We start from the raw sequence: 56302 nt of genomic DNA, 5'->3' as shown, positions 1-56302 counted from the left end.
GAGCCGGTAGACGATCCTGGGGCGTCGGCCGAAACCGGTCTCCTCGGGGTGCTGTGAGATATGTCCCTGGCGCAGCATCTCCTTCAGGCAGGGGTACAGCGACCCGTAGGAGAAGGCCCGGAAGACACCCAGTTCAGAATTGAGGCGTTTGCGCAGCCCGTAGCCGTGCAGCGGGGTCTCGTACAGCAGCCCCAGCACCGCCAGTTCCAGCACCCTGGTCCGGCGTGCGCCCATCCCTCACCTCCGCCCCGGCTGTGTGTCAGACACGGTGGAATCCTCTACCCCGGGCGGGGGAGGAACACGCACCGACATGCTTTTTGGGCGTCCATGAGTGTATCTGGTTGATATATCGGGGCGACGAGTGAGCCCCCGCCTGTTGACGGGGCCGGGCTGACCGGGAAGGACACCGGTCGAACGGGCGGAAGGCGCGCTGCTGCCGGGTTTTTCGGTGATTCGCGACACTCGCGCCCGGTTCGTGTTCCGATTGGGGAAAACGATGCGCGTACTCGGCGCGGCCAGGTACTCTCACCCGTGGGTTGTGCTATACGGCGTTACCGTCCTAACGTAACGTTCGCCCCAGTAGGACCGTCGCATGCCGTTTGCCGCGGGACCGGTGTTCGCCACGCGTCAGCGGCACGACCGGTCCACCGTTCACACCTGGCAGCGTGAACAGCTGAAACAGGGAACGACCGCGTGGTCGTCACGGGATCCCCGCCCGTGGCGTTCCGCGTACCCGCCGCCGGCACGAGCGTTCGGGTTCAGGGCCGTTCCGAGGTCTTCCCCCGATCAGCCAGTGACAGGAGGTCAGGCAGCAGTCGGTTCGATCCCGCCTCAGCAGCGCCTTCGGTCACGCGCCGATCCCCCAGGCGACACCGGAAGCGGGAGAAACGGAACGCGGCGTTTCCGCGTGTTCCCGAGGCGGCACTGCCTCTCCCCAGAAGTCGACAGGCCGATCGGCCTTCAACAGACGAACGAGGACGCGTGAGTACCGAAAGACGACGGAATGCCGGCGGTCGCCGCCGGGCCGACGGCCCGGCCGGTGAACCGCGCGGCAACGGCGGTAGGCGTAGCCGCGACGGCTACGCCGCGGACGAGCGCGCCGCGGCGAGTCGCCGTAGGCCGCGGGAGGACGACGGTTTCTGGGCTGACGAACCCCCGCGCCGTTCGCGTGCGCCGCGGGACGACTTCGACGACCGTCCGCGCCGCTCCCGGAGCAGGGACGACGATTTCGACGACCGTCCGCGCCGTTCGCGTGCACCGCGGGACGACTACGACGACCGCCCGCGCCGCCGGGCCCGGGACGACGACTTCGAGGACCGTCCGCGCCGCCGGGCCGCGGCGGAGACGGCCGCGCTGGAGAGCGCCGGGCCGGGCGGCCGGCGCAGGAGCCGGGACGACGGACACCCCGACGACGGACGCCCGTCGCGCCGACGTCGCGCCGACGACGAGGGGTACAGCGGTCGCCGCCGCGCGAACGCCGCCCGCTCCGGGGCGGCCGGGGGCCGCCGCCGGGCCCGGGACGACGAGGACGAGTACGACGAGCGGGGGCCGGTCAAGCGCTTCCTCGCCAAGGCGTGGAAGCCCGCGCTCATCACCGCGGCGGTGCTGTTCGTCCTCGGGGTGGCCGGGATCGGCGTCGCCTACGCGATGGCGCCCTCCCACGAGGACCTGGAGGCGAAGGCCGACGCGCAGCTCGCGGCGAACGTCGTCTACTTCGAGGACGGCACGACCGAGGCCACCAAGTTCGGTGAGACCAGCCGGGTCCCGGTCGACATCGACCAGGTGCCCCAGACCGTGATCGACGGCGTGCTGGCCGCCGAGCACCGCACCTTCTACGAGGACAACGCGATCAACCCGGTGGGTCTGCTGCGCGGTCTCGTCTACGGCGGCTCCCAGGGCGGTGGCTCGACCATCACCCAGCAGATGGCCCGTAACTACTACGACTCGCTGACCACCAACGAGACGTCCGCCATCGACCGCTACACCCGCAAGTTCAACGAGATCCTCATCGCGTTCAAGGTCGAGCAGAGCCTGAGCAAGGACGAGATCCTCCAGCAGTACCTCAACACGATCTACTTCGGCCGCGGCATCGGAGTGCAGGCCGCCGCACAGGGCTACTTCGGCAAGGACGTGAGCGAGCTCGACGCCGCCGAGGGCGCCTTCATCGGCACGGTCATCCAGCAGCCCGGAAACTTCGGCACCGCGGTGCCGGGCTCCGAGATGTACGAGATCCTCCAGGAGCGCTGGTCGTACACGGTCGACGGCCTGGTGGAGATGAACGCGGAGAACCCGGACCGGGGGCTCACCCGGGCAGAGGCCGACAAGCTGGAGTTCCCCGAACCGAAGCCGATCGAGGGCGACGACAACTACTCGGGCTACCGCGGTTACATCCAGGAGGCGGTCCGCAGCGAGCTGGAGAGCCGCTACGGCCTGTCCGCCGACCAGATCGCCCGGGGCGGCTACCAGGTCACCACCTCGCTCAACGAGCAGTGGATGAAGTACGCCGAGGAGGTCGTCGAGAACCAGAAGGAACAGACCCTGAACAACAGCGGTCAGGAGATCCCGGAGGAGACCCAGTTCGGCATCGCCATGGTCGAGACCTCCACCGGGCAGATCAAGGCCTTCTACGGCGGTCCCGATCCCACCCAGTACGCCAACCAGTCGCTGGTCCAACGCCAGCAGGCGGGGTCGGCGTTCAAGCCGTACGTGCTGGCCACCGCGCTGGAGCAGGGCATCAGCCTGAGGAGCGTCTACGACGGCGACAGCCCCAAGGAGTTCCCCGGGCTGGCCCAGCCGGTCAACAACGACAGCAACCGCAGCTACGGTCCGGTCGACCTGATCCAGTCCACCAAGGACTCGATCAACACCAGCTACGTGCAGTTGGCGATCGAGGTCGGCCCGCAGGCGGTGATCGACACCGCTCTGGCCGCGGGCATCCCGGAGAAGCAGCTGGAGACGGCCGAGGTCGGTCCCAACATCGCGCTGGGCACCATGTCGGTGGCCGCGGTCGACCAGGCCGCCGGGTTCGCGACCTTCGCCAACGGCGGGTACCACATGCCCCAGCACCTGATCGTCAGCGTCGTCGACACCGAGAGCGGTGAGGAACTGGTGCCCAACGACGCCGACATCCTGGAGGCCGGGGGCACCCAGGCGTTCAGCGCGGACACCGCGGCCGACGCCACTTACGCGATGCAGCAGGTGATCACTCCCGACCACAACGCCCGGCTGAACGACGGGCGTCCGATGGCGGGCAAGACCGGTACCTCCAACAACGCCGTGTCCGCGTGGTTCGTGGGCTTCGTCCCGCAGTACTCCACCGCGGTCGGACTGCACCGCACCGACGGCCAGCCGCTCGTGCTGCCCGGCGAGTCCAGCATCTACGGTGGCCAGATGCCGTCCCGGCTGTGGAAGGCGTTCATGACCAAGGTGCTGGCGGACGTGCCCCATGAGGAGTTCCCCCAACCGGTCTACGCCGGTGAGGTGCGCAACAACGCGCCGACGCCGTCCCCGGACCCGTCGCCGTCGACGGAACCGGAGGAGACCGAGGAACCCGACCCGGAGCCGAGCATGCCGGTCCCGTCGTTCACCCCGCCGGGGCGCGACGACGACCCGTGCGACAACCCGTGGTGGACCCCGCCGGAGTGCGAGGACGACGAGGAGCCCCCGAGCGACGGGGAGACGACTCCCCCGCCGGACGGGGAGGAGCCGCCCGGAGGCCCCGTCGGCACCCGCGGACCCTTCTGGGGTAACAACCAGGTCTACTACCGGGACCCGGAGTGACCTCTTCGCCGCACCGGTCCGGGGAGACCGGACCTCGGGGCGTCGACGGCTCGGCCGTCGGCGCCCCCGCCGCGTCTTCCGCCCGTCGGGCCGACTGGGCGTGGCTCGTCGCCATCGGGGTCGCCGGGGCGCTGCTGGGCTACCTGGGCAAGGCCCGGTGCCGGTTCGGCGGGGCGTGGCTGGACGGCACCCAGTACCCTGCGCTGTGCTACAGCGACGTCTTCGCGCTCTACTACCGGGACGGACTGGACTCCGGGACCCTCCCCTACGTGGACAAGCCGGTCGAGTACCCGGTGCTCACCGGCGCGCTCATGCACCTGCTGGCCCGGGCGGTGTCCTGGTTGCCCGACCCGCTGTCCCGCGGTCACGGCTACTTCGACGCCACCGCCGCGGTGCTGGGGGTGTGCCTGGTCGGCACGGTGGTCTGCGTCGGCTGGCTGGTGGGCCGCGGCGGGATCGTCCCGGCGCGGCGCCCGTTCGACGCGCGTGCCGCGCTGATAGCCGGGGTCTTCGTCGCGCTGGTCCCGGCCGCGGTGCTGACCTTCGCCATCAACTGGGACCTGCTCGCGGTGGTGCTCGCCGTCGGCGGGCTCGTCTGCTACGCGAGGGGACGGCTGTGGGCGGCGGGCGCGCTGGTCGGCCTGGCGGTGGCCGCGAAGTTCTACCCGTTCCTGTTCTTCGGACCGCTCTTCGTGCTGATGGTCCGCGACCTGGTGCGCGACAGGGCGGGGCGGGACGCGGTCGTCCGGTTCGGCGTCCCGCTGCTGGGCGCGCTGCTGGCCTGGGGGGCGGTGAACCTGCCCGTCTACCTGGCCAGCCCCGAGGGGTGGGCCGAGTTCTTCACCTTCAGCCAGGAGCGGGGGGCCGACTGGGGATCGGCCTACTACGTGCTCGGCGCGCTCGGGCTGTTCCCCCACGCCGACCTGGAGACGGTCAACCTGGTCGGCACCGGGACGCTGCTGCTGGCCTGCGTCGGCATCGCCCTGCTGGCCCTGTTCGCGCCGCGCCGGCCCCCGGTGGAGCAGTTGCTCTTCCTGGTCGTGGCGGCCTTCCTCGTCACGAACAAGGTGTGGTCGCCGCAGTTCGTGCTGTGGCTGCTGCCGTTGGCGGCGCTGGCCTGGCCGCGCCGCAGGCGACTGCGGCCGGCCGCAGTCGCCCTCTTCGGGCTCTGGCAGCTCGCCGAGATCGGATACATCGTCGGGATCTGGCACTACCTGTGGTCCTACCAGCACCCCGCGGAGGGGGTGGGGATCGGGCTGACCGCCTACGCGGTCGTCGCGTTCGGCCGGCTGGTCTCCCTGCTCGCGGTGGGTGCACTGGTCGCTGTGGATTCCGCGACGGCCGGAGTTTCCGACCTTGACAACTGATAGCCTTGAATTCTGTTCGGCTATCGGAGCCCCCGCGAGCACGGCTCGCACACCGGGCTCTCGCCCTCCTGTCATGGAAAGACCATGACCGCGACAGTCCAGAGGAGAGGTACGCGCGCCCATGCGTCGTTACGAAGTCATGATCATTCTCGACCCGAGCCTTGACGAGCGCACGGTCGCCCCGTCGCTTGAGCAGTTCCTGTCGGTCGTCCGCAACGAGGGCGGCTCCGTGGAGAAGGTGGACGTCTGGGGCAAGCGCCGGCTCGCCTACGACATCGCCAAGAACTCCGAGGGCATCTACGCCGTCGTCGACCTCACTGCCAAGCCCACCACGGTCAAGGAGCTCGACCGCCAGCTCAACCTGACCGAGGCCATCCTGCGCACCAAGGTTCTGCGTCCCGAGGTTCACTGACTCTCTCCGGCCGCAGGGCCACCCGTCGCCCACGCCTTCTAGGAATCCGGAGCCAAGCAATGGCAGGCGAAACCCAGATCACGATCGTCGGCAACCTGGTCGACGACCCTGAGCTGCGATTCACCCCCAGCGGGGCCGCGGTCGCGAACTTCCGCGTGGCCTCCACCCCGCGTGTCTTCGATCGCCAGTCGGGAGAGTGGCGGGACGGCGAGTCGCTGTTCCTCACCTGCTCGGTCTGGCGGCAGTACGCGGAGAACGTGGCCGAGAGTCTGCAACGCGGCATGCGTGTCATCGTGCAGGGGCGGCTCAAGCAGCGCTCGTACGAGACCAAGGAGGGCGAGAAGCGCACCGTCTTCGAGGTCGACGTCGAAGAGGTGGGCCCCGCGCTGCGCCACGCCACCGCCAAGGTGACCAAGACGCAGCGGCAGGGCGGCCAGGGCGGCGGCTTCGGCGGTGGCGGTTACGGCGGCGCTCCGCAGGGCGGCTACGGCGGCCAGGGTGGCGGCTACGGCGGCAACCAGGGCGCCCGGTCCGGCCCGCCCGCGGACGACCCGTGGGCCACCGGCGGCGGAGGATTCGGCGGCGGAGGCTACTCCGACGAGCCGCCGTTCTAGGTATTTCTGTTCCAGCGACCATCCCCGCGACAGCGGGGCTCTTGAAAAAGGAGCACCACGATGGCGAAGCCGCCAGTCCGCAAACCCAAGAAGAAGGTTTGCATGTTCTGCCAGGAGAAGATGACCTACATCGACTACAAGGACACCACTCTCCTGCGCAAGTTCATCTCCGACCGCGGCAAGATCCGCGCCCGCCGGGTCACCGGCAACTGCACGCAGCACCAGCGTGACGTCGCCACGGCCGTGAAGAACGCCCGCGAGATGGCGCTGCTGCCCTACACCAGCACCGCTCGCTGACCGGGGCCGACGAGGAGGTAACAACGTGAAGCTGATTCTGACTCACGAGGTCAACGGTCTCGGCGCCCCCGGCGACGTCGTCGAGGTGAAGGACGGCTACGGCCGCAACTACCTGCTGCCGCGCGGGTTCGCCATCAAGTGGACGCGGGGCGGCCAGAAGCAGATCGACTCGATCCGCCGCGCCCGCGCCGCGCGGGAGATCCGCAGCCTGGACGAGGCGAAGCAGGTCGCGGGACAGCTCGGTGCCCTCAAGGTGCGTCTGACGCAGCGTTCCGGTGACAACGGGCGCCTGTTCGGTTCGGTGACCGCCGCGGACGTGGCCGACGCCATCAAGGCGGCCGGCGGTCCCGCGGTGGACAAGCGTCGGATCCAGATCCGCAACCCGATCAAGTCGGTGGGCGACTACACGGTGGAGGTCCGCCTCCACCCCGAGGTCAACGCCTCGCTCGCGCTTGAGGTCGTCGGTTCCTGAACCGTCCCCGTGCTTCTGTGGACCCCGGCTCGGTGGGCCGGGGTCCACTGCTGTGTGGAGGCCGGAACAGCGCAACGCTTGACCCTTCCTTGGGGACACGCCATTGCTTCGCAAAGTAGGATTTTGACTACAGTCAGTCACTTATCTTGACTCCTGGACAGATTGCCCAGGAGGAAGGTCGGATTCTCGGTGGCGACTCACGAGCGGTGTGCCGGGACGGGACTTGACAGACGGAGCGTGGTCCGCGGGTTCGGGCTGGTCGCGGGAGGCGTACTCCTCGGCGGACTGGCCGACCTGGGAACGGCGCGCGACGCCGGGGCGGACAGCGGTCCCACGGTGTACACCCGCGCGGACTGGGGCGCCCAGCCGCCTCGGAGGGCCGGCCGGATCCTGGACCACCGACCGGACCACATCGTGGTGCACCACACGGCCACCCCGAACGTGACCGACTACTCCATGGAACAGGCGTTCGCGCTGTCGAGGGCGATCCAGCGGTACCACATGCACCACAACGGCTGGAACGACACCGGACAGCAGTTCACCATCAGCCGAGGCGGGATCGTCATGGAGGGACGGGACAACACGCTGCCCGCGGTCCGCGCCGGCAGACACCTGCTCGGCGCGCACGTGGCCGGCCACAACTCGCACACCGTCGGCATCGAGAACGAGGGCGACTACATGTCGGCCACACCGCCCGACACGTTACTGGAAGCCCTCACCCACACCTGCGCCTGGCTGTGCCTCCGCTACGGCCTGGACCCGGGCCGGGCGATCGTGGGCCACCGCGACTTCAACGCCACCAACTGCCCGGGCGACCGGCTGTACGGGGCCCTGCCGCGCCTGCGGGAGGACACCGCGGCCCTGCTGGCCGCCCTGAGACAGCAACTGATCCACAACGATCGCTCCGTCCCCGGATTCCCGGACATCCCGGAGGAGAACATCCCGTCGTATCCGGACGCCCCTGTGGGGGAGGTCGCGGTGGAGTACCACCACGGCCCCGTCTAGGACGGAACCGACCCGCTGGCGCGGGCCCGCGTCGGGGGCTGACCGGTCCGCAGCCCGGCCGCACCCCGGTCAGCGCGGCGCGCCCGCCCCGGTCACCAGCCACGCGGTTCCCGCGGCACGCACGCCCAGTGTCACCCCGCGGGCCAGCATCCACACGCCGAAAGCCGACCACAGCAGCACCAACCCGGTCACCGAACCGGGGGACGCCAGGACCGGGACCAGCGCGGCGCACGGCAGGAAGACCAGCATCGTCCACAGGCTCGCCCAGGCGAGGTAGCGCTGGTCGCCGGCGCCCATCAGAATGCCGTCGAGCACCATCACGACCCCGCTCAACGGCTGCAGCAGCGCCACGACGAGCAGCGCGGCCGTGATGAGGGCGCGCACCTCGGGGTCGTCGGTGAACGGAATCCACGCCCAGGGGCGTACCGCCAGGACGAGCACGGTGAACACCGCTCCCGTCATCACCCCCCACTCCACCATCCGGCGGGTGGTCTCGCGGGCGCCGGGGACGTCGGAGGCGCCCAGGTAGCGTCCGATGATCGACTGCCCCGCGATCGCGATGGCGTCCAACGCGAACACCAGCAGCGACCACAGTTGGGACACCACCTGGTGGGCGGCGATCTCGGGGTCGCCGAGCCGGGCCGCGACCGCGGTCGTGACCACGAGGACCACCCGCAGCGACACCGTCCGCACGAACAGCGCGAAACCGGAGGCCGCGGCGTCGCGCAGCCCGGAGAGGGTGGGAGCGAACGAGACGCCGTGCCGCCGCGCGGCCCGGACCACGACCGCCAGGTACACGGCCGCGCCCCCGTTCTGCGCGGCCACCGTGGACCATGCGGAACCGGCGATGCCCCAGCCCAGACCCCATACGAACAGCACGCACAGCACGATGTTGGCGAGGTTCGCGCCCACCGACACCGCCAGCGGGACGCGCGCGTTCTGCAGGCCGCGCAACACCCCGGTGCCCGCCATGATGATCAGCAGTCCGGGCAGGCTGAACAGGCTGATCCGCAGGTAGGTGAGCGCGTACGGGGCGACCGCGGGGGAGGCGCCCAGCGCCTCCACCAGCAGCGGGGACAACGGCCAGCCTGCGGCGACGGCGACCGCCGCGATGAGGACGGCCAACCACAGTCCGTCGATGCCGTGCCGGAGCCCCAGGGCGATCTGGCCCGCACCGAACCTGCGTGAGACGGCGGCCGTGGTGCCGTAGGCGAGGAAGATGCACAGGTTCGCGAACGTCAACAGGATCTGTCCGGCCACGCCCAGCCCGCCGAGGGCCTCGGTGCCGAGTCCGCCCACCACCGCCGAGTCGGTGAGCAGGAACAGCGGCTCCGACACCAGGGCGAAGAAGGTGGGGACGGCGAGCCGGAAGATCTCGGAGTCCCGGGGGTGCCGGAACGGTGCGGCGCTGATCAGACGTGCCATGATCCGGTCACGTTACCTCCCGCCGACCACCGGCCGGCCGGCGGGGCGGGTCGGCTCACCGACCCGCCGCGGAGCGGCCCGGCCGCCGCGGGGCCGGAAGCAGGTGCCGGGCCAGCGGGAGCCGGCCCCGGTTGGGCACACTCCACACCGCGTGTCCGGGCAGGCCCCACCGCAGCAGCAGTGTGTTGGCCGCGAGCAGGCCGCTGGTCGCGGCGCGCTCCATGAGCGCCACGGGCAGGTCCACGCGGACGTGGTCGCCGGCGACCACCAGGAACGGGTCGGGAGTGGGGACCGTGAGCCGCTCGGTGAAGTCGCCGGGGGGAAACAGCGGGCAGTCGGCGCGCAGTTCACAGCGTTCGTCGACCACGCGTGCCGCCGCCGTCTCCGGATAGACCCGGTGCAGCTGCGCGAGGAGCCGGTCCCGTTCCGCACCGGCCTCGGCGTCGACGGGCAGCGCGTAGGCGTGCAGTTCGACCACGGAGCCGCCGGTGCGCGCCGCCCAGGAGGCCGCCTCGTCCTCGTAGCGTTCCAGGACGCTGATGTTGTCCAGGGTGGGGTGTCCGCTGGTGCCCAGGAACGCGGGCCGGTCGACGCGCACCGGACGGTCCAGCCACAGCCGGCACACCAGGAAGGGCGGGGCGCTGGGCCGCTGCGCCACCCGGCGGCGCCAGGCCGCGTCACCGAGGCCGGGAGAGGCCGCGACCAGCGCGCGCAGTCCGGGCAGGTCGGTGGCCAGGACCACCGCGTCGTACTCGGCCACCCCGTCGGGCGTGTGCACGGCGTGGCGGAGCCCGCGCCCCTCCCCGACCCGGTCGACCGGTGTGCCGGTGTGGATCCGGACGCCGAGCGAACGCAGGTGGCCGGCGAGCGGCTGCCACAACGCCCGGGGGAACGGCGCGCGCGGCACGTCGAAGAGCAGGCCCTCCCCCGAGCCGAGGAAGTAGAGGTGGAACATGGTGAGCAGTTCGGCGGCCGACAGCGCGCGCGGGTCGGCGAAGAAGCTCCGGGAGAACACCTCCAGCGCCAGGTGGCGCGCCGTCTCGGGGAAGTGCAGCCGGTCCAGGAAGTCGAGCGCGTCGACGTGGTCGAGCCTCCGGTAGACGTCCGGGACGCGCACGTCCAGCAGGGCCAGGGCCGCGGCGAGGTTGACGCCGGCGAGGTCGCGCCAGCGGAAACTGGGGCTGCGCGCGACGAAGGCGAACGCGTTCCACGGCGGGGTGGCGGGCAGCCCGGCGAACCCGTCGACGGCGCCCTCCGCGTGGGCGAGCGGGTAGTCGGCCAGGGGGACGAACCCGTCCAGGCCGGGGTCGGCGCGGCGGAGCAGGGCGCGCAGGTTGTAGTACTGGCGGAAGAAGGCGTGGAAGCCGCGGCTCATGGTGACCGTGGACCCGTCGGAGAGGACGGTCTCCCAGCCGGAGAGGCGGCCGCCGAGGTGGGCGTCGCGTTCCAGGACGGTGACGTCCACTCCGCGTTCGGCCAGCGCCGTGGCGGCGGACAGACCGGCGATGCCGCCGCCGACGACGGCGGCCCGGGGACGCCGTTCGGGCGGGGTGCCGGTGGACGGCGGCGGGACGAGGCGGCGGGCGCGCGGATCCCGGCCGGGCGGGCGGAGGCTCACGCGGACTCCCCCGCGTGGGCGCGGCGACCGAGGAAGGTGTGCGCGATCCCGGTCTGCCACCCGGGCATGGGCAGCACCCGCACCTCGCGCAGGCCGACCGCGCGCATGCGCTCGGTGAGGCGGCGTGCGCCGTCGAACTCCAGGACTCCGCGCCACAGGTAGCGGTACAGGTCGGCGCGGCCGGACAGGGCCCGTCCCAGCGGGATGATCACGGACCAGCAGACCGCGGTCCACACGGCCGCCGCGGCGGGCGAGTCGGCCACGGAGTACTCGTGGAGGGCCAGACGGCCGCCGGGACGCAGCAGGTCGCGCATGACGGCGAGGACGCCGTCCCGGTCGGGGCAGTTGCGCAGCAGGTAGGCGGCGAAGACCGCGTCGAAGGAGCCGGGAGCGGTGAGCGTCTCGGCCCGGGCGTGCACGAACCGCACGGTGGCCGGCCAGGGCTTGGCGCGGGCCGCGGCGAGCATTCCGGCGGAGGCGTCGACCGCGAGGATCTCGGCACGCGGGGCGACCCGCAGCAGCGCGGCGGTGGACGCGCCGGTGCCGCAGCCCAGGTCCAGCAGGCGCAGTCCGGCGCCGCCGTCGGGCAGGCGCAACCGGGCGGCGGAGCGGCGCAGGTGCGCGTGGTAGCCGGGGTTGACGGCGACGAGCCGGTCGTAGACGGCGGCCGAGTGGTCGAACTCGGCGGTGACCCGGTGCCGTTTCGCGGCCTCCACGGACGTTGGCATGCCCTCTCCCCAATCGGCGACTCTCTGTCATGAAGACGCTACCGAGAGGGCATGGAAAGTGTGTCGTCGTGGGAAGGGGTGTCGTGGAACGGGTGGACGTGGCGATCGTGGGGGCGGGAGCGGCGGGGCTGTCCCTGGCCCACCGGCTGGACCGGATGTTGCCGGGACGGTCCGTGGTCATGGTGGAGACCCCCGAGACGGGACTGCGTCCCCCCGAACGCACCTGGTGTTTCTGGGAGAAGGCGGCGGGCGAATGGGACGCGGCGGTGAACCACCGCTGGCACGCCCTCTCGGTGGTGGGACCGGACGGGACGGCGTGGCGGTCGCACCTCCACCCGCTGGTGTACAAGATGGTGCGGTCCCGGGACTTCGAGGCGCTGGTCCGAAGCGGGCTGCGGAAGACGCGCACGCTCCGGTGGACGGTCACCGACATCGTGGACGGCCCGGACGGGGCGGTGCTGCGACTGCGTGGGGCGGAGGGAGCGGAACGGGAGCTCGCCGCGGGCCTGGTGTTCGACTCGCGTCCCCTCCCGGAGCTCCCGGCGGACGGCGTCACGCTGCTGCAGCACTTCCGGGGCTGGTTCGTCCGCACCGACCGGCCGCGGTTCGATGCCTCTGCGGCGGTGCTGATGGACCTGCGGGTACCGCAGCCGGAGAGGGGGGTGGCCTTCGGCTACGTACTGCCCTTCGACGCGCGCACCGCCCTGGTGGAGTACACCGAGTTCACCAGGGCGGTGCTCGACGACGAGGGGTACGACGCGGCGCTGCGCGACTACACCGGGCGCCTGCTGGAACTGGGGGTGTTCACGGTCACCGGGACGGAGCAGGGGGTGATCCCGATGACCAGCGCCCGACTGCCCGCGCGGGTGGGGCGCCGGGTGTTCAGGATCGGCGCCGCGGGGGGAGCCACTCGTCCCGCCACGGGGTACACGTTCTCCGGGGTGCAGCGCCAGACCAGGCAGATCGCGGCGGCGCTGGCGGCGGGCCGGCTCCCGGTCCGGTGTCCGGCCCACCGCGGACGCCACCTGTTCATGGACGCGGTGCTGCTGCGCGGACTGGACGACGGAGTGGTCGACGGGGCCGAGTTCTTCGCCACGCTGTTCCGGAACAACTCGCTGCCGCGGCTGCTGCGCTTCCTCGACGGGAAGACCACCCCCCTGGAGGAAGTGGCGATCGGAACGCGCACCCCGGTCGCGAGCATGTCCGCGGCGCTGTGGGCGCAGATCCGCGCCGCTCGGCACCGCGGCGGCTCCATGCGACGTTGACGGAGCACCGGAGTCGCGGGCCGAGGCCCCTTCGGCGGCCGCATCCGGTACCGACCCCCTCGACGCGGGACACGCCGCCGGCTACCGGGGCGGTCGGCGGGCTCCGCCTCCGGGGCCGCGGTTTCACGTGAAACTCCTCCCGGTGGACCGGACGGGGACCACCCGGTCGATCCGGTGCGATCACCCTCCCCGACCGGGGCGCCGCGGAGGCCGTTCCGGACACCCGCGTCGTCACCATCGGCGGAGGTCGTCGGCCTTTTCGGGCTGCAGAGGGATAGTCGTCCCCGTTTCGGGCACACCCTGGCTGGCCCACAGTGGCCACCAAAAACCGACCATTCGGTACTAGGGTGATTCCATGGTGGTGATGATCCTGCCTCCGAAGGTGGATACGACCCCCAGCACTGTCGACGCCGTGAACGGGACGTGGCCGTACGCCACGGCCGGACCGGCGCCTTCATGGGACACGCAGACCGCTCGGACGCCGTACCCCGGCGCCGTCACGACCAGCCCGGACGACGAGGACGACGAGGACGACGGCGGTCCGGAGTGGCTCCGCCCCCCGTACCGGCCGTAGGAACCCCAGCGCACGACACGGCCGACCGGTGCCCGCGGCGCCGGTCGGCCGTCAGCGCGGGGGAGCACGGGAGGCCCGGTCAGCGCCGAGCCTCCAGAGTGGCGAAGACCGCCCCGTACTCGATGGTGACCACGATCTCGTACAGGCGCGCGTCCGGCGGGGCGGGGAAGACCACCTCGGTCTCCGTGACCGAGCCCGGAGCCAGGAGCGGGGCCGGGGAACCGGACGCCACTCGCCCGGCCCGGGGATCGTGGGCGAAGGTGCGGCCGTCGACGTCGGCGGCCGTGGAGCCGACCGGGGCGAAGCGGAGCGGCTCGGTACCGCGGTTGACGGCCTGGAGGGTGAAGACGTGGTACACCATCCCCTCGGGGGCGTGCACGCCGTTCCCCGTGCCGTCGGTGACGACGCCGTCCTCCTCGACGCGGACGTCGGTGACGTACAGCAGCCAGTCCCCGGCGGTGGCCGCTGCCCCCCGGAAGTCCCCCGGCTCGGGGGCCCGCCCGGCGCCGGGGGCGGGACCCGCGAGGCCCCGGGGGGTCTCGGCGGCCGACCGGAGGAACGCCGCGTCCTGCCCGGCGGTGACGTGCGGACCGAGGAGGAGGGGACCGGCGGTGAGGACGGTTCCCCCCGCGACGACGGCAGCCACGATGGTGCGCTTCATGGGAAGCCCTTCCATAGCGGCCTCTTCTGCTTCCCCGGTCCGCACACCCCAAAGACCAGTGCCGGCAAAGGAGCGGCAAAGCATCACCGCAGGCCGCCGGAGAGGGGCCGCGACGCGGTCACTCCCCCGTGAGGACCAGGGGGGTCCGGGCGCGCAGCGCCTCCACGACCTCGGGCGGGGCCGTCTCCGGTGATCCGGCGGTGAACGGGGGCTGCGGGTCGTACTCGATGCCGAGCTGCACCATCCGGGCGACGGTCTCGCCGGTGATCCGGGCGGTCAGGGCGAGGGCCATGTCGATGCCGGAGGAGACACCCGCCGCGGTCACGTACTTGCCGTCGAACACCACCCGCTGCGACACCGGTGTCACGTCGAAGGCGGGGAGCTGGTCCAGTGCCAGCCAGTGCGAGGTGGCCCGTCGTCCGGTGAGCAGGCCGGCGGCGGCCAGCAGCAGTGAACCGGTGCACACCGACGTGGTCCAGGCACTGGTGCGGTCCACGGCGCGCAGCCATTCGAGTACGGGACCGTGGTCCATGAGCGCGGCCTGGCCGGGTCCGCCCGGCACCACCACGACGTCGGGGGCGGTGACCTCGTCGAGGGTCGCGTCCACGCGCAGACCGAGTCGTCCGGTGTCGGTGCGGACCTCGCCGACGCGTTCCCCGACGAAGACGGTCTCCGCTTCGGGAAGCCGGGTGAGGACCTCGTAGGGGCCCACCGCGTCAAGCGCGGTGAGTCGGTCGAAGAGCAGGATGGCGATCTGCATGATCGCTCCCTTCCATGGTTGTTTCCGTCGCCGACGGGCGGAACCGCCGTCGGTACTCGGCGGGGGAGACGCCGAGCGTGCGCAGGAACGCGCGGCGCATCGCCTCCGGGGTGCCGTAGCCGCAGGAGCGCGCCACCTGCTCGATCCCACGGGAACTGTCCTCCAGCAGGCGGCGGGCCGCCTCCAGGCGGATCCGCTCCACGTACCTGCCGGGGGTGACCCCCACTTCGGCGGTGAAGGCCCGGGCGAACTGGCGTGGGGACAATCCGGCGCGCGCGGCCAGCGCCTCCACCGACAGGTCGGCGTCCGGGTTGTCGCTGATCCAGCCCTGGAGTTCCCGCAGCGGTTCACGGCGTGCGCTCTGAGCCCGGAGTTGGGCGCTGAACTGGGCCTGGTTGCCGGGGCGGCGCAGGAACACCACGAGGTACCGGGCGATGGTGAGCGCCGCGTCCCGGCCCAGGTCCTCCTCCACCAGTGCCAGGGCCAGGTCGATACCGGCGGTCACCCCGGCCGAGGTGGCCACGCGGCCGTCCCGGACGAAGATCGGGTCGGGGTCCACCCGGACCTCGGGGAAGCGTTCGGCCAGGCGGTCGCAGGACGCCCAGTGGGTGGTGGCGCGCCTGCCGTTCAGCAGTCCCGCCTCGGCGAGCAGGAACGCCCCGGTGCACACCGAGACGAGCCGCTCGGCCCGGTGCGCGTGCGCGCGGAGCCAGTCGACCAGGCCGCTTGGGGGCACGCGGGTGCCGTCGCCGCCCGGCACGACGAGGGTGTGCGGGGCGGGGGCGTCGGCGAGGTCGAGGTCGGGGGTGATGTGCAGTCCGCTGGAGGAGCGGACCGCGGCGCCGCCGAGTGAGGCGGTCACCACCTCGTACTCGGCCGCGCCGTCCAGGTACGCCTGCACGTAGCGGTTGGCGCCGCTGAAGACCTCCAGCGGGCCGGCGAGGTCCAGGCTCTGCACACCGTCGAAGAGGACGATGAGGACACGGCGGTTCGGCATGGCTTCAGTATTCGACCGCCGCGCCGTGGCAGCAATGACGAATTTCCCACCTTTTCTGCCATGCCCGCCCCTGGACTTCCGCCCTCCACTGGCCTGTCGACAAGTCGATATGTCGACTTTTCGGCGGCGGCCGCGGGACCGCGCACCGCGCGGTCCCGCGGGGAGCGGCACCGATCAGGCCGTCTGGTGCAGGGCCTGGAAGGCCGCGTAGCCGCCGAGCAGGTCGGAGACGTCCGACCGGCCCCTGGCCCGCAGCAGGCTGGCGGCGACGCTGGAGCGGTAGCCGCCCGCGCAGTGCACCACGACCGGACGGCCGGAGGGAACCTCGTCCATCCGGGAGGGCAGTTCCGCGAGCGGGATGTGCAGCGATCCGGGAATCGCGCCCTGGTCACGCTCGCCCTGGTTGCGCACGTCCAGCACGACGGGCGGTTCCGCGTCGCGCAGCCGCTCCGACAGGGCCGCCGCGGTCACCCGGACGGAGCTCTCCATCTCCTCGGGCACGGTGACGAAGACGTTCTCCGGTTCCGGCAGGTAGCCCACGGTGGTGTCGAAGCCGACCCGGGCCAGGCGGACCAGGGTCTCCGCCTCCTGGCCCTCGGGGGCGACGACCAGCAGCGGGGTGCCCGGCTGCAGCACGCTGCCCGCGGTCTCGGCGAACCGGCCGTCCACCGGGACGTTGAGTGAGCCGCGCAGGTGGCCCGCCGCGTACTCCTGCGGGTCGCGGGAGTCCACGACCACCGCCCCGGCGGCCCGCCGCGCCAGGAAGTCCTCGGCGGAGAGGGCGACCACGATCTTCTCGGGGTCCAGCACCTCGCGCTGCTTGCGGTTGAGCACCGCGTCGTAGGCGAAGTAGGAGGGAGCGGCCGGCTGGCCCGCGGTGACCAGGGTGAGGAAGGTCTCCTCGTCCATCGGGCGGCAGGCGTAGTTGGTGCGCCGCTGTTCGCCGATCGTGGACCAGCGCTCGGTGGACAGGTTCTTGCCGCACGCCGAACCGGCGCCGTGCGCCGGGAAGACCCGCACGTCGTCGTGGAGGCCCATGAGTTTGCGCTGCACCGAGTCGTAGAGCATCCGGCCGAGCTCCTCGGCGGTGGACCCGAGCGAGGCCAGGAGGTCGGGGCGGCCCACGTCGCCGATGAACAGCGCGTCACCGGTGAGGACGCCGTAGGGAACGGTGTCGTCGGCGTGCTCGTAGACCAGGATGCTGATCGACTCGGGGGTGTGCCCCGGCGTCTCCATGACCTCCAGGATGACGTCGCCGAGGACGATCCGTTCGCCGTCGGCCAGTTTCCGGCTGGGGTACTCGGTCTCGGCACGACGGCCGTAGCCGATCCACGCCCCGGTGCGGTCGGCCAGTTCCAGGTGGCCGGCGACGAAGTCGGCGTGGAAGTGGGTGTTGATGACCGCCTCGATGGTCAGCCCCTTCTCCTCGGCGTCCGCGAGGTAGTCGGTGACGTCGCGCTTGGGGTCGACCACCACGGCCCGGCCGGTGGTCTCGTCGGCGACCAGGTAGGACGCGTGGGACAGGCAGTCGAGGTAGTACTGCGTGAACAGCATCGTGTCTTCCTCTCCGTGATCCGGGTGCCCGGCGTGTCCGGTATGCCCCGGGGGGTATCTCTGTTCGATGGGTGTGGTCTGTGTCGCGGGCCGGGAGGCCCGTTGTTCGGTACCGGTTACGGAAGCAGTTCGGGAACGGTCAGGGTCACCGCCGCCACCCCCGCGGCGACGGCGAGGACGAGGACGGCAAAACCACGCCTCAGCAGGGCGGCGGGCAACCGCGTGGCCAGACTCCCGGCGGCCAGGGAGGCGGCCATCGCGCTCACCGCGAAGACCCCCACGGTCAGCAGGTCGAGGTCGGCCAGGGCGGAGGAGTGCGCGGCGAGCCCGGAGGCGGAGTTGAGGACGATGATCGCCAGCGAGGTGGCCACCGCCTCGGCCGCGGTGAGCCCCAGCCCCACGCTCAGCGCCGGGACGACGACAAAGCCGCCGCCGACTCCGAACAGGCCGGTCAGGAACCCCACCAGGGCACCCGCCAGCACCGACCGGGGCAGGCACACGCGCCAGTTCACCCCGCCGGCCCCGCTGCGGCAGGCCCCGCCCGAGGACACGGCGGACCGCAGCATGCGTACGGCCACCACGACCATGAGCGCCGCGAAGCCGAGCATCAGCCAGCGTTCGGGGAGCAGTCGCCCCACCGCGCCGCCGCCGAACGCGGCGGGCAGCCCGGCCAGCCCGAAGACCAGCGCCACCCGCCAGCGGACCAGGCCGGCGCGGACCCTGGTCAGCAGGCCGGTCGCCGCCGACGCCCCCACCACGACCAGGGAGGCCGGAACGGCTGCCGCCGGCGGCAGACCCACGCCGTAGACCAGCGCGGGCACCGCCAGGATCGACCCGCCGCCACCGAGCAGCCCGAGCAGCAGCCCGATCAGCACGCCGAAGAGCGCCGCCGCGAGAGCCACGGTCAGTCCCGCGCCGCGGGCGCGGCATCGGTGAGCGCGGTCAGCATCGCCGGAGCGTCACAGGAGTCGGCGCGGTTGTAGGGCAGCAGCGCCAGGAGTCGCGCCATCAGACAGGAGTCGGTGACCGCCGCGAAGGTCAGCCCCGCGCCGACGGCCGCGGCCACCCACTTCAGCGGCCCGAACACGGCACTGGCCGCGACGGAGGCGAGCACGATCGATCCGGCGACCAGACGCACCTGGCGTTCCATCGCCCAGCGTCCCCCCGCCCCCCGGTTCAGGGGCGCACCGGTGCGCTCCCACTCGCTGATGCCGCCCCGGAGCACGCTGATCCGCTCCAGCCCACTGCCCTCGACGAGCGCGCGGGCCTGGTCGGCGCGCATCCCCGAGCGGCACACCAGCACGACCGGGTCGTCGTGCTCGGCGCTCAGCTCGCGCCGGTGTTCGCGAAGCAGATCGAGCGGAACGTTGTAGGAGCCGGGGATGTGCATCCCGGCGAACTCGCCGGGAGTGCGCACGTCGATCACCCGCGTCCGGGGGTTGCGCTCCTGGAGTTCCCGCACCTGTTCGGGAGTCAGGGAAGCGGAGATCGGACTGTCCATGGAAACCTCTCTGCTGATGGATACGGGAGGGGGTATGTTGCGGGCAGGGGTGGGCCGTGCCGGCGACGGGTCAACCGGTGGTCACGGCGCGCCCCGAGGCGATCCAGTCCCGGGTGCCCCCGGCCACCGAGACCGCGTCCGCCCCGGCCCGGTTGAGCAGGGCGGCGGCACGCAGGCTCCGCTGGCCCGAGCGGCAGATCACGCAGACCGAGCGCCCGGCGAACCGGTGGGCCTCGGCCGCCACCCGGCCCAGCGGCAGGTTCACGGCTCCGGGCACGTGGCCGGACGCGAACTCCGCCGGTTCCCGCACGTCGAGCAGGAGCGCTCCGGCCGCGCGGGCGGCATCCAGTCGGTCCACCGCGATCTCCGGAGTCTGCGCCGACCTCCAACGAAACACTACACACCCCCAGGGGTATATGACGGACATGGCTGTGGTGGGAAACGGAGGGCGGTGCGGCCCTGGACCACCGGACCGCACCCCGGGGTGCTCAGGCCAGGGAGAGGAAGAGCTTCTCCCACTCCTGTTCGCTCATCGGCGGTTCCTCGCCGCGCTCACGCGCCGCCTGGCAGTGCCGCAGGCCGCTGGCCACGATCTTGAACCCGGCCCGGTCCAGCGCCCGCGAGACCGCCGCGAGCTGGGTCAGCACGTCGGCGCAGTCCTCGCCGGCCTCGATCATCGCGATGACCCCGCCGAGCTGTCCGTGCGCGCGACGCAGCCTGGTCAGAGCGTCGCCGACCAGTTCGGGCTTCATCTCCACCGTCATCACCTCTTCCGTCCCAACGATACCCCCACCCGTATCAATGCCGCCAACGCGCTTTCCCCACCCCCGATCACCCCTACTCAGAACCGGTGCGACGATAGGAGTGCTGTGCACGGAACGTCACTCGCCAGGGTCGCCCGCGCCGGGGTCTTCGCCGCGGTGTCCGTCGGCGTGTCCGCCAACGGACACGCGCTCCAGTCCGGACACGACGTCCCCCTCAGCGGGACACTGGCCGGCTTCGCGCTGATGCTGGCCGTCGGATGGGGACTCGCCGGCAGGGAACGCGGCGGCGCCATCCTCGGCTGGATGCTGTGGGGACAGCTCGCCCTGCACCTCGTCTTCGGCCTGACCGAGTCCGGAGGCGGCATCCACGCCGCCCACCGGACGGCGGCCCTCCCCGGCACGGCGGACGGACCGGACTCCTCCCTCGGAATGCTGGCGACCCACCTGGGTGCGGCCCTGCTCTGCGCGCTGTGGCTGCACCGCGGCGAGGCCGCGGCCCTCCGGCTCGCCCGCGCGCTGCGCACCCTGCTGTCCGGCGCGTTCCGGCTGTGCACCGCGCCGCCCGCCGTACCGGGCCCGTCCCGGGGGAGGCTGTACGGCGGGAGCGGAACACCGCTCGCCTCCGGCGCGGTGCTGCGGTACGCGGTCGTCCGGCGCGGACCGCCCGCTCCTCGGCTCCCCTGATCCGCAAGAACCGTGGTCAGGCCGCGCGCGAAGGCGCTGCGGCCGTCCCGCGCGTGCCCGGAACCCGGCACGGCGCGGACCGATCCGAGGAGAACCAGCATGACCGGTAAGACCGGGAGGAACCGGTGCGGAAGGCTAACCGCAGGACCGTTCCCCCACTCGCTCGTCCCCACCCGGACCGGCGGCCAGCGTGGTGACGCCGACCAGCCGGTGCAGCCCCCGCGCGGCCGAGAGCCAGACACCGCACTCCGCACACTCGCGCAGATGGGCGCGGACCTCTTCCGGGGAGTGGCTCGGCGTCTCTCCGTCGATTTCGGCGGAAAGAGCGGTTCGACAGTCGATGCACCTCACGACTCCATCATCGCCCACAACATCCCTATTTCCCAGAAACCGGGATATCGGCGCGTCCGAAACAGGGTACGGAGCGCGGGAGCAGTACTCGCGGCCGTCGGAGTCCTCGTCCTCGCCGGATGCGGACAGGACAGCGACGCCGACAGCCAGCAGCGCGGCGAGTTCGACTACTACCTCGACCTGACCGAAACCCCGATGTCCGCCCCGGAGCACGAGTTCCGCACCGTGGACGACGAACCGTGGTCGTTCACCGGCGTCGCGGAGGACCGGCTCACCCTGCTCTACTTCGGCTACACCAGCTGCCCCGACGTGTGCCCCACGACGATGGCCGACATCGCCGACGCGGTCACCCGCATCGGGGCGGACGCCGAACGGGTCGACGTGGTCATGGTCAGCACCGACCCGGCCCGCGACACCCCCGAACAGATGCGTTCCTGGCTGGCCGGCTTCGACCCCGGATTCCAGGGAGTGATCGGCCCCATCGACGAGGTGGTCCAGGCAGCCCGGGCGTACGGCATCCCCGTGGAGGCGCCCGAGCAGACCGACGGCAACTACCTCGTCACCCACGGCGAACGGGTCGCGGTCCTCCGCCCCGGCGGCGACGCCATCGGGTTCTTCGACCCCGGCACCTCGGGTGAGCAGATGAGCGCCGTCCTGCCCGACCTGCTCACCGAACAGCTCTGAGCCCCGGAGATCCCACAGCCATGCGCACAGACAACCCCATGAACGCCTCCACCTCCGCCCTCCTCGCCCTCGGCGCGGCCGCCCTGCTCGCCCTCGCCAGCTGCGCCGGCCAAGGCGCCGCCCCGCGCACGGACAACCCAGGCGGGTCCGCCGCGCCGACCGCCGAGCACGGCACCCCGGCCAAGGGCGGCGCCCAGGCCGGAGACCTCACCGTCGCGGACGCCTGGCTGGCCGAACCCGCCCAGCCCTCGATGACCGCCGGATACCTCACCATCACCAACAACGGCGACGGACCCGTCGCCCTGACCGAGGCGGCCACCTCGCTGTCGGACCGGACCGAACTGCACACGGTGGAGACCACCGAAAGCGGCGCGTCGCAGATGACCCCGGTCGACACCATCCCCGTCCCCGCGGGCGGAACCGTCGAACTCGCCTCCGGCGGACTCCACCTCATGGTGCTGGACATGCCCCGCCCCCCGCGGGTCGGCGACACCGCCACCATCACCCTGACCTTCGACAACGGAGCAACCGTCCACGTCGAGGCCCCGGTGCTGGAACGCGCCGGGAGCGGCGGCCACTGACAGGAGGCGGGGAAAGCCATGACCGAACCGCAGACGGCCCCGGCGGGAGCCTCCCGCCGGGGATTCCTCGCGGGACTGGGCGCGGCGGCACTGACCGGCGCGGGCGTCGGCATGGCCGCGGGAGAGGTCGTCCGCCCCCTCCTGCCGGACTCCGACCCCGCCCCCGCCCCGGCCGACGGACAGCGGCTGGGCATGGCCGAGCAGCCGGCCGACACCACCGCCGCACCCCAGCCCGGAATCGCCGGACGGGCACCCGCGTTCGTCCACGTCCTCTCGTTCGACCTGGCCGACACGGTCCGCGAAACCCCCGAAGCGGCCCGCGAGGGCGCGGCCGCCGCGCTGCGCTCCTGGACCGAACTCGCGGCCCGACTGCACGCCGAAGGCCCCGCGGAGGTGGCCGAGGGGGCGGCCTCCGCCGGACTGCTCCCCGCCTCCCTCATGGTCACCGTCGGCATCGGCGGCTCCCTGCTGCGGGCGATCGGCGCGGAGGACCGCAGCCCGGACGCCCTCGCCGACCTGCCCGAGTTCTCCACCGACGAGCTGCGCCCCCACTGGTGCGGCGGCGACCTGATGCTCCAGGTCGGAGCAGAAGACCCCATGGTGCTGGCCGCGGCGGTGGACGAACTGGTGGCGGCGGCCGCGCCGACCACGGCGGTGCGCTGGTCGCTGCCCGGCTTCCGCCGCACCGCCGCCGCCTCCCGGGACCCCGACGCCACCCCGCGCAACCTCATGGGGCAGATCGACGGCACCGCCAACCCGGCACAGGACCACCCGCTGTTCGACCGGACCGTGACCGCGCGGCACGACGATCCCGCGCACGCCTGGATGGACGGCGGCAGCTACCTGGTGGTGCGGCGCATCCGGATGCTCTTGGACGAGTGGCGGAAACTGGACGTGCCCACCCGCGAACGGGCGCTCGGCCGCCACCTCGACACGGGGGCGCCCCTGGGCGGGCAGCGGGAGACCGACCCCGTCGTACTGTCCGCCCGCGACGCGGACGGACAACCGCTCATCCCGGAGAACGCGCACGTGAGACTGGCCAGCCCGGAGAACAACCTGGGGGCCCGCATGTTCCGCCGCGGCTACAGCTACGACCAGGGGTGGCGCGACGGCGTCCGCGACGCCGGCCTGCTCTTCATGGCCTGGCAGGGCGACCCCGCCACCGGGTTCACCCCGGTGCAGCGCAGCCTCGCCGACCAGGGCGACGCCCTCAACCGCTACATCCGGCACGAGGGCAGCGCCCTCTTCGCGGTCCCCGCCGCCAGGGAGGGGCGCTACCTGGGACAGGACCTGATCGAGGGATGACCCCCGAGCCGACCGGGAAGAACACGGTCCGTCCCCGCCACGGGGAAGCGGGGACGGACCGCTCCGGGGTGGCCGGAGTCAGGACGGCCAGCGTCCCGAGGAGCGCAGCACGTAACGGCGTTCGGCGTAGGCGAGGTCGTCCCGCCACAGCCGCCGCGCGGCGAACCGCATCACCGGACGGACCAGAGGGGCGACCCGCCGCGCCGCGGTGAACCCGGGCCGGTCCGACGCGGCGATCGTCGCCTCGACGACCGCGGTGCGCGGCACTCCCTGCCGGTCCACGCCCAGCGGAGTGGCGTGCGTCTCCACCACGCTGCCCGTCCCCTCGCCCCGGAGGATGCGCATGACCACGGTGCGCGGCTCCGGACAGCGGAACTCCGCCCGCACCGGCACCCCGAACCGGCCCGCCACCCGGAACGACACGTCCACCACGAACCGGTCCGCGGAGTCGGCCACCCCCTCCTCGGGGGCCTCGACCACCCGCAGGTCCACGAACGAGTACGGGTGGAACCACGACCCGTGCCACGGGTCCAACCGGTTGGCGACCACGTCCTCCGGCTCGCACCGCCCGGCCAACGTCTCCACCGCGGCCAGCGCACGCACGGTCTCCGGGCGCTCCGGCACCACCGGAGCGGGCAGCGGCTCCTCGCCGCCGGCCGCGTCCAACCGCACCCACACCAGCACCCCGTCGTCGTGCGCGGGAAACGGGGACCAGCCCGGAAACCCCTCCGGCCCCAGCGACAGACCGTGCCACCGGCACACCAGCCGGTCCTGGTGGACCGCGCCCCGGCACAGCGGAGCCCCCAGGTGGGGGCAGGCGCCGGGAGCCACGTGCACCGCCCCGTCCCGGGTCCGCCACGCCACCAGCTCGGTCCCCGCCACCATCCGGCCGAACGGCCGTCCCGGACGGATCTGCGTGCTCGCCGCGAGCACGAACCAGTTCCCCGACGGCCGCGCCAGGGCCCGCTTCAACGCCCCCTCGATCAGTCCCGGCCGCGCCCCCCGCCACGACGGTTCCTGCCGTTCCCACTCGGTCTTCGGCAGCCTGCGCAGCGGAAGCCGCCGAGACAGCATGTCCCCGGGCATCTCAGTTCCTCCCCGAAATCCGTGCGCCGCCCCTCCGCGGCACACCGCCGTCCGCTCGCCGCACCGCCGCGGCCCGGTACAGCACGGCCCGACCGAACGCCGGAACGGCCACCCGTGCACGCCGCCACCGCGACACCGCACGCCGACAACTCCACACGTCGAAGTCGGCCTCCTCGATCACGTCGAGAATTTCCTGGTACAACGTGAACGCCGTGGCCACGCACGGCCGCGACACCGGGTCGAGCATCGCGATCCCCGGCGCGGCCGTCCGGTAGCCGTCGCGGTTCACCGCCACCAGGTGCGCCAGGGCGTCACGCACCCGGGGGTCCCCGCGCCGCCGGGACCGGCACCACGCCAGCAGGTCCCGGTCCACCCCGTGCTGCGCCAGCACGTCCGCGGGCAGGTAGACCCGCCCCCGGTCCAGGTCCTCGGCCACGTCGCGCAGGAAGTTGGTCAGTTGGAACGCCTCCCCCAGCGCCGCCGCGTGCGGGGCGGCACGGGGCAGGGGCACCACCGTGCCCAGCACCGGCAGCACCTGGAGGCCGATCACCGCGGCCGAGCCGTACATGTAGCCGCGCAGGTCCGCGAAGGTCGCGTAGTCGGTGACGGACAGGTCCATCCGCATGGACCGTAGGAACGACGCGAACAGCTCGGCGCCGATCCCGTACCGTCGCGCGGTGTCGGCGACCGCTCTGACCACCGGTTCCGTACTCGTCCCACCGGACAGGGCCGTGGTCAGTTCCGTGTCGAGACGGGCGAGCACGGCGGCCCGCGTCTCGACGGGGACGGCGCCTTCCGGGGCGTCGACCACGTCGTCCACCCAGCGCGCGAAACCGTAGAGGGCGTGGATCGCGGGCCTCCGCCGCGGGGGGAGCGCGAGCGTGGCCAGGTAGTAGGTACGCCCGTGGCGGGCGTGCAGTGCCCGGCAGTGGGCGTAGTCCGCGCACAGGCCGGGATCGGTGATGCCGGCCGCCCGGAGTTCCCGCCTCACCGTCGCCTCCCGGAACTCGTGACCGTCGTCCGGGGGACAGCGGGGACGCCTCCGGTGATGCGCGCCGCGGCGAGCTTCCCCGACACCAGGACCGTGGGCAGTCCCACCCCGGGGGTGGTTCCGCATCCGGCCAGCACCGCGTTGGCGGTTCCCGGCACCAGGTTGCGCGGTCGGAACGGCCCCGTCTGGGCGAGGGTGTGCGCCGTGGCGAACGGGGTGCCGAACGCATGCCCCTGCCGCGACCAGTCCTGCGGGGTCACCAGCCGCTCGACCACCACCGACTCGTCGAACCCGGTCAGACCGCGGTCCCGCAGCGTCGCCGCCAGCCGGTCCCGGTAGCGGGGGCCGAAGGACGCCCAGTCGATCCGGCCGGTCCGCAGGTTCGGGCAGGGCGCCAGCACGGAGAGCAGGTGCCGCCCCGGCGGGGCCAGTCCGGGGTCGGTCGCCGTCGGCCGCGTCACCAGCAGCGAGGGGTCGCTCATCGGTGTCCCCAGCCGGGTGATCTCGGTGAAGGTGCGCCGCCACGCTGCACCGAACAGGAGGGTGTGGTGGTCCAGGAGCGGCCACGTCCGGTCGGTTCCCGCGTGCAGGACCACCGCCGACGGTGAGAACCGCAGCGGAACCGGCCGCCACGGGGTCCGGCCCAGGAGCCGGTAGGCCAGGGGGAGGTCCACGGTCAGCACCACGGCGTCACAGGGCACCCGTTCCCCGTCGGCCAGCAGTGCGGCGCTCACCCGGTCGCCGCGCCGTTCCAGGCGGGTCACGGTGCTCCCGTAGCGCAGCTCCGCTCCGGCCTTGGCCGCGGCGCCGGCCAGGGCCTCTCCCAGCGCACGCATGCCGCCGCGCGGAAAGTGGACGCCGGCGACGGTGTCCATGTACGCGATCACCGCGTAGGCGGCCAGGGCGCGGTGGGGCGGCACTCCCGCGTACAGGGACTGGAACGAGAACACCCGGCGCAGCCGTTCGTCCCTGACGAACCGTCCGACGGCCGAGGACAGGCTCCGGAAGCCGCCGAGGGCCGCCAGGCTGGCCAGTTCGGGGGAGAGCAGGGCGAGCGGGGAGTCGAAGTTCACGTCGATGAACCGGGCCATCTCCAGGTCGTACAGTTCCCGCAGCCACTCGCGCAGCCGCAGGTACCCCTCGGCCTCGCGGGGGCCGCACACCCGCGCGACCTCCTCCGCCATGGCGGCCGCGTCGGCGTGCACGTCGAGCGTCGAACCGTCGGGGAACACCGCCCGGTAGGCCGGAGACAGCGGCACCAGGTCAAGGCGGTCGGCAACGGACTCGCCCACCGCGGCCAGCGCCTCGTCGAGCAGGTCCGGCATGGTCAGCACGGTCGGCCCAGTGTCGATCCGGAACCCGTCCAGGTCCAGTCGTCCGGCACGTCCGCCGGGCCACTCCTCCCGTTCGAGCACGGTCACCCGGCGTCCCGTGCCCAGCAGGTGCAGGGCGGCGGCGAGCCCGGACAGTCCGGCGCCCACCACCACGACGTGGTCCGTCGGTCCGCTCACGGTGCGCATGAAGCCTCCCAGGCAGGGTGGCGGTCTCACCTGGGAGTGGGCAGGGTGGGACCGCCTCGAACGACAGAGACTTTCTGTGTTCGCATCATCACTCTAAGTACTGGTGGTGGTGATGGCGGGTAACCTCGGGGTGAGAGTCGGGAGAAAGTGATGAGTGGTGTCATGGACATGGTCGAACGGGAGGACGTGGTCCTGCTCGACGACCTGCGTCAGCCGATCGGCGCAGCGGCCAAGGACGAGGTGCACCACGGGCGGACCCCGCTGCACCTGGCGTTCTCGTGCTACATCTTCGACGCGCGGGGCCGTTTTCTGGCGACCCGGCGTGCCCTGGGCAAGCAGACCTGGCCCGGGGTGTGGACCAACTCCTGCTGCGGCCACCCCGCCCCGGGGGAGGCGGTCGAGGACGCGGTGCGCCGTCGGGCGAGCCAGGAGCTGGGGCTGCGGGTCGAGCAGCTGCGCCTGGTCCTGCCGGACTTCCGGTACCGCGCCGTCGACGTGACCGGTGTGGTGGAGAACGAGGTCTGCCCCGTGTACACCGCGGTGACCGCGGAGGAACCGCGGCCCGACCCGAAAGAGGTCATGGACTGGCGGTGGGTGGACTGGTCCGCCTTCGTCGGCGTCGCCCGGACCGCCCCCTGGAGCATCAGCCCGTGGGCGGCCGAGCAGGTGGTCCTGCTGGGTCAAGAGGGTTTGTGACTCGCATCACCGAGATTTTGGTTGTCCTGGGGGTGGAGGACGACTAAATTTAGTCGGGTCGCTCTGGAGTCCTGCGGCTGCTGCCCGGGACCGGAGACGACCTCTGGGCGAACCGGACACCGTTCTGGTGGACGGGCCCGACACCCAACGGTCTTCAACGCCAATTCCTTCTGGCATAATCGTCGTGCCGCGAGGAATTTGGCGGCGATACCGTGTTCTGTACTTCCGGAAAAGCTTCGGAAACGCCGATTTGGCGGTTTCGGGGAAGGCCGGTAAAGTTCAGAACAGAACGGAGCGGAACTGCGGAGGGTTTCGCGGGGAGGCTCCGGGTGGTTCTGTCTCGGTGGTTTTCTGGTTCGGCGTGGATTTGCGTCGGGGCGGGGGGCTGCTAGAGTCGGGGCCGGATCAAGCGGAGATGCCGTGGCTGGGGAAGAGCTCCCGGGTGGGGGTTTGTAGACGGTCGGCGGTTGTTTCTTGAGAACTCAACAGCGCGTGTTTGTTTCTTTACAGCCGAGTTTGTGTTGTTTTGGCTCCTTCCATCCCTCGTGTGGGGGTGGGGGTTCCTTTGATCGGCACCCTTGGGGTGTCGGGCTTGGGTTGAGCCTCTCTTGATAGGTGTGCCGCTTCCGCACCCCCGGTGGGGTGTGGGGGTTGGTGTTTAGGCCTTTGATGGAGAGTTTGATCCTGGCTCAGGACGAACGCTGGCGGCGTGCTTAACACATGCAAGTCGAGCGGTAAGGCCCCTTCGGGGGTACACGAGCGGCGAACGGGTGAGTAACACGTGAGTAACCTGCCCCTGACTCTGGGATAAGCCCGGGAAACCGGGTCTAATACCGGATACGACTTCTCACCGCATGGTGGGGGTGGAAAGGTTTGTTCCGGTTGGGGATGGGCTCGCGGCCTATCAGCTTGTTGGTGGGGTGATGGCCTACCAAGGCGATGACGGGTAGCCGGCCTGAGAGGGCGACCGGCCACACTGGGACTGAGACACGGCCCAGACTCCTGCGGGAGGCAGCAGTGGGGAATATTGCGCAATGGGCGGAAGCCTGACGCAGCGACGCCGCGTGGGGGATGACGGCCTTCGGGTTGTAAACCTCTTTTACCACTCACGAAGGCTCCCAGTGTTCTGGGGGTTGACGGTAGGTGGTGAATAAGGACCGGCTAACTACGTGCCAGCAGCCGCGGTAATACGTAGGGTCCGAGCGTTGTCCGGAATTATTGGGCGTAAAGAGCTCGTAGGCGGCCTGTCGCGTCTGCTGTGAAAGTCCGGGGCTTAACTTCGGGTGTGCAGTGGATACGGGCAGGCTTGAGGTAGGTAGGGGAGACTGGAATTCCTGGTGTAGCGGTGAAATGCGCAGATATCAGGAGGAACACCGGTGGCGAAGGCGGGTCTCTGGGCCTTACCTGACGCTGAGGAGCGAAAGCGTGGGGAGCGAACAGGATTAGATACCCTGGTAGTCCACGCCGTAAACGTTGGGCGCTAGGTGTGGGGACTTTCCACGGTTTCCGTGCCGTAGCTAACGCATTAAGCGCCCCGCCTGGGGAGTACGGCCGCAAGGCTAAAACTCAAAGGAATTGACGGGGGCCCGCACAAGCGGCGGAGCATGTTGCTTAATTCGACGCAACGCGAAGAACCTTACCAAGGTTTGACATCACCGGTAATCCTCCAGAGATGGGGGGTCCTTCGGGGATCGGTGACAGGTGGTGCATGGCTGTCGTCAGCTCGTGTCGTGAGATGTTGGGTTAAGTCCCGCAACGAGCGCAACCCCTGTTCCATGTTGCCAGCACGTGATGGTGGGGACTCATGGGAGACTGCCGGGGTCAACTCGGAGGAAGGTGGGGACGACGTCAAGTCATCATGCCCCTTATGTCTTGGGCTGCAAACATGCTACAATGGCCGGTACAGAGGGCGTGCGATGTCGTGAGGCGGAGCGAATCTCTTAAAGCCGGTCTCAGTTCGGATTGGGGTCTGCAACTCGACCCCATGAAGGTGGAGTCGCTAGTAATCGCGGATCAGCAACGCCGCGGTGAATACGTTCCCGGGCCTTGTACACACCGCCCGTCACGTCACGAAAGTCGGCAACACCCGAAACGCGTGGCCTAACCCCTTGGGGAGGGAGCGTGTGAAGGTGGGGCTGGTGATTGGGACGAAGTCGTAACAAGGTAGCCGTACCGGAAGGTGCGGCTGGATCACCTCCTTTCTAAGGAGCTTGTGGTGCCGACCGGATTGTCGTGGGTCGGCGAGCTCGACAGTGGAACCCGCTTCCGTGCCTCGTCTGGGGTGTGGGGGTGTGGTACTCGGGTGTGAAGAGATGAACTTTTCCCTGCTTGGTGCTGGTTTCTTGGTGGAGCCGGTGTTGGGTGGGGGCGCGCTGTTGGGTGTCTGAGGGAGCAACCGTTCCTCTGCGCCGGTGTCCTGTGGTGGGGTGTTGCCTCGTGTGTGGGGTGGGGCCTTGCTGGTGGGGCTGGGTGTGGGGGGTGGGTGTTTCCGCGGGTGCCATCCCGGCGAACTCCGGATGGGTTCGGTTGGACTGGGTTCTGGTGGGCCTGTCTGGTGGTGGTCGGGTGTGTGGCTGGTTGTTTGATTTGTGGATAGTGTGCGCGAGCATCTTGTTTCTGTGGTGGCCAAGCGAGTGTGGCATACGGTGGATGCCTTGGCACCAGGCGCCGATGAAGGACGTGGGAGGCCGCGATAGTCCACGGGGAGTTGTCAACCGAGCGGTGATCCGTGGGTGTCCGAATGGGGAAACCTGGCGTGCGTGATGGCACGTCGCCGCTGTCTGAATGTATAGGGCAGTTGGTGGTGACGCGGGGAAGTGAAACATCTCAGTACCCGTAGGAAGAGAAAACAATAGTGATTCCCTGAGTAGTGGTGAGCGAAAGGGGAGGATGGCTAAACCGCGTGCGTGGTAAAGACGGCAGTCGTTGCGTGTGTGGGGTTGTGGGGCGTGTCCGGTTCCATCTGCCGGTGGGACGCGGTGATGGCTCGGCTAGTCGAAACCGGTGGGAAACGGTACCGTAGTGGGTGAGAGTCCCGTAGGCGAAGGCTGGGTCTAGTCGTGGGGCGCGTGCCCGAGTAGCGCGGAGCTCGAGGAATTCCGTGTGAATCTGGCAGGACCACCTGCTAAGCCTGAATACGTCCTGGTGACCGATAGTGGACGAGTACCGTGAGGGAAAGGTGAAAAGTGCCCCGGTGAGGGGTTGTGAAAGAGTACCTGAAACCGTGTGCTGTCAAGCCGTCAGAGCCTGTCTTTTGGGGTGGGTGATGGCGTGCCTTTTGCAGAATGAGCCTGCGAGTCATGGTGTGTGGCGAGGTTAACCCGGGTGGGGGAGCCGTAGCGAAAGCGAGTCTGAAGAGGGCGTTGAGTCGCATGCTGTGGACCCGAAGCGGGGTGATCTACCCATGTCCAGGGTGAAGCGGGGGTAAGACCTCGTGGAGGCCCGAACCCACCAGGGTTGAAAACCTGGGGGATGAGGTGTGGGTAGGGGTGAAAGGCCAATCAAACTCCGTGATAGCTGGTTCTCCCCGAAATGCATTTAGGTGCAGCGTCGCGTGTGCTTGCCGGAGGTAGAGCGACTGGTTGGCTGATGGGCCCGACAAGGTTACTGAGGTCAGCTAAACTCCGAATGCCGGTGAAGTTGAGCGCGGCAGTGAGACTACGGGGGATAAGCTTCGTGGTCGAGAGGGAAACAGCCCAGATCATCGGCTAAGGCCCCTAAGCGTGTGCTAAGTGGAAAAGGTTGTGGAGTTGCTGTGACAGCCAGGAGGTTGGCTTAGAAGCAGCCATCCTTGAAAGAGTGCGTAATAGCTCACTGGTCGAGTGATTGTGCGCCGATAATGTAGCGGGGCTTAAGCACACCGCCGAAGCCGTGGATGCCGGTGCCTCTGTGGGGGTGTCGGTGTGGTAGGGGAGCGTCCTGCGTGGGGTGAAGCTGCGGAGTGATCCTGTGGTGGACTGCGTGGGAGTGAGAATGCAGGCATGAGTAGCGTTACCGGTGTGAGAAACACCGGCGCCGATTGACTAAGGGTTCCTGGGGCAGGTTAATCCGCCCAGGGTGAGTCGGGGCCTAAGGCGAGGCCGACAGGCGTAGTCGATGGATAACGGGTTGATATTCCCGTACCCGTCCGCATGCGCCCAGTACCGAGGCTTCTGATGCTAACCACCACCGGCTGGTGCAGTGCCTTCGGGTGTTGTGGCTGGTCGGCGTGGGATCCGAGGGGGTAGTAGGTAAGTGATGGGGTGACGCAGGGGGGTAGCTCTACCGGGCGGTGGTTGTCCCGGGTCAAGCGTGTAGCCTGGAGCATAGGTAAATCCGTGTTCCGTGACGGGTGAGGCGTGATGTCGAGGCGTTGAGCCGAAGTGAGTGATCCCGTGCTGCCGAGAAAAGCCTCTAGCGAGTGTGTGGACGGCCCGTACCCGAAACCGACGCAGGTGGTCTGGTAGAGAATACCGAGGCGTTCGGGTGAACCATGGTTAAGGAACTCGGCAAATTGTCCCCGTAACTTTGGGAGAAGGGGAGCCCTGTCTGGTGATGGACTTCGCGTCCGGAGCTGGGTGGGGTCGCAGAGGCCAGGGGGAAGCGACTGTTTACTAAAAACACAGGTCCGTGCGAAGTCGTAAGACGCGGTATACGGACTGACGCCTGCCCGGTGCCGGAACGTTAAGAGGACTGGTTAGGTGGGTTTCGGCCTGCCGACGCTGGGAATCTAAGCGCCGGTAAACGGCGGTGGTAACTATAACCATCCTAAGGTAGCGAAATTCCTTGTCGGGTAAGTTCCGACCTGCACGAATGGCGTAACGACTTCCCCGCTGTCTCAACCGTGGGCCCGGTGAAATTGCACTACGAGTAAAGATGCTCGTTTCGCGCAGCAGGACGGAAAGACCCCGGGACCTTCACTATAGCTTGACATTGGTGTTTGGGATGGCTTGTGTAGGATAGGTGGGAGCCGGTGAAGCTCGGACGCCAGTTCGGGTGGAGGCGTTGGTGAAATACCACTCTGGCTGTTTCGGGCATCTAACCTGGGACCGTGATCCGGTTCGGGGACAGTGTCTGGTGGGTAGTTTAACTGGGGCGGTTGCCTCCTAAAGGGTAACGGAGGCGCCCAAAGGTTCCCTCAGCCTGGTTGGCAATCAGGTGGTGAGTGTAAGTGCACAAGGGAGCTTGACTGTGAGACGGACGTGTCGAGCAGGTGCGAAAGCAGGGACTAGTGATCCGGCGTCGGCGTGTGGAAGCGGCGTCGCTCAACGGCTAAAAGGTACCCCGGGGATAACAGGCTGATCTTCCCCAAGAGTCCGTATCGACGGGATGGTTTGGCACCTCGATGTCGGCTCGTCGCATCCTGGGGCTGGAGTTGGTCCCAAGGGTTGGGCTGTTCGCCCATTAAAGCGGCACGCGAGCTGGGTTTAGAACGTCGTGAGACAGTTCGGTCCCTATCCGCTGCGCGCGTTGGAGACTTGAGAAGGGCTGTCCCTAGTACGAGAGGACCGGGATGGACGAACCTCTGGTGTGCCAGTTGTTCCGCCAGGAGCATGGCTGGTTGGCTACGTTCGGGAGAGATAACCGCTGAAAGCATCTAAGCGGGAAGCTTGCTTCGAGATGAGGTCTCCTGCCACCGTGAGTGGGTAAGGCTCCCCAGAGATGATGGGGTTGATAGGCCGGATGTGGAAGCCTTGTGAGGGGTGGAGCTGACCGGTACTAATCGGCCGAGGGCTTGTCCACCGCAGATACAAGGTGTTCGCGCACACGAATCCACGGGCCCGTGAGGGTCGAGGAACAGGTTTCCCTGCTCGTCCCCGTGTGGGGGGTGGGTGTGGGGTGAGGGTTACGGCGGTCATAGCGGGCGGGGTCCACCCGGTCCCTTTCCGAACCCGGTCGTTAAGCCGCCCAGCGCCGATGGTACTGCCCTGTGGTGGGGTGGGAGAGTAGGTCGCCGCCGTACACACACGTGTGGGGTGGGGGGTTGTTGTCGGGAGGTTCTCCCGGACGCAATCCCCCACCCCCCTTTTTTTGTTGTTGGTGGAACGCCACCAAGACCCCATGGCTGTTCCTGGTCGTGTCGGCTCGGCTTCTCCGCTCCGGGCGGAGAGGCGCCCCGCACCAGGAGCGGGACGTGCTCCCGGATCGTCCGACGCTCCGTCACCACCGTTGTGCCCGGCGTGTTCGTCGTTGCCCGTCCTGAAGGCATCCGGGGTGGACAGCCGCGAAGCAGCGGCCGGAATCCACCTGCTGTCCGGCCACGTCCCCGCGCTGAAGGAGTCACAGCTCCTGCTCGACGAGGAGGAGCTGGAGCCGAGGGCGTGGCCCGCCCCCACGCGTCCAGTGGTGCTCCGTCGGGGGTCCGGGCAGCCCGAACCCCCGACTCGCCTGCATCAGACGGCCTCAGAGCCTCCAGGGCGCTTCCGTGGACCGGCGGCGTGTCGAGGCCGCCCACGCGGAGGAAACCTCGGGAGACCGGGCATCACGGTCTGAAGCCCTGCCCACGGGCAGGGGCCTGTCGGCGGAGGACACGAGGACAGCCGGCCGGGAAACAGAGAAGGGGTGTCACTCCTCGTCGGAGTCCACCCCCGCAGGTACTTCGAGCAACTGGCGCACCAGCGCCATGAACTCTTCGTCGCTCATCGCGGCCCAGTCCACATGCTCATTCATGATGACGCGGTTCCCCGATTGCAAGATCAATAAGCGTGTGTCACGGCCAGAAGACAGAGAAAACTGTGTGAAGCCCTGGTTTTGAACGCTTGACCTCGGGGATGCGCCGTCGTGACCTGCGACCGCTCGGGGTCACAGCCTCCGTTGGAGAGCCGACCGGCACTCGGGGCAGCGGCACCGCTTGTTGTAGCCGGTCACGGTACCGTGCGGCAGGTCGGGATCACGCTCCGCGGTGAGGGTGGCGTCGAGTTGCGAACCGAACGCGCTGAGCACACGCGCCGCAGAGAACACCCGCTGGGGAGTCACCCCCAGTTCACGGGCGGCGTCGTCGAGGTGGACCCCCATGCGGAGCTTCGCGATCAGCCTGGAGCGGGTGGACGGGGGAAACTCGCGCTCCATCGCCTCGATCAACTGCTCGGCGTCGTCAACGGGGTAATTCATCGGCTTCCTCGACTGGACCGGAAAGTTCGTGGCCTCCTGGCTCAACCGCATCGTACGCGCTCTTCGGTCCGGACTCGTCGTGCTCTTCCCCGCAGGGAACAGGGAAGCCGAAGGCGGCGAAACAGAAGCGGCGCCTCCCGCATACGAGGACGAACAATTTCCGGGAACGCATTGCCCGTGGCGCACAGTAGTGATTCCCTGGTTTACACAGCCAGAGACCTCAGTTTTCCCGGACGAAAACTCATGACCAGCACCGTCGTTCGCCGTCGTCTGTCAGCGGAGTTGCGTCGCTGGCGGATGCGGGCCGGCCTGACGCTCAGCGACGCCGCCGGGGAACTCGACTGGTCGCCCGCGAAACTCGGCCACATCGAGACGGGCATCCGTAAGCGGCTGTCGATCACCGAGGTGCTGGCCCTCCTCCAGCTGTACGGAGTGACCGGAGGCCAGCGCGAGGCCATCTTGGCCCTGGCCCGCCAGGCGCGGGCCCGTCCCTGGTGGGCCGAGTACGAGGACGTCGTCTCCTCGCCCTACGTCGGCAACGAGGCGGGCGCCGTGGCCATCGACACCTACGGCGGGGCGCTGGTGCCCGACCTCCTCCAGGTCCCCGAGTACACGGCCCTGCTGGCGCGCGCCAGAGGCTACGACAGCCGGACGACCGAGCGGATGGTCGCCGCCTACCTCAACCGCCAGGAAAACCTCGCCAGGGACACTCTCAGCCGCTACCACGCCCTGGTCGAGGAGGACGCGCTGCAACGGGTGACCGATCCGCGGGTGAGGCACGCGCAACTGCGCCGGATGATCGAACTGGCCGAGGGGCACGCGCGGGTCACCGTCCAACTGCTCGCCACCTCCCTCGGGCCGCACGTGGGAGCTGCCGGGCCGTTCGCCGTGCTGGAGTTCGACGAGGACGAGAGCTCCCTGGTCTTCGTGGACACCCCGCACGGCGGAGCGATCGTGGAGGCGGAGACGGATGTGGCCCGCTGCCAGCAGGTGTGGCACGCTCTGGTCGAGGCGGCCGGCAGCCCGCAGGACACGGTCACGGTCCTGCGCCGCCTGGACCTGCTGACCTAGTGTGGCCATCCCTTCACCGAAATCCTCGACGGCGCTGATAACGGCTGGATCAAGGAGTGACGGAAGGCACGCCACCGCACGCCATTCACGCTGACGGTGCCGCAGGGTTGCTAGGCTGCTGGGGGGACAAAACCATAAAGCGCTGTAAAGACGCCTTAGGCTCGGTTTGACGGGCTCGCGTGGAAGAGGACGACCGCGTCAACCGTGACTCGGATCGCTCCGAACCGCGCACCGGGTTTCCATCCCAAACATCTCGGAAAGAAAGCAAAGGGGTCCTCACCGTGAAGAAGATCATCGTCCTGGTGCTGGTGGCCCTCGGGGCGTTCGCCATCTACCGTAAGATCCAGGCTGACCGCGCCGAGCTGGACCTGTGGACCGAGGCCACCGCCGCCAGCGAGAGCTAGGTCCGGCCCATCACTGAACTCCACCAGCCGAAGCCCTGGTGCCGTCCTCCGGTTGAAGGCCACCGGTCGCCCCACCCAAGGCGAGAGAGCGGTATGCTCTTCAATCGTTGTCGTGTGAACGCGGCAATGACCGTGCCGAGGGGCCATAGCTCAGCTGGCAGAGCGCCGGTTTTGCATACCGGAGGTCAGGGGTTCGACTCCCCTTGGCTCCACCAGTGAACACACAGGTCAACACAGACCACGTCGGCCGCCCGCTCACCAGAGCGGGCGGCCGACGCGCGTCCGGTGCACTCTTCGGCGGAACTCCGGGACGGGGTCCGGGCGTCGAACAGGGAGAAGGCGTCCCTGTCGGGCGGAAGACGCGTTGAGTCAGCAGCCGGTGACGGAGCCGTGAATCAGGGGATTTTCAGGGGTGTTCCGCTGGTTTCGGAGCGTCGAGAGCACTGAACATGGACAGGGAGAGCATGACTTCCTGAAAGAGAAAGCCGTAGAGCAGAGAAGACCCGCAGAGCGCGGCAGGGAGTGAAAGTGGCCGTGTACAACCCGACACCTCCAGCCCCTCACGGGGGGAGCCCCGTCCCGCCGTCCCAGATGCGAGTGACCCACGCGGAACGCGACCGTGTCGCCGAAGTGCTGCGGGACGCGTACGCGGAAGGACAGCTCGACGAGGAGGAGTTCGACGAACGACTCAGCCGGACGATGGCGGCCAAGACCCGGGGGGAGCTGCAACCGCTGGTCGCCGACCTGTCCGTCAGCGCCGCCTCGGCCGTGGCGCCGAGCCCGGAACCGCAGGGCGAGCCGACGAAGGAGGAACGACTGTGGGCGGCGGGCGGCCACCTGTCGGGGTACTTCCTCCCGGCGCTGGGACCGCTTCTGGTGCTGCTCGTCAAGGGCGACTCGCCGTACGCGCGTGCCCAGGCCTTCCAGGCGCTGAACTACCACCTGAACCTCATCATCGCCGGGCTGGTGATGCCGTTCGCCCTCTTCCTGATCGTCACCATCCCCTTCTACCTCTTCCTGTTCCTGGGGTGGGCGTTCCTGCCGCTGATCGCCGCGGTGGCCGCCGTCGCGGGAAGCCACTGGAAGTACCCGCTCACCATCGAGGTCATCAAGGACAGGCGCACCACCGACCGGTGAGCTCCCCTCCCGGGGACGACAGCAGAACGACAGACGCCGGTGGCCCCACAGCTGCTGTGGGGCCACCGGCGTTCACCGGGCAGGAAGGCCAGGGGCCTACCGTGTGACCCGGCCGTTCAGCTCGCTGGAGCCTTCCGAGACGGTCTCGGGGGACGCCTCGGCCTCGGACGCCGACGTGGAGCCGCCACGGAACCTCTCGCGGGTCTGACGGGCCTTCTCCGCCAACTGTTCCCGAGTGTGGCGCACCTGCTCGCGAGCGCTCTCCAGGTTGGCCTGCCACTCGGCGTCCTGGGCGGCCTGACGCAGCCGCAGCACGGCGTACACGGCGGCGAGGCCGACCGCTCCGACACCGACGTAGACGAGCGCCCGCGGGACCCTGCGGCGGGGGGCGGCCGGGACCGGCTCCACCTTCTGTGCGGCGGTGGTCAGCAGTTCGGCCACGCGGGGGGCGACGGTGTCCTCCACCCGCTGGGCCGCGGTCTGCAACCGGGGGGCGGTCCACCCGCGGGCCTGCTGGATGCGCAGGGCCGCGGCCTCCTTGGCCTGGGTGGCGTAGGGGGCGAACCGTTCCGCCTGCTCCCGAGCCATCTCCTGCAGGCGGCTCAGGGCCTCTTCGGCTTCCTTCTTGGCCTGTCGACGCTGCAACGCGACTGACACGTGGTCCTCCTCATGGTTCGCAGGCTGCTGGGTGCCCTCTTCCCGAGCGTGTGCGGCCTATGCCTGAGACGTCGGGCCCGACACTTTCGACCCGTCCGTTATCGGGGTGTTATCTCAACATACGTGGTTGGTGCGGGTCCGATCACGTGTCGGGCACCGTGTCTGTGGTCTCTTTTCCGGTCGCGGCGGCCGTCGGAGGGGCCCGGGCGAGCGGTAACGTGTCAGGGGTAAGCACCAGCAACGGAAAGGCACTCGGGTGTCTGACACCAAGGGTCAACTCTTCGCGCGACTGAACACCAGCAAGGGCACGGTTGTCGTCAGGCTCTTCCCCGACGAAGCGCCGGAGACGGTCGCGAACTTCGTCGGTCTTGCCGAGGGGACCAAGCAGTGGATGGACCCCCGCACGGGTCAGCCCACCACGGCCAAGCTCTACGACGGCACGGTGTTCCACCGGGTCATCAAGGGATTCATGATCCAGGGCGGCGACCCGCTCGGCAACGGGCGCGGCGGCCCCGGATACAAGTTCGGGGACGAGATCGACCCGTCCCTGAGGTTCGACCGCCCCTACCTGCTGGCGATGGCCAACGCGGGGCCGAACAGCAACGGGTCCCAGTTCTTCATCACCGTGGGGACCACGGACTGGCTCAACGGCCGGCACACGATCTTCGGTGAGGTCGTCGAGGGCAGCGAGGTGGTCGTGGCCATCTCCGAGGTTGCCACCGACCAGATGGACAAGCCGTTGGAGCCCGTCGTCCTCCAGTCCGTCACGATCGAACGCAGTTAGGCACGAGCGGTATGAGCGCCTCTCCCAGTTCCGAACCGACCTCCCCTGCCGTTCCCACCTGTTACCGGCATCCGGGCCGGGAGACCTACGTCCGGTGCCGGCTGTGCGACCAGTACATCTGCCCGGACTGCATGCGGGAGGACGCGGTCGGTTTCCAGTGCGTGGAATGCGTCGCCAAGGGGAACCGGAGTGTGCGAGAGGCGCGTACCGTCTTCGGGGGCAGAGTCATCGCCAAGCCCTACGTGACGTGGGTGCTGATGGGGCTCATCGGGGCGGTGTTCGTGGCCCAGATCGTGTCGGCCGGCTCCCCGGGGCTCGTCGCCACCACCTCCGACGCGCTCGTCATCCGGTTCGGCATGTGGGGCCAGGCGGTGGTGGTGTGGGGCCAGTGGTACCGCCTGCTCACCGGGGCGCTCCTGCACGGCGGTGTGATGCACCTGCTGTTCAACGGGTTCGCGCTGTACATCCTGGGCCCCCAGCTGGAACGCTGGCTCGGGCATCTGCGTTACGCGGCGCTGTGGGCGGTCAGCGCGCTCGGCGGATCGGTGCTCGGACTCCTGGTGCAGCCGGGGGTGATGTCGGTCGGGGCGTCCGGCGCGATCTTCGGACTGTTCGGCGCGGTCTTCGTGTTCGGCCGGCGCCTGGGGTTGGACACCCGGTTCATTCTCGGCCTGCTGGCCGCCAACCTGCTGATCACCTTCCTGGTGCCGGGCATCTCCTGGACCGCGCACCTGGGCGGTCTGGTGAGCGGCCTGCTCCTGGGAGCGGTGTACGCCTACCTTCCCCGGCGGAGGGGCGCAGGCACCGAGCCGTGGCAGCGTGCGGTCTGGCACGCAGGGATCACGGCCGGATACGTGGCGCTGCTCGTCGCCGCGGTGGTGGCGGCGCCGAGCCTGTCCTGAAACGGGGGAACGGGCAGCCCGGCACCCCGCCCGGTCGGGACCGCCGTCCCGGTGGTGGCCTCTGCCCGTGACCCCGGTCTCAGAAGCGCGCGGAACCGGTGCGGTGACGCTGGGACCAGCCTGTGGATAACTCTGTGGATAACCCTGTGGATCAGCTGTGGGAAAACCTCACAGCACCCCTGAAGAGCTGGGAAAACAGTGTCACGTTCACCTTGTGGACAATCAGCGCCAGCGTGTGGAGAGGATGAGCGCCATGATGATGCCGCTGAACCCGATGGCGAGGTTCCAGTTGGGCTGCTCCTCCAGGAACGAGACCGGGACGAAGTTGCCGATGATGTAGTAGACCCCGATCCACAGGATTCCCAGGAAAAAGAACGTCAGCATGGCCGGGGCCACCCAGCGCCCGCCGATCTTCGGCTGGGGAGCCGTCGGGGGCGGAGTGTAGACGGCCTTTTTCTTGCGAACGCTGCGAGACTTGGGCACGGTCGCTGCTCCAAAATACAGGTGGTCCGAAAGGTAGTCCGAGACGGTACGCCAGTCTACGGCACAACCGGACGTGCGGGCGAATACCTCTCACGACGGACTGTGATCAACGCTGGTGGGGCCGGGTGATCCTGCAGGATCACCCGGCCCCACCAGCGTATCTGCCGCTCAGTCCTCGCCGTTCCCGCCGCCCCGCCAGTTCTGGAAGGGCCAGTCGGGGTGGTCGGTGGGCAGTCCCGGTGGGAAGGAGTCCTCTTCCCCGTCGTCGTCCGGGGACGTCGGGGAGGTGGGCTGCTGCGCGGGGGCCTGGGCGAAGGTCACCGTGACCGTGCTGCCCCGTTCGACCTTGGAGCCCGCCTCCGGCGACTGGGAGATCGCGGTCCCCGGAGTGGCCTGGTCGGTCTCCTGGGTCTGGGCGTTGAGCGTCAGCCCCAGCTCCGCGAGGCGTTCACTGGCCTGGTCCTGGTTCATGCCCGCCAGACTCGGCACCTCGACCTTGTTGCTGGCCTTGGCGATCACCAGGTTGACCTTGGTCCCCGGCTCGACCTCGGTGCCCGCCTCGGGATCGGTGGACAGCACCGTGCCCTGGGGCTCCTCCGACTCCTCGTGGGTGATCTCGCCGCGGGCCAGCCCGGAGCGGTTGATCTCGCCGAGGGCGTCCTGCTGGCTCATCCCGACCAGGTCGGGCATCTCGACCATCTCCGGACCGCTGGAGACGAGAATGGTGATCTCGGTGTCGGGTGAGACGGTCTCCCCGCTCTCCGGGTCGGTCCCGGCGACCTTGCCCTCCTCGACCTCGCTGCTGGGCGTCGGCTCCTCGGCCACCCCGACGTTCTCGAAGCCCTTCTCCCGCAGCGCCTCCTCGGCCTCCTCCACCGACATGCCCGCCACGTTGGGGATGGTGATCCTGTCGTTGCTGTTCGCGAACAGCAGCCACCCCAGGAAGACCGCGGCCGCCAGCACCGCGCCGCCCAGGACGAGCCACAGCGCCTTGCCGCCGCCCCGGCGGTTGTCCTCGTCGTCGTACGGATAGTCGTCGTAGTCGTCGTCACGGCGACGGTCCCGTACCGGAGGAAGCGCCGTCGTCGCCCCGCCGTTCGCCGCGGCGAGAGCCATCGTGCTGGCCGCCGTCGGCATGCCCTGGAGGCCGCGCTGGATGTCGGCGCGCATCTCCTCGGCGCTCTGGTAGCGCTGCTCGCGGTCCTTGGTCATCGCGCGCAGCACGATGGCCTCGATCCAGTCGGGGATCTCCGGGTCCAGCTCCGACGGCGGGATGGGTTCCTCCCGCACGTGCTGGTAGGCGATGGAGACCGGGGAGTCACCCGTGAACGGGGGCTGGCCGGTCAGCAGTTCGTACAGCACACAGCCGGTGGAGTAGATGTCGCTGCGCGCGTCGACACGCTCACCGCGGGCCTGCTCCGGGGAGAGGTACTGGGCGGTGCCGATGACCTGTGAGGTCTGCGTCATCGTGGCCTGCGAGTCGTTCATGGCCCGGGCGATGCCGAAGTCCATGACCTTGACCTCGGCCTGGCGGGTCAGCATGACGTTGGCCGGTTTGATGTCGCGGTGTACGATGCCTCGGTCGTGGGCTGCGGCCAGCGCTCTCAGGATGCCGTCGGTGATCTCCAGCGTCCGCTCGGGCAGCAGCCGCCGGTTGTCGTCGAGCAGCTCCTTCAGGGTGCGCCCGTCCACGTACTCCATGACGATGTACGGGATCGGCAGTCCGTCGATCACGTCCTCGCCGGTGTCGTACACGGCGATGATCGACGGGTGGTTCAGCGATGCCGCGGACTGCGCCTCCCTGCGGAAGCGGGCCTGGAAGGTGTGGTCCCGGGCGAGGTCTGAGCGCAGGGTCTTGACGGCCACCAGCCGGTCGAGACGGAGGTCGCGGGCGCGGAAGACCTCGGCCATACCACCCCGCCCGACGGGGGCCTCAAGTTGGTAGCGGCCACCAAGGAGCCGTGGCTGAGACATGTCGTGAACTGTTCCTCACAGTCGTGGAAGGACCTGGGCGGCCGTCAGGGCAGTGCCGAGCTTCTCGACTCGACACCGGTGCCCCCTGTCGGACCGCCAGGCGCCGCACCACCGCCGTTCGTGTCGTCCTCGCCCGAATCGTCACCGGGGTCCTCACCCGGGGCGGGTTCGGTCTCGGTGCCGTCCTCCGGCGGGGCAGGTTCCTCGGACGGTAGTGGTGTCGTGGGTAGCTCTGTGTCCGTGGTCGGCGAGTGGCTCGCCTCCGGTTCGGGCGTGAACGGAGGTGGCTGGTCGCCGGGGGTGTCCGGGACGAAGGTCCCCGGATCGGTCGCTGTGTCCTCGGTTTCGTCAGGGGATGGGGAAAGAGTGGGGACAACCGACCGGTTGCTGGTGGGAGTCCCGTTGGTGCCAGGTCCGTTCCACAGTAACCCGACCAGGTAGATTCCCACCGCGACAGCTCCGACGGTTGCGACCAGAGCGAACACGACGGGCAGTTTCCGGCGGCTGTTCGACGCTGCGGATCTCCCGGCAACTCTATCCGAGCCCCCACCCTCCGGAGGAGGCCACGCCTGCGCCTGGGCCCCCGAGTGCGGTCCGTGTGCGGCGGTCCCGGGGCCGGTCGCGGGACCGGGCACCGTGGAGACCACTGCCGTCGCGTCGGTGGCCGACGCCAGCCCCAGCGCCTCGGTGGCGTCGCCGCCGTTGAGGGCGGCCCGCAGGTGCTGCGCCCACTGGGCCACCTCGGCGGCCGAGGAGGGGCGGTCCTGCGGGTCCTTGGCCAGCATCCGTTCCACCAGCTCGCGTACTGCGGGCGGTACGGTCTCGGGCAGGGGCGGCGGAGGTTCCCGGGAGTGGGCCAGGGCCAGCGCCAACGGGGTGTCCGCGGTGAACGGCGGCTGCCCGGCCAGGCACTCGTAGGCGACGATGCCGAGTGCGTAGAGGTCCGACAGCGGGCTGGCGGGCTTCCCCGAGACCTGCTCCGGGGAGATGTACTGGGCGGTGCCCATGACCATGCCGGTCTGGGTGAGGGTCACCGACTCGTTGCCGCGGGCGATGCCGAAGTCGGTGAGTTTCACCGCACCGTCCTCGGTGACCAGCAGGTTGCCCGGCTTGATGTCGCGGTGGATGACCCCGGCGGCGTGTGCGGCGGAGAGCGCCTGCGCGGCCTGGTCCACCACGTCCAGGGTGATGTCGGCGTCGAGGCCCGGGTTGCGCTTGATGATCGCCGACAGGGACTCGCCCGTGATCAGCTCCATGACCAGGAAGGAGTACCCGTCCTGGTCGCCGTAGTCGTAGACCTGGGCGATGTTCGGGTGCGACAGCGCCGCGGTGATCTGCGCCTCGGTCCGGAACCGCTGCTGCGAGACCGGGTCGCTCACCTGGGCCATGTGCAGCAGTTTGACCGCCACCGGGCGGCTGAGCAGGATGTCGGTGGCCCGCCACACCTCGCCCATGCCGCCCACACCGATGCGCTCGTCGAGGCGGTACCGGTCGATCAGCACCACCCCGGCCCGCGAGCCGAGGCCACGCTCAGGTGTCTCACTCACCGTTGATCACTGCTTCCATGATCGCTTTGGCCACGGGAGCCGCCAGGACGCCACCGCTGGCGTTACCGCGTTCGATGACGACCGCCACCGCGACCTGGGGGTCGTCGGCGGGGGCGAAGGAGATGAACCAGTTGTGGGTGTCGCCGTCGCCGACCTCGGCGGTACCGGTCTTGCCGGCCACCTGGATGCCGGGGATCGCGCCGGTCCGGCCGCTGCCCTCGTCGCCTTCGGTGACCAGGATCATGGCCTGGGTGAGCTGCTCGGCGGTGTCGGCGCTGACCGCCTCGCTGAACACCTGGGGGGTGGTGGACTCGATCTCGGACATGTCCGGACCGAGGATCTCCTGGACCAGGTAGGGCTGCATGACGGTGCCGTCGTTGGCGACCCCGGCCGCGACCATCGCCATCTGCAGCGGGGTGGCCTGCAGCTGGCCCTGCCCGATGCCCATCTGGGCGCGCAGGTTGTCGTCGGGCTCCAGGGGGGCCGAGCTCTCCGTCACCGCGAGCGGGATGTTCATCGGTCCGGAGTTGAACCCGAACGCGGTGGCCTGCTCGTGCAGGGCTTCGGCACCCAGTTCGATGGCCCAGTTCGCCATCGAGGTGTTGCAGGAGATCTCGATCGAGTGCGCGATCGAGTCGGGCGCGCCGCCGTTGCAGGGGCCGCTGAAGGCGTTTGGCAGCTGGCTGCCGCCGATCGGGAGCGTGGCGGGCGCGTCGATGGTGGAGTCGATGGTGTGGCCGTTCTCCAGCGCCGTGGCGGCCGTGACGATCTTGAACGTGGAGCCCGGCGGGTACAGCTCGTTGAAGGCCCGGTTCAGCAACGGCTGGTTCTCGTCGTCGGCCAGCTTGTTCCAGTTCTCGACCGAGGTGTTGATGTCGGCGAGGTCGGCCACCGAGTTCGGGTCGTAGGTGGGGATCGAGGCCGCGGCCAGGATCGCGCCGGTCTTCGGATCGATGGCGACGGCCGCGCCCCGCCCGTTGGTGGCGTTGGCCTTCAGCCCGTCCAGCGCCGCCTGCTGGGCCGCGGGGTCCAGGGTCAGCACGACCGAGGCGCCCTGCGGATCGGTGCCGGTCAGCATGTCCAGGAAGTTGCGGACCATGAGGCTGTCGTCGGAGCCGTCGAGGTAGGAGTTGTGGGTCTGCTCGATGCCGAAGTTGCCCATCGGGTTGAACACGCCCACCGGGTGCGCGTACAGCTCTCCCTCAGGATACTCGCGCTGGTAGTACTCCTCCTCCTCGTTGAGGGTCGAGGAGGCGATCTGCTCGTTGCCCACCACGATGGGGCCGCGCGGCAGGGAGGTCCGCTCGGCCACGTCGCGGCGGTTGAACTCGTGCTCGCGGAGCCAGTCGGCCTGGAACGCCTGGATCCAGGTGGTGTTGAGCAGCAGCACCCCGAACAGCGCCAGGGAGAACACCGCGAGTCTGCGAATGGGCTTGTTCATCGGGAGATCACCTGGGTCGCACCCTCGTCCTGGATGGCCACGGGGGCCGGTTTGCGGGCGTTGTTGCTCATCCGGACCAGCAGGGCGAGCATGATCCAACTGGACAGCAGGGCGGAGCCACCCTTGGCCACGAAGGGGATGGTCGCTCCGGTCATCGGGATGACGCGGGTGACGCCGCCGATGACCACGAAGGTCTGGAAGGCGATGAGGAACGAGATCCCCGAGGCGAACATCTTGACGAACAGTTCCCGGGAGGCCAGCGCGATGCGCATGCCCCGCTGCGCGAGCAGTGCCAGCACCAGCAGCATCACCATCAGGCCGGTGAGGCCCAGTTCCTCACCGAACGCGCTGAAGATGAAGTCGTTCTGCACCTCGGGGACGTGGCCGGGCTTGCCGCCGCCCAGTCCGGCGCCCAGGATGCCGCCCTCGCCCATCGCGAAGAGGCCCTGCACGAGCTGCTGGCTGTTCTGGCCGGCCTGCACGCAGAAGGCGTCAGCGCTGTTGTTGATGACCTCGTCGGTGCAGAACACCTCGGGGTTGAAGGCGTCCAGCCAGGTGACCACGCGGGTGCGGAAGTGCGGGACGAACGGGTACAGCAGGGCGCAGGCCCCGAAGAACGCGCTCAGGCCCAGGATGATCCACGAGGAGCGCTGCGTGGCCACGTAGATCATCGCGAGGAAGGTGCCGAACAGCAGCAGCGAGGTGCCCAGGTCGTTCATGAGGATGACCAGGACGATGATGCAGAAGCCCCACATGACCGCCATCGGCGCCAGGTCGCGCATCCGGGGCAGTTCCAGCACCTTGATCGGGCCGATCTTGAGCGGCTTGCTCACCAGCGAGAGCACGTCGCGTTTGGTGACCATGTACCCGGACAGGAAGACGACCAGCGCGATCTTGGCGAACTCGGACGGCTGGAGGCTGGTGATGCCCAGGTTGATCCACTGCCGGGCGCCGTTGATGGTCATGCCCAGGCCGGGGATCAACGGGAGCAGCAGCAGGATCACCGCGCTGAGCGCCGTGATGTAGGGGTAGCGCTGCAGGACCCGCGGCTCCTTGAGGAAGTACACGATCGCGGCGAACAGGACCAGGCTGCCCGCGGTCAGGATCAGCTGGTCCATCGCGCTGCCGTTGTCGGTGTTCCCGGTGGCCTCGAACAGGCGCCACAGCATGGCGATGCCCAGTCCGTTGAGCAGGGTGGCCAGCGGCAGCAGCAGCGGGTCGGCGTAGGGCGCGAAGAACCGGATGAACACGTGCGCCAACAGCGACAGGCCGCCGAACAGCCCCCCGTACAGGAACAGGTTCGGCGGCATCTCACCGTTGCGGGTCAGGCTCGCCTCGATCATCGCGAACAGGGTGATGCCGATCGCGAACAGGAGCATGACCAGTTCGGCGTTGCGCCGTTTGACCGGCGGCAGCGCGGTCGACAGTGCCTCGCTCATTCCTGGCCTCCAGTGACCTGCCCGTCGTCCGCCCCCCGCTCGGATTGAGACGTGGGTTCCCGGACGGAAGTTCCCGGTGTCTGTGCCCCCTCGCTCCGGCTGGGGGAGGGGGGCGGCTCGGAGTTGCCGCCGGTGTCGTCGAGACCGCAGGAGGAGGGGTCGAGCCGGCAGTCCTCGAAGGTCTCCCGCAGGGCGGCGACCCGTTCCTCGGCCTCGGCGAGGTCGTCGACGGTGATGCTGCGTTCGACCGACTCGCGTTCGGTGGCGGGAAGCCCGTCCAGGTGGATGCCGGTGCGCTGGACCTCGGTGGCCAGGCTGTAGCCCGCGACGTCGGTGTTGATGCCCTGGTAGATGGTGACCTCGCCGTCCGCGCTGGCGCCCACGAAGTACTGGCTCTGCAGGAACTGGCGGCCGAAGTAGAAGCCCGCCCCGGCCACGATCGCCACCAGGACGAGGAACGTGAGCACCATCGGCCACCAGCGGCGGGTGCGCGGCTGTCCGGGTTCGTCCTCGGGCTCGTAGGGGGGGATGCGGTCCATCTCGGCGGTGTCGCCGGCGTTGTTGCGCGTCAGCTCCTGGGCGCGTCCCGCGGGGGTGTCGGAGGGGACGACCGGTTCCCGGCGCTGGCTCGCCGCGCCCACCACGGTGGGGGTGGCCGTCGGTCCCACCGGGTCGGTGGCGGTGTCGATCACGTCGGCGACCACGGCGGTGATGTTGTCGGGGCCGCCGCCGCGGATGGCCAGCTCGATCAGGCGGGTTGCCGCCGCCGCCGGGCTCTCTTCCGAGGCGAGCGTCTCGTGGATGGTCTCCTTGCTGACCACCCCGGAAAGGCCGTCGGAGCAGAGCAGGTAGCGGTCGCCGACCTTGGCCTCCCGGACCGACAGGTCCGGGTCGACGCGTCCCTGGCCCTGGATGGCGCGCAGCAGGAGGGAGCGCTGGGGGTGGGTGGCGACCTCGTCCTCGGTGATCTTGCCCTCGTCCACCAGGGTCTGCACCAGGGTGTGGTCGCTGGTGATCTGCTGAAGTTCGTTGTCGCGCAGCAGGTAGGCGCGGGAGTCCCCGACGTGGACCAGGACCATGCGGGCGCCCGACCACAGCATGGCGGTCAGCGTGGTGCCCATGTTCTCCAGGTGGGGCTCCTGGATGACCTTGCGGGCCAGTGCCTCGTTCGCCGCCGCGACGGCGTCCTCAAGGGCGCGGACCATCTGGTGGCCGGGCATGTCCTCGTCCAGGGGGATCAACGAGTGCACGGCCAGCGAGCTGGCGATCTCGCCGCCCGCGTGTCCACCCATCCCGTCGGCCACGACAAGCAGGTTGGGACCCGCGTAGCCGGAGTCCTCGTTCCCCTCTCGCAGGCAGCCGACGTCGGAGTACGCCGCGTATCGAAGTGCGATGGTCATTTGCGTAGTTCCAGAACGGTCTTGCCGATGCGGATGGGCTGGCCTATGGAGACGGGCTGGGGGCGGGTCAGGCGGGTCTGACCGAGGTAGGTGCCGTTCGTCGAGCCGAGGTCCTCGACGATCCAACGTCCGTTGTCGGGGAAGAGCCGGGCGTGCCGTCCCGAGGCGTAGTCGTCGTTGATGACGAGGGTGGAGTCCTTGGCGCGGCCGATGGTGATCGGCTGGGAGGTGAGGTCGATGGTCGTCCCGGCGAGGGAGCCCTTGACGACCACCAGGGAACGAGGCTCGTTGCGTCGCCCGCGTGCGGGACGGGCGGGTTTCCTGGGGCGTCCGGCCTCTCGGCCGCCGCGGGCGGAGCCGCGCTTCTTGCTGGTGGCCGGGCCGAACAAGTCGGTGCGGATCACTCCCACCGCCATGATGATGAACAGCCACAGCACCGCGAGGAACGCGAGCTTGATCAACATGAGAGTCAACTCGGACATTGCAGTGCTCTTCAGCCCCTGTCGTGCTCCGGCTGGGTCAGCGGTGATGGCTCCGCCAGCGCATGCTGTCGCGTCGAACCGTGTCTACCGCCTCGGAAGCCAGGTGAACCCATTGGACCCGGTTATTGTGCCCGATTGAAGCGGTATTCGGAATAAAGTCCTGCTAGGGGGATGGGTCATCGTCTCGACGTCTACGGGTGTCGCTATGGGGAAGACCCGCTACGTCACGTAACGTCGCGGGTCTCGTTGTCTGTTCGGTTGTTCAGTCTCGCCGGAACGTCATCGTCGTCCGGCCCAGGCTGATCCGGGTGCCGTCCACCAGGCGGGCCCGTTTGACCTGCTGACCGTTGACGAAGGTCCCGTTGGTGGAGTTCAGGTCCACGAGGATGGCCTCGTCGCCCTCCACCCGGATCTCGGCGTGGTGGCGCGAGACCCCGTTGTCCACCAGGCGCAGGTCACAGTCGGTGCCCCGCCCCAGGAGCGTCACCTCGGCGGTCAGCTCGTAGGACTGCTGGGCGCCCTGCGCGGTGAAGGTGCCCTCGGCTGCCGCACCACCGGGGGACAGCAGCAGTCGGGGGCGCCCCGGAACCGCGCTGCCGCGGCGGGGGTGATCGGTGACCGGCTTGATGATCTCGCCGTCCTTGAAGGTGTCTCCGCGGATGACCGCGGAGCGGACCCGGAAGCGACCGGTCTGGAGGTCGTCGGCCGTCTCGAACCTCACCCGCACCGGTCCGACGAACGAGTAGCCCTGCTCGGTCGCGTACTCGCGAGCCAGTTTGGACAGTTCCTGACCGAGGTTGTCGGCGTAGACGGCGAGTCGCTCCCTGTCCGAGCCGGAGAGTTCCACGACGAAGTCGTTGGGGACCAGGGTGCGTCCCTGAGCGACGATCGCGGCGCGTTCGTCCATCTCGCGTTGCACGTTGCTGGCGACCTCGACGGGCTGGAGCTCCGACTTGAAGGCTCGCGCGAAGGTGCCTTCGATCATCCCCTCGAGCCGGCGCTCGAAGCGTTGAAGCACTCCCACGAGGTACCTCCCTTGACTCCACGTCCCGATGAGATGATCGTAACCGGGCTACGGCCTCTTTTGCTTCACCGGACAGAGTCGTTACCGAGCGACCGGCGCGGAAAAGGTGCACGAACCCCTCCGGGACCGTGCTAGCCTTGAGACACGTCGAAGGGAGCGGCCCCGGAGCACTCCGAGGCCGATACTATGTCGACGGGTACACTGAAGTGTCACTCGGGCGGGTGGCGGAACGGTAGACGCGCACGGTTCAGGTCCGTGTGTCCGAGAGGATGTGAGGGTTCAAATCCCTCCTCGCCCACCAGCGGCCCCGGCGCCAAGCCGGGGCTTTACTGTTTCCCGGGGTGTCCGTGGTTCACGGGTTGAGCAGCGCCGACACCTGCTCCCAGCGGTCGATCTCGCAGCCGTCGGTGCGGGAGAACTCGGCGTTCACCTCGGTGTCCGCGACGTGCCCGGTGACGGTCGCGGTCTCCGGTCCGCCGTAGATCAGGGTGCAGGGCCGGTCCTCGGGCACCGGGGCGAAGACGTCGACGCCCGCCTCGGCCAGGGCCGCGCAGGCGGCCTCCGGGGCGGGGTGGTCGCCGCCGGCCGGCTCGCAGGTGAGCGTCCACACCCCGGGGGAGAACCCGTCGAGCGTCGCGGAGCCGTCCGCCTCGGCGGGGACGGCGCGTTCGATGGTCAGTTCGGTCCGCGGGCGCTCCGCGGCGTCGGGCGGGGCGGTCCCTCCCCCGTCGCCCGTGGGGCCGCCGCAGCCGCAGAGCAGGACGCAGGCGGCCGCGAGTCCGGCGAGCGGAGTCCGCGCGGTGGTCGGAACAAGGCTGCGCATACTCTGTCAGACGTGCGGGAACGGGACGGGGTTCCCTCGTGCGACGTGTTGGTGACCTGAAGTGACGGAAGGTGTCTCGGTGTCCGGTGTGAGCATTCCGGTGGTCGAGGTGAGCGCGGTACCCGAGAACGGCTACCTGCTCGACGTGCGGGAGGACGACGAGTGGCGCGCGGGGCACGCACCCAACGCCGTCCACATCCCGCTGGGGCAGCTTGCGCAGCGTGCCGCGGAGATCCCCAGGGACGCCCAGGTGTACGTCCTGTGCCGGATCGGCGGGCGTTCCGCGCAGGCGGTCCAGGCCCTCAACGAGGCGGGGTGGCGCGCCGCCAACGTCGCCGGGGGGATGAGCGCGTGGGCGCTGGCCGGGCGGCCCATGGTGAGTGAGACCGGTCAGGCCCCGGTGGTCGCCTGAGGACGCGGCCGCAAGGACACCGGGGCCGGAAGGGGCGAAAACCCCCGGCCCCGGACGGGGAATTGGGCCGACCTCGGTCAATTCCCCTCATGGGGGGCGTTTCGAATGGCACCATGGCGTAGGTGAGATTCGACCCGGCAGCCTTGACCGCCGAGGCAGTGGTGGCCGCGATGGCGGACGCCGTCGTTGTCCTGGACGTCGACCAGCGGGTCGTCCAGTGGAACAGGGGAGCCGAGGAGCTGTTCGGCTGGACGCTCACCGAGGTGATCGGCCATCCGGTCCCGATGGTGCCCGACGACCGGAAGGCCGAGTACCACGCGGTCCTGGAGCGGGTACGGGTCGGCCGGCCGATCTCGATCACGACCCGACGGATCCACCGCGACGGCGGCCTGCTGGACGTGCGCGCCAGTTTCAACCGGCTCACCGACGTGCACGGGGCCATGATCGGCTGGGTGTGCGTCTTCCACCCGCACACCCTGACCCCCTCCGAGACCGAACTGGAGCAGTTGCACCTGGCCGAACGCGCCCACCTGGTGCGGCGGCTCACCGACATGATGACCGACATCGGCGCCGACCAGGACGTCGAGGAGATCCTCGGCCGGGTCGTGACCGGACTCACCGAGCTCACCGGCGCGGACGCGGGCGGGTTCGCGCTGATCGAGGGGGACTCCCTCAGGCTGGCCAGTGCCGCCCGGCTGTCGCACAAGCTCCTCGGGTTCCGGGCGGGGCTGCGGCACAGCCTGCTCGGCGAGCTGCTGGCCGGCGGCAAGAAGGTGCTGCTGACGACGGACGAGGTCCGGCCGTTGCAGGACCTGGTGTGGGCCGACCTGAAAGGGCTCCGCACGGTCGCGCTGTGCGTCTGCGAGGTGCGGGGGCGCCCCTACGGGGGGCTGTACGCGCTGTACCGCAGGCGCCGGATCAGCCACCTCGAACTTGAGATGCTGGAACTGCTGGCGGCGCACGCGGGGGTCGCCCTCGGCAACGCTATGGCCTACCGGGAGACGGTCCGGCAGCGCGCCCACGAGCACGCGATCGTGGAGTCCAGCGCCGACGGCATCGCGGTGCTGGACCGCCGGGGGCGGGTGCGCAAGTGGAACCGGTCCGCGGCCGAGCTGACCGGGAGCGGGCGGAGCGAGGTCGTCGGCAACCCGCCCCCGTTCCCCGTGCCGACGGAGCCGGGGCAGCTCCTCAGGCACCGGATGGACAACGGCCGCTGGTTGGAGGTCCTGGTCACCGACATCGCGGGGACCGGCGAGCGGGTGGTGGACTTCCGGGACATCACCCCGGCCAAGGAGTTGGAGGAGCAGAAGGACCTCTTCCTGGCCACGGCCGGCCACGAGCTGCGCACGCCGCTGACGGTCGTGCGGGGCCTGTCCAGCACGTTGGCCGAGCGCTGGGAGCAGTTCTCCGACGCGGAGCGGCGCTGCCACCTGGCGTCGATCGCGGACCGTTCCGAGCGGATGGCCCGGCTGGTCGACAACCTGCTGCTGGGCGTCCAGGCGGGAAACGGGCAGCTGCCCGTGCGGGTCCGCGCCTGCGACGTCGGCGCGGCGCTGCGCGGGGTGTTCTCGGCGTTCCGGCCGTTGGCCGTCGGCCACGAGCTGGAGTTGCGGGTTCCTGAGCGGCTGCCCCGGGTGCTCGCCGACCCGGAGGCCACCGACGTGATCGTCAGCCAGCTGGTGGAGAACGCGCTGAAGTACTCCCCGGACGGGGGGACGGTGGCGGTGGCCGCCGAGGTGGAGGACGACCGGGTGGTCATCACCGTCACGGACCAGGGGGTGGGGATCGACCCGGTCGACGCGGGGCGGATCTTCGAGCGTTTCGTCCAGGGGGAGACCGGGGACCGGCGCAGGTTCGGCGGGCTCGGGCTGGGGCTGTACATCGTGCAGCAGCTCGCGGAGGCGCAGAACGGTCGGATCAGCGCCCATCCCAACGAACCATGCGGGACACAGATGAGATTCACGTTACAGCGCGTTTCCGGCCACAAGGGCGCCTTCGGTGAGAAAGTGGAGGCCACCGCCCCGGAGGAGGACGGCGACCGTCCCGCATGACGGTGGGGCCCCAGCGCCGCCGGAAGAGTTTCCCGGGAGGGCGGACCGGGCATTCCGCCCCTGGGCGAGAGCCGGGGACGGCGTCGCGCGGTGGTCGACGGACAGCCAACGGGACCGGTGGACGAGCGGTCCCGCCCCGCACCGGCGTGGGGCGGGCCACGGAGAACTGAGGAGTGGGGACGTGTCGCGGGCTGTACTGCTGCCACATGCGCTGTCGAGTGTCGCCGTCGCGCGCCGGTACCTCTGCGCGGACCTGCGGGCCGCGGGGGTGGTCCGGTCGCTGGTGGACGACGCCGCGATCGTCCTCACCGAACTGCTGGGCAACGCGCTGCGCCACGCGGCTCCGCTGCCGCCGCCCTATCCGCCGCAGCGGGTTCGGGCGGCGTGGAGCCTGGTGCGCCCCGGGGAGGGGCCGCAGCAGGCGGACGGCACCTGGGTGGAGATCTCGGTGAGCGACGGCGGCGGCGAGACCCTGCCGCGGCTGGCGGGCCCGTCGGTCTCGGCGCTCGGCGGTCGGGGCCTGGCGGTCGTGCAGCGGCTCTCCAGCAGGTGGGGGACCGAACTGGACGAGAACACCACCACCGTCTGGGCGATCATCGACATTCCGGTCATGCCGGTGGCGTCGGGCACCGTCCCGCAGTTCCCGCGTGCCTCCTCGGCCTGAGAGCTCGGCCGTGTTCCGTGTTTTCGCCGGTCAGAGGAGACGGCACGGCGGGGACGCGGTGCCGCGAAACACCGTCCGCGAGGTGGCCGCGGCCGATGCGGGACCGCTACAGTCACGACTGTGGAGTTGAAGATCTCAAAGAAGTCTCGGGTCGATCACGACCTCGTGTCCGTTTGTGGGGAGATTGACCTGTACACGGCGCCGCTGCTGCGTGGTGAACTCGCCGACGCGGCGGTCGCCGGCGGCAGGACCGTCGTCGACATGAGCAGGGTGGAGTTCTGCGACTCCACCGGGCTGGGCGTGCTGCTGTCGGCGCTGAAACAGGCACGCGGGAACGGCGGGGAACTCGAACTGGCCGCCCCCCAGCCCGCGGTCCGCAGGATTCTGCAGATCACCGGCCTGGACGAGGTCTTCACCATCCACGATTCGGCTGACGTCCCCGCGGCCGCCGCCACCCAGTAGCGGGAGGGGGAGGTCATGGCAGCTGCGCCGGGCCCCGGGCGGGTCGCCGTCGTCATTCCGGCCAGGGACGAGCAGGAGCGTGTCGGTGCCACCGTGCGCGCCGCACGCGCACTGCCCGGGGTGGACCTCGTCGTGGTGGTGGACGACGGCTCGTTCGACGACACGGCGGCCGTCGCCCGGACCGCGGGAGCCCGCGTGTTCCGGCACGCCCGGAACCGGGGAAAAGGGGCGGCCATGGAGACCGGCGCCGAGGGCGTCCGCGGCTTCGAGGCACACGAGCGGCGGTCCGGCGCCGACGTCGTCCCCCGCCACCTGCTGTTCCTGGACGCCGACCTCGGCGCGACCGCCGGTGCCGCGGCGGCCCTGATCGAACCGGTGCGCGCGGGAACGGCGGACATGGCGATCGCACGCTTCCCGAGGACGCGGACACGGCTGGGCGGGCACGGCTTCGTGGTCCGACTGGCCCGCGACGGCATCCGGCGCGCCACCGGGTGGGAGACCGAACAGCCGCTCAACGGGCAGCGCTGCCTCACCAGGCAGGCCTTCGACGCGGCCCGTCCCCTCGCCCCGGGGTTCGGAGTGGAGACCGGTCTGACCATCGACCTGCTGAGCCGCGGGTTCAGGGTGGTGGAGGTCGACGTCGCGATGGAGCACCGCGCCACCGGCACCGACGTGCGCTCCCAACTGCACCGCGCCCGCCAGTTCGTCGACGTGGCCCGCGCGCTCGCGGTACGGGAGCTGCGCGGGGCGCGGCCCCGCGGGAAGGAGCCGGACGCACCGGTCCGCAGGGGGCGCGAACAGGTCCACCCGGCGGAGTAACCTGCTGTACATGTCGAACCGCTATGCCTACCTCGGCCCCGAGGGCACGTTCACCGAGGCCGCGCTGCGTGCACTCAAGCCGGACACGCCGGCCGCGGAGTTCGTGCCCTGCAACGGTGTGGACATGGTGTTCGCAGCGGTGCGGCGGGGAGAGGCCGCGGGCGGGGTCGTCCCGTTGGAGAACTCCGTGGAGGGCGGGGTCAGCGCCACCACCGCTGAACTCGTCCGCGGCGATCCGCTGCTGATCACCGCGGAGATCACCGTCCCGGTCGAGTTCACCCTGTTCGCTCGCGCGGGGACGACGCTCTCCGACGTCAAACGGGTGGCCACCCACTCGCACGCGCTGGCCCAGTGCCGGGGATGGCTGGCGGCGAACCTGCCCGACGCCGAGTCGTACGTCGTCTCCTCCACGGCCGCGGCGGCCCAGGCCGTCGCCGACCCCGCCTCGATGTACGACGCCGCGATCTGCGCCCGCATCGCGGGGGAGCGGTACGGTCTGGTGCCGCTGGCGGAGGGGGTGGGGGACCGCGCCGACGCCGCCACCCGGTTCATCTACCTGAGCAGGCCGGGGACGCTGCCCGAGCCGACCGGCGCCGACCGCACCTCGCTGGTGGCGTTCCTGCCCCACGACCACCCGGGCGCGCTGGCGGAACTGCTCACCCAGTTCGCGGTCCGCGACGTCAACCTGACCCGCCTGGAGTCCCGACCCACCGGCGACGGGCTGGGCACCTACTGCTTCTTCATGGACGCCGACGGCCACGTGGCCGAGGCCAGGGTCGGCGAGGCGCTGATGGGGCTGCGGCGCATCTGTCGGGACGTGCGTTTCCTCGGCAGCTACCCGCGTGCCGACGCGGGCGCCGGGGCGGGACGGCCGACGCCCCGCGTCAGCACCACCGACGACGACTTCCACGAGGCCGAGCGGTGGCTGGCCCGCATCCGCGCGGGGCGGGTCGACTGAGTTCCGTCCCCGGAGTCCGGAGCCCGGGGGAAGCCGGTCCGGTCCACGGCGGCAGAGCGGCCCGGAGCGCCGCTGCGGGAGGGCCGCAGCGTTCCCGGCGGTCCCGGGAGACTGGTCATCTCACCGATGGACGGCCGCCGGTGTCCGGTCCAGGCTGAGAGGGGACCAGACCCGGGCCGGCGCCACGACGCCGCCGGCCGTTCCGAGGGAGCGCGAACCATGACCGAGACCGCCGTCCGGATCTTCGACATCATGGCCTGCAACGTCTACTGGGACTTCGACGGTTCTCCGCTGCCCCGAGAACAGCACAAGTTCCTCGTGTCGTTCTATCCCACCAAGGGGGTCCCCACCCCCGAGCTGATCGACCGGATCGTGGCCCGCGGTCCCGGCGGCTACCAGGTGGAGTTCACCAACCAGCTGTTCACCCCGGCCAACACCGACGGCTACATCTACGACCGGACCCTGGACTACTACTGGTACATGGTCAACCTCTCCACCGGCTTCATGCCGGAAGGCGAGTACACCATCGAGGTCACCTGCACCGACGGCACCGTGCTGACCAGGTCCCGCACCCAGCGGCAGGACTC

The 56302-nt window shown here is 69.9% G+C and carries 53 protein-coding genes, 2 tRNA genes and 3 rRNA genes (2 of these 58 cut by a window edge); 31 read left to right on the top strand and 27 right to left on the bottom strand.

The features are described 5' to 3' along the window. A protein-coding gene (locus tag FOF52_RS17000; protein WP_248590917.1) for a PadR family transcriptional regulator crosses the window boundary here: on the bottom strand, positions 1-234 show its 5' portion. The gene continues 333 nt to the left of window position 1, outside the view; the window shows 234 of its 567 coding nt (coding positions 1-234); it begins with the start codon at positions 232-234; its stop codon lies off the left edge, out of view. A gap of 747 nt (positions 235-981) precedes the next feature. On the opposite strand from FOF52_RS17000, the gene FOF52_RS16995 reads away from it, so the two are divergent. The 7 genes from FOF52_RS16995 to FOF52_RS16965 all read left to right on the top strand — a co-directional run bounded on the left by FOF52_RS16995 (position 982) and on the right by FOF52_RS16965 (position 7947). Beyond that, the gene (locus FOF52_RS16995; protein ID WP_248590916.1) at positions 982-3780 is read left to right on the top strand and encodes a transglycosylase domain-containing protein; all 2799 of its coding nucleotides are present in this window, start codon (positions 982-984) and stop codon (positions 3778-3780) included. After that, on the top strand, positions 3777-5147 hold the full coding sequence (locus FOF52_RS16990) for a glycosyltransferase family 87 protein (protein ID WP_248590915.1): 1371 nt from the start codon (positions 3777-3779) through the stop codon (positions 5145-5147). The genes FOF52_RS16995 and FOF52_RS16990 overlap by 4 nt, the downstream gene beginning before the upstream one ends. Positions 5148-5268: 121 nt before the next feature. After that, positions 5269-5559 carry a 30S ribosomal protein S6 gene (gene rpsF / locus FOF52_RS16985; RefSeq protein WP_248590914.1) on the top strand — a complete coding sequence of 97 codons (291 nt, stop codon included), beginning with the start codon at positions 5269-5271 and terminating at the stop codon, positions 5557-5559. Between the two features lie 59 nt (positions 5560-5618). Beyond that, positions 5619-6173 carry a single-stranded DNA-binding protein gene (locus tag FOF52_RS16980; RefSeq protein WP_248590913.1) on the top strand — a complete coding sequence of 185 codons (555 nt, stop codon included), beginning with the start codon at positions 5619-5621 and terminating at the stop codon, positions 6171-6173. A 60-nt stretch (positions 6174-6233) separates the two neighbouring features. Continuing rightward, on the top strand, positions 6234-6470 hold the full coding sequence (gene rpsR, locus FOF52_RS16975) for a 30S ribosomal protein S18 (RefSeq protein ID WP_248590912.1): 237 nt from the start codon (positions 6234-6236) through the stop codon (positions 6468-6470). Positions 6471-6495: 25 nt separating this feature from the next. After that, a complete protein-coding gene (gene rplI, locus FOF52_RS16970; RefSeq protein WP_248590911.1) occupies positions 6496-6942 on the top strand; it encodes a 50S ribosomal protein L9 in 447 nt (148 codons plus the stop codon). A gap of 237 nt (positions 6943-7179) precedes the next feature. Then, on the top strand, positions 7180-7947 hold the full coding sequence (locus FOF52_RS16965; protein ID WP_248590910.1) for a peptidoglycan recognition protein family protein: 768 nt from the start codon (positions 7180-7182) through the stop codon (positions 7945-7947). Positions 7948-8016: 69 nt separating this feature from the next. On the opposite strand, the gene FOF52_RS16960 is transcribed toward FOF52_RS16965, so the two are convergent. From FOF52_RS16960 to FOF52_RS16950, 3 genes are read right to left on the bottom strand one after another with little or no spacing between them, the layout of a single operon-like run. Beyond that, positions 8017-9372: an MATE family efflux transporter gene (locus FOF52_RS16960; RefSeq protein ID WP_248590909.1), complete on the bottom strand. Its 1356-nt coding sequence runs from the start codon at positions 9370-9372 to the stop codon at positions 8017-8019. A gap of 55 nt (positions 9373-9427) precedes the next feature. Further along, entirely contained in the window at positions 9428-10990 is a 1563-nt protein-coding gene (locus FOF52_RS16955; protein ID WP_282573606.1) for an FAD-dependent oxidoreductase, read from the bottom strand. After that, positions 10987-11718: a class I SAM-dependent methyltransferase gene (locus FOF52_RS16950; protein WP_248590908.1), complete on the bottom strand. Its 732-nt coding sequence runs from the start codon at positions 11716-11718 to the stop codon at positions 10987-10989. Before FOF52_RS16950 ends, FOF52_RS16955 begins: the two co-directional genes overlap by 4 nt. 83 nt (positions 11719-11801) lie before the next feature. On the opposite strand from FOF52_RS16950, the gene FOF52_RS16945 reads away from it, so the two are divergent. Next, positions 11802-12983 carry a lycopene cyclase family protein gene (locus tag FOF52_RS16945; protein ID WP_248593905.1) on the top strand — a complete coding sequence of 394 codons (1182 nt, stop codon included), beginning with the start codon at positions 11802-11804 and terminating at the stop codon, positions 12981-12983. Positions 12984-13338: 355 nt separating this feature from the next. Next, positions 13339-13557, top strand: a complete 219-nt coding sequence (locus tag FOF52_RS16940; RefSeq protein WP_248590907.1) for a hypothetical protein — start codon at positions 13339-13341, stop codon at positions 13555-13557. A gap of 79 nt (positions 13558-13636) precedes the next feature. Here FOF52_RS16940 and FOF52_RS16935 read toward each other — a convergent pair whose 3' ends face one another. The 8 genes from FOF52_RS16935 to FOF52_RS16900 all read right to left on the bottom strand — a co-directional run bounded on the left by FOF52_RS16935 (position 13637) and on the right by FOF52_RS16900 (position 19788). Beyond that, complete coding sequence (locus FOF52_RS16935) at positions 13637-14218, bottom strand: DUF4352 domain-containing protein (protein ID WP_248590906.1); 582 nt, start codon at positions 14216-14218, stop codon at positions 13637-13639. Between the two features lie 118 nt (positions 14219-14336). Continuing rightward, complete coding sequence (locus tag FOF52_RS16930; protein WP_248590905.1) at positions 14337-14978, bottom strand: DJ-1/PfpI family protein; 642 nt, start codon at positions 14976-14978, stop codon at positions 14337-14339. After that, on the bottom strand, positions 14935-15975 hold the full coding sequence (locus tag FOF52_RS16925) for a GlxA family transcriptional regulator (protein WP_248590904.1): 1041 nt from the start codon (positions 15973-15975) through the stop codon (positions 14935-14937). The genes FOF52_RS16930 and FOF52_RS16925 overlap by 44 nt, the downstream gene beginning before the upstream one ends. A 174-nt stretch (positions 15976-16149) precedes the next feature. Continuing rightward, on the bottom strand, positions 16150-17529 hold the full coding sequence (locus tag FOF52_RS16920) for an MBL fold metallo-hydrolase (RefSeq protein ID WP_248590903.1): 1380 nt from the start codon (positions 17527-17529) through the stop codon (positions 16150-16152). Positions 17530-17645: 116 nt separating this feature from the next. After that, on the bottom strand, positions 17646-18431 hold the full coding sequence (locus FOF52_RS16915) for a sulfite exporter TauE/SafE family protein (RefSeq protein WP_248590902.1): 786 nt from the start codon (positions 18429-18431) through the stop codon (positions 17646-17648). A gap of 2 nt (positions 18432-18433) precedes the next feature. After that, on the bottom strand, positions 18434-19030 hold the full coding sequence (locus FOF52_RS16910) for a rhodanese-like domain-containing protein (RefSeq protein ID WP_248590901.1): 597 nt from the start codon (positions 19028-19030) through the stop codon (positions 18434-18436). 70 nt (positions 19031-19100) lie between these two features. After that, positions 19101-19388, bottom strand: coding sequence for a rhodanese-like domain-containing protein (locus FOF52_RS16905; RefSeq protein ID WP_248590900.1), 288 nt, complete (start codon positions 19386-19388; stop codon positions 19101-19103). Positions 19389-19518: 130 nt separating this feature from the next. Continuing rightward, positions 19519-19788 (bottom strand): metal-sensitive transcriptional regulator, encoded by a 270-nt coding sequence (locus FOF52_RS16900; protein WP_248593904.1) that lies wholly within the window; start codon positions 19786-19788, stop codon positions 19519-19521. Positions 19789-19899: 111 nt separating this feature from the next. Between FOF52_RS16900 and FOF52_RS16895 the strand changes: the two genes are divergently transcribed. After that, positions 19900-20478, top strand: coding sequence for a hypothetical protein (locus tag FOF52_RS16895; protein ID WP_248590899.1), 579 nt, complete (start codon positions 19900-19902; stop codon positions 20476-20478). Positions 20479-20613: 135 nt separating this feature from the next. On the opposite strand, the gene FOF52_RS22190 is transcribed toward FOF52_RS16895, so the two are convergent. Then, positions 20614-20829 carry a zf-HC2 domain-containing protein gene (locus FOF52_RS22190; RefSeq protein ID WP_425265499.1) on the bottom strand — a complete coding sequence of 72 codons (216 nt, stop codon included), beginning with the start codon at positions 20827-20829 and terminating at the stop codon, positions 20614-20616. Here FOF52_RS22190 and FOF52_RS16890 point away from each other — a divergent pair. Genes FOF52_RS16890 through FOF52_RS16880 form a run of 3 tightly spaced genes read left to right on the top strand, consistent with a single transcriptional unit; the run spans position 20743 to position 23399 of the window. Next, positions 20743-21513 (top strand): SCO family protein, encoded by a 771-nt coding sequence (locus FOF52_RS16890; RefSeq protein WP_248590898.1) that lies wholly within the window; start codon positions 20743-20745, stop codon positions 21511-21513. The genes FOF52_RS22190 and FOF52_RS16890 overlap by 87 nt on opposite strands. Positions 21514-21551: 38 nt before the next feature. Continuing rightward, positions 21552-22094 (top strand): copper chaperone PCu(A)C, encoded by a 543-nt coding sequence (locus FOF52_RS16885; RefSeq protein ID WP_248590897.1) that lies wholly within the window; start codon positions 21552-21554, stop codon positions 22092-22094. An 18-nt stretch (positions 22095-22112) separates the two neighbouring features. Beyond that, complete coding sequence (locus tag FOF52_RS16880; RefSeq protein ID WP_248590896.1) at positions 22113-23399, top strand: Dyp-type peroxidase; 1287 nt, start codon at positions 22113-22115, stop codon at positions 23397-23399. Between the two features lie 78 nt (positions 23400-23477). On the opposite strand, the gene FOF52_RS16875 is transcribed toward FOF52_RS16880, so the two are convergent. From FOF52_RS16875 to crtI, 3 genes are read right to left on the bottom strand one after another with little or no spacing between them, the layout of a single operon-like run. Beyond that, complete coding sequence (locus FOF52_RS16875; RefSeq protein ID WP_248590895.1) at positions 23478-24485, bottom strand: DUF5914 domain-containing protein; 1008 nt, start codon at positions 24483-24485, stop codon at positions 23478-23480. Between the two features lies 1 nt (position 24486). Then, the gene (locus tag FOF52_RS16870; protein WP_248590894.1) at positions 24487-25476 is read right to left on the bottom strand and encodes a phytoene/squalene synthase family protein; all 990 of its coding nucleotides are present in this window, start codon (positions 25474-25476) and stop codon (positions 24487-24489) included. Then, positions 25473-26996, bottom strand: coding sequence for a phytoene desaturase family protein (gene crtI / locus FOF52_RS16865; RefSeq protein WP_248590893.1), 1524 nt, complete (start codon positions 26994-26996; stop codon positions 25473-25475). Before crtI ends, FOF52_RS16870 begins: the two co-directional genes overlap by 4 nt. 150 nt (positions 26997-27146) lie before the next feature. On the opposite strand from crtI, the gene idi reads away from it, so the two are divergent. The 4 genes from idi to rrf all read left to right on the top strand — a co-directional run bounded on the left by idi (position 27147) and on the right by rrf (position 33633). Then, a complete protein-coding gene (idi, locus tag FOF52_RS16860; protein WP_248590892.1) occupies positions 27147-27692 on the top strand; it encodes an isopentenyl-diphosphate Delta-isomerase in 546 nt (181 codons plus the stop codon). Positions 27693-28358: 666 nt separating this feature from the next. Next, a 16S ribosomal RNA gene (locus tag FOF52_RS16855) occupies positions 28359-29893 on the top strand. A gap of 422 nt (positions 29894-30315) precedes the next feature. Then, a 23S ribosomal RNA gene (locus FOF52_RS16850) occupies positions 30316-33413 on the top strand. Positions 33414-33517: 104 nt separating this feature from the next. After that, a 5S ribosomal RNA gene (gene rrf / locus FOF52_RS16845) occupies positions 33518-33633 on the top strand. Together the 16S, 23S and 5S rRNA genes form the textbook arrangement of a ribosomal RNA operon. Before the next feature lie 839 nt (positions 33634-34472). On the opposite strand, the gene FOF52_RS16840 is transcribed toward rrf, so the two are convergent. Next, positions 34473-34781, bottom strand: a complete 309-nt coding sequence (locus FOF52_RS16840; protein WP_248590891.1) for a v-SNARE N-terminal domain-containing protein — start codon at positions 34779-34781, stop codon at positions 34473-34475. A gap of 243 nt (positions 34782-35024) precedes the next feature. Here FOF52_RS16840 and FOF52_RS16835 point away from each other — a divergent pair, with 243 nt between their 5' ends. From FOF52_RS16835 to FOF52_RS16820, 4 genes are all read left to right on the top strand, one after another. Further along, a complete protein-coding gene (locus FOF52_RS16835; protein ID WP_282573600.1) occupies positions 35025-35852 on the top strand; it encodes a helix-turn-helix domain-containing protein in 828 nt (275 codons plus the stop codon). A 281-nt stretch (positions 35853-36133) separates the two neighbouring features. Next, the gene (locus FOF52_RS16830) at positions 36134-36256 is read left to right on the top strand and encodes a DLW-39 family protein (RefSeq protein WP_248590890.1); all 123 of its coding nucleotides are present in this window, start codon (positions 36134-36136) and stop codon (positions 36254-36256) included. 139 nt (positions 36257-36395) lie between these two features. Then, positions 36396-36471: transfer RNA gene (locus FOF52_RS16825), tRNA-Ala, on the top strand. Positions 36472-36847: 376 nt separating this feature from the next. Further along, positions 36848-37393, top strand: coding sequence for a DUF1707 and DUF4870 domain-containing protein (locus FOF52_RS16820; RefSeq protein WP_248590889.1), 546 nt, complete (start codon positions 36848-36850; stop codon positions 37391-37393). A gap of 96 nt (positions 37394-37489) precedes the next feature. Here FOF52_RS16820 and FOF52_RS16815 read toward each other — a convergent pair whose 3' ends face one another. Next, positions 37490-38050: a hypothetical protein gene (locus FOF52_RS16815; protein WP_248590888.1), complete on the bottom strand. Its 561-nt coding sequence runs from the start codon at positions 38048-38050 to the stop codon at positions 37490-37492. 256 nt (positions 38051-38306) lie between these two features. Between FOF52_RS16815 and FOF52_RS16810 the strand changes: the two genes are divergently transcribed. Beyond that, positions 38307-38834, top strand: a complete 528-nt coding sequence (locus tag FOF52_RS16810) for a peptidylprolyl isomerase (RefSeq protein WP_248590887.1) — start codon at positions 38307-38309, stop codon at positions 38832-38834. An 11-nt stretch (positions 38835-38845) separates the two neighbouring features. Next, positions 38846-39736: a rhomboid family intramembrane serine protease gene (locus tag FOF52_RS16805; protein ID WP_248590886.1), complete on the top strand. Its 891-nt coding sequence runs from the start codon at positions 38846-38848 to the stop codon at positions 39734-39736. A 222-nt stretch (positions 39737-39958) separates the two neighbouring features. On the opposite strand, the gene FOF52_RS16800 is transcribed toward FOF52_RS16805, so the two are convergent. The 8 genes from FOF52_RS16800 to FOF52_RS16765 all read right to left on the bottom strand — a co-directional run bounded on the left by FOF52_RS16800 (position 39959) and on the right by FOF52_RS16765 (position 49526). Next, positions 39959-40219, bottom strand: coding sequence for a cell division protein CrgA (locus tag FOF52_RS16800; RefSeq protein WP_248590885.1), 261 nt, complete (start codon positions 40217-40219; stop codon positions 39959-39961). Between the two features lie 168 nt (positions 40220-40387). Continuing rightward, a complete protein-coding gene (gene pknB, locus FOF52_RS16795; protein WP_248590884.1) occupies positions 40388-42193 on the bottom strand; it encodes a Stk1 family PASTA domain-containing Ser/Thr kinase in 1806 nt (601 codons plus the stop codon). Positions 42194-42237: 44 nt separating this feature from the next. Further along, positions 42238-43740, bottom strand: coding sequence for a serine/threonine-protein kinase (locus tag FOF52_RS16790; protein WP_248590883.1), 1503 nt, complete (start codon positions 43738-43740; stop codon positions 42238-42240). Continuing rightward, positions 43733-45181, bottom strand: coding sequence for a peptidoglycan D,D-transpeptidase FtsI family protein (locus FOF52_RS16785; RefSeq protein ID WP_248590882.1), 1449 nt, complete (start codon positions 45179-45181; stop codon positions 43733-43735). Before FOF52_RS16785 ends, FOF52_RS16790 begins: the two co-directional genes overlap by 8 nt. Continuing rightward, complete coding sequence (locus FOF52_RS16780; RefSeq protein ID WP_248590881.1) at positions 45178-46620, bottom strand: FtsW/RodA/SpoVE family cell cycle protein; 1443 nt, start codon at positions 46618-46620, stop codon at positions 45178-45180. The genes FOF52_RS16785 and FOF52_RS16780 overlap by 4 nt, the downstream gene beginning before the upstream one ends. Beyond that, a complete protein-coding gene (locus FOF52_RS16775; protein ID WP_248590880.1) occupies positions 46617-48020 on the bottom strand; it encodes a Stp1/IreP family PP2C-type Ser/Thr phosphatase in 1404 nt (467 codons plus the stop codon). Before FOF52_RS16775 ends, FOF52_RS16780 begins: the two co-directional genes overlap by 4 nt. Further along, entirely contained in the window at positions 48017-48502 is a 486-nt protein-coding gene (locus FOF52_RS16770; RefSeq protein ID WP_248590879.1) for an FHA domain-containing protein FhaB/FipA, read from the bottom strand. Before FOF52_RS16770 ends, FOF52_RS16775 begins: the two co-directional genes overlap by 4 nt. A gap of 262 nt (positions 48503-48764) precedes the next feature. Then, entirely contained in the window at positions 48765-49526 is a 762-nt protein-coding gene (locus FOF52_RS16765; RefSeq protein ID WP_425265498.1) for an FhaA domain-containing protein, read from the bottom strand. A 215-nt stretch (positions 49527-49741) separates the two neighbouring features. Between FOF52_RS16765 and FOF52_RS16760 the strand changes: the two genes are divergently transcribed. Continuing rightward, positions 49742-49827 (top strand) — tRNA-Leu (locus FOF52_RS16760). Positions 49828-49878: 51 nt separating this feature from the next. Here FOF52_RS16760 and FOF52_RS16755 read toward each other — a convergent pair. Next, positions 49879-50349 carry an SSI family serine proteinase inhibitor gene (locus FOF52_RS16755; protein ID WP_248590878.1) on the bottom strand — a complete coding sequence of 157 codons (471 nt, stop codon included), beginning with the start codon at positions 50347-50349 and terminating at the stop codon, positions 49879-49881. Between the two features lie 79 nt (positions 50350-50428). On the opposite strand from FOF52_RS16755, the gene FOF52_RS16750 reads away from it, so the two are divergent. The 7 genes from FOF52_RS16750 to FOF52_RS16720 form a co-directional block, all read left to right on the top strand. Continuing rightward, positions 50429-50761: a rhodanese-like domain-containing protein gene (locus FOF52_RS16750; RefSeq protein ID WP_248590877.1), complete on the top strand. Its 333-nt coding sequence runs from the start codon at positions 50429-50431 to the stop codon at positions 50759-50761. 122 nt (positions 50762-50883) lie between these two features. Next, the gene (locus tag FOF52_RS16745; protein ID WP_248590876.1) at positions 50884-52812 is read left to right on the top strand and encodes a PAS domain-containing sensor histidine kinase; all 1929 of its coding nucleotides are present in this window, start codon (positions 50884-50886) and stop codon (positions 52810-52812) included. Between the two features lie 181 nt (positions 52813-52993). Next, positions 52994-53476, top strand: coding sequence for an ATP-binding protein (locus tag FOF52_RS16740; RefSeq protein WP_248590875.1), 483 nt, complete (start codon positions 52994-52996; stop codon positions 53474-53476). A 120-nt stretch (positions 53477-53596) separates the two neighbouring features. After that, positions 53597-53938 (top strand): STAS domain-containing protein, encoded by a 342-nt coding sequence (locus FOF52_RS16735; protein ID WP_282573590.1) that lies wholly within the window; start codon positions 53597-53599, stop codon positions 53936-53938. Positions 53939-53953: 15 nt separating this feature from the next. Next, positions 53954-54757: a glycosyltransferase family 2 protein gene (locus FOF52_RS16730; RefSeq protein ID WP_248590873.1), complete on the top strand. Its 804-nt coding sequence runs from the start codon at positions 53954-53956 to the stop codon at positions 54755-54757. 10 nt (positions 54758-54767) lie between these two features. Next, the gene (gene pheA / locus FOF52_RS16725; RefSeq protein ID WP_248590872.1) at positions 54768-55715 is read left to right on the top strand and encodes a prephenate dehydratase; all 948 of its coding nucleotides are present in this window, start codon (positions 54768-54770) and stop codon (positions 55713-55715) included. Between the two features lie 219 nt (positions 55716-55934). Further along, positions 55935-56302, top strand: partial view of a hypothetical protein gene (locus tag FOF52_RS16720; protein WP_248590871.1) — the 5' portion only. It continues 415 nt past the right edge of the window; the window shows 368 of its 783 coding nt (coding positions 1-368); it begins with the start codon at positions 55935-55937; the stop codon falls past the right edge of the window.

The sequence above is a fragment of the Thermobifida alba genome (assembly GCF_023208015.1).
GTDB classification, from domain to species: domain Bacteria; phylum Actinomycetota; class Actinomycetes; order Streptosporangiales; family Streptosporangiaceae; genus Thermobifida; species Thermobifida alba.
This window is presented reverse-complemented; position numbering and strand designations above follow the sequence as displayed.

What these genes read in the sequence shown, in the direction of transcription:
- FOF52_RS16920 (WP_248590903.1), bottom strand. Translation starts at nt 17,529, where the DNA reads ATGCTGTTCACGCAGTACTACCTCGACTGCCTGTCCCACGCGTCCTAC.
- FOF52_RS16935 (WP_248590906.1), bottom strand. Translation starts at nt 14,218, where the DNA reads ATGAAGCGCACCATCGTGGCTGCCGTCGTCGCGGGGGGAACCGTCCTC.
- FOF52_RS16885 (WP_248590897.1), top strand. Translation starts at nt 21,552, where the DNA reads ATGAACGCCTCCACCTCCGCCCTCCTCGCCCTCGGCGCGGCCGCCCTG.
- FOF52_RS16880 (WP_248590896.1), top strand. Translation starts at nt 22,113, where the DNA reads ATGACCGAACCGCAGACGGCCCCGGCGGGAGCCTCCCGCCGGGGATTC.
- FOF52_RS16980 (WP_248590913.1), top strand. Translation starts at nt 5,619, where the DNA reads ATGGCAGGCGAAACCCAGATCACGATCGTCGGCAACCTGGTCGACGAC.
- FOF52_RS16890 (WP_248590898.1), top strand. Translation starts at nt 20,743, where the DNA reads ATGGGCGCGGACCTCTTCCGGGGAGTGGCTCGGCGTCTCTCCGTCGAT.
- pheA (WP_248590872.1), top strand. Translation starts at nt 54,768, where the DNA reads ATGTCGAACCGCTATGCCTACCTCGGCCCCGAGGGCACGTTCACCGAG.
- FOF52_RS16950 (WP_248590908.1), bottom strand. Translation starts at nt 11,718, where the DNA reads ATGCCAACGTCCGTGGAGGCCGCGAAACGGCACCGGGTCACCGCCGAG.
- FOF52_RS16925 (WP_248590904.1), bottom strand. Translation starts at nt 15,975, where the DNA reads ATGCCGAACCGCCGTGTCCTCATCGTCCTCTTCGACGGTGTGCAGAGC.
- crtI (WP_248590893.1), bottom strand. Translation starts at nt 26,996, where the DNA reads ATGCGCACCGTGAGCGGACCGACGGACCACGTCGTGGTGGTGGGCGCC.
- FOF52_RS16805 (WP_248590886.1), top strand. Translation starts at nt 38,846, where the DNA reads ATGAGCGCCTCTCCCAGTTCCGAACCGACCTCCCCTGCCGTTCCCACC.
- pknB (WP_248590884.1), bottom strand. Translation starts at nt 42,193, where the DNA reads ATGTCTCAGCCACGGCTCCTTGGTGGCCGCTACCAACTTGAGGCCCCC.
- rpsF (WP_248590914.1), top strand. Translation starts at nt 5,269, where the DNA reads ATGCGTCGTTACGAAGTCATGATCATTCTCGACCCGAGCCTTGACGAG.
- FOF52_RS16730 (WP_248590873.1), top strand. Translation starts at nt 53,954, where the DNA reads ATGGCAGCTGCGCCGGGCCCCGGGCGGGTCGCCGTCGTCATTCCGGCC.
- FOF52_RS16875 (WP_248590895.1), bottom strand. Translation starts at nt 24,485, where the DNA reads ATGCCCGGGGACATGCTGTCTCGGCGGCTTCCGCTGCGCAGGCTGCCG.
- FOF52_RS16960 (WP_248590909.1), bottom strand. Translation starts at nt 9,372, where the DNA reads ATGGCACGTCTGATCAGCGCCGCACCGTTCCGGCACCCCCGGGACTCC.
- FOF52_RS16775 (WP_248590880.1), bottom strand. Translation starts at nt 48,020, where the DNA reads ATGACCATCGCACTTCGATACGCGGCGTACTCCGACGTCGGCTGCCTG.
- FOF52_RS16940 (WP_248590907.1), top strand. Translation starts at nt 13,339, where the DNA reads ATGGTGGTGATGATCCTGCCTCCGAAGGTGGATACGACCCCCAGCACT.
- FOF52_RS16820 (WP_248590889.1), top strand. Translation starts at nt 36,848, where the DNA reads ATGCGAGTGACCCACGCGGAACGCGACCGTGTCGCCGAAGTGCTGCGG.
- FOF52_RS16840 (WP_248590891.1), bottom strand. Translation starts at nt 34,781, where the DNA reads ATGAATTACCCCGTTGACGACGCCGAGCAGTTGATCGAGGCGATGGAG.
- FOF52_RS16910 (WP_248590901.1), bottom strand. Translation starts at nt 19,030, where the DNA reads ATGGACAGTCCGATCTCCGCTTCCCTGACTCCCGAACAGGTGCGGGAA.
- rpsR (WP_248590912.1), top strand. Translation starts at nt 6,234, where the DNA reads ATGGCGAAGCCGCCAGTCCGCAAACCCAAGAAGAAGGTTTGCATGTTC.
- idi (WP_248590892.1), top strand. Translation starts at nt 27,147, where the DNA reads ATGAGTGGTGTCATGGACATGGTCGAACGGGAGGACGTGGTCCTGCTC.
- FOF52_RS16930 (WP_248590905.1), bottom strand. Translation starts at nt 14,978, where the DNA reads ATGCAGATCGCCATCCTGCTCTTCGACCGACTCACCGCGCTTGACGCG.
- FOF52_RS16755 (WP_248590878.1), bottom strand. Translation starts at nt 50,349, where the DNA reads ATGCGCAGCCTTGTTCCGACCACCGCGCGGACTCCGCTCGCCGGACTC.
- FOF52_RS16770 (WP_248590879.1), bottom strand. Translation starts at nt 48,502, where the DNA reads ATGTCCGAGTTGACTCTCATGTTGATCAAGCTCGCGTTCCTCGCGGTG.
- FOF52_RS16780 (WP_248590881.1), bottom strand. Translation starts at nt 46,620, where the DNA reads ATGAGCGAGGCACTGTCGACCGCGCTGCCGCCGGTCAAACGGCGCAAC.
- FOF52_RS16835 (WP_282573600.1), top strand. Translation starts at nt 35,025, where the DNA reads ATGACCAGCACCGTCGTTCGCCGTCGTCTGTCAGCGGAGTTGCGTCGC.
- FOF52_RS16785 (WP_248590882.1), bottom strand. Translation starts at nt 45,181, where the DNA reads ATGAACAAGCCCATTCGCAGACTCGCGGTGTTCTCCCTGGCGCTGTTC.